The 57671-nt window shown below is 57.0% G+C and carries 50 protein-coding genes, 1 tRNA gene and 2 pseudogenes (1 of these 53 running past the window's edge); 32 read left to right on the plus strand and 21 right to left on the minus strand.

Translation table 11 applies throughout. The features are described from left to right. Nucleotides 1–109: pseudogene (locus tag Q0N43_RS07885) on the plus strand (IS481 family transposase); the annotation flags it as partial. On the opposite strand, the gene Q0N43_RS07890 reads toward Q0N43_RS07885, so the two are convergent. Continuing rightward, nucleotides 66–590, minus strand: coding sequence for an Arm DNA-binding domain-containing protein (locus Q0N43_RS07890; protein ID WP_295444992.1), 525 nt, complete (start codon nt 588–590; stop codon nt 66–68). The pseudogene Q0N43_RS07885 and the gene Q0N43_RS07890 sit on opposite strands and share 44 nt — an antisense overlap. 172 nt (nt 591–762) lie before the next feature. Next, nucleotides 763–849, minus strand: a tRNA-Leu gene (locus Q0N43_RS07895). A gap of 197 nt (nt 850–1046) precedes the next feature. Between Q0N43_RS07895 and Q0N43_RS07900 the strand changes: the two genes are divergently transcribed. From Q0N43_RS07900 to Q0N43_RS07920, 5 genes and pseudogenes are all read left to right on the plus strand, one after another. Then, a complete protein-coding gene (locus tag Q0N43_RS07900; RefSeq protein WP_295444995.1) occupies nt 1047–1970 on the plus strand; it encodes a complex I NDUFA9 subunit family protein in 924 nt (307 codons plus the stop codon). After that, complete coding sequence (locus Q0N43_RS07905) at nt 1967–2767, plus strand: undecaprenyl-diphosphate phosphatase (RefSeq protein ID WP_295444998.1); 801 nt, start codon at nt 1967–1969, stop codon at nt 2765–2767. Before Q0N43_RS07900 ends, Q0N43_RS07905 begins: the two co-directional genes overlap by 4 nt. A gap of 159 nt (nt 2768–2926) precedes the next feature. Then, nucleotides 2927–4369, plus strand: coding sequence for an NAD(P)-dependent oxidoreductase (locus tag Q0N43_RS07910; protein WP_295445001.1), 1443 nt, complete (start codon nt 2927–2929; stop codon nt 4367–4369). Further along, on the plus strand, nt 4366–8892 hold the full coding sequence (gene gltB / locus Q0N43_RS07915; protein ID WP_295445004.1) for a glutamate synthase large subunit: 4527 nt from the start codon (nt 4366–4368) through the stop codon (nt 8890–8892). Before Q0N43_RS07910 ends, gltB begins: the two co-directional genes overlap by 4 nt. A gap of 145 nt (nt 8893–9037) precedes the next feature. After that, nucleotides 9038–10789 (plus strand): annotated as a pseudogene (locus tag Q0N43_RS07920) (DUF885 domain-containing protein). Between the two features lie 8 nt (nt 10790–10797). Here Q0N43_RS07920 and Q0N43_RS07925 read toward each other — a convergent pair. The 8 genes from Q0N43_RS07925 to Q0N43_RS07960 form a co-directional block, all read right to left on the minus strand. After that, a complete protein-coding gene (locus Q0N43_RS07925) occupies nt 10798–11382 on the minus strand; it encodes a hypothetical protein (RefSeq protein ID WP_295445007.1) in 585 nt (194 codons plus the stop codon). A 63-nt stretch (nt 11383–11445) separates the two neighbouring features. Continuing rightward, complete coding sequence (locus Q0N43_RS07930; RefSeq protein ID WP_295445010.1) at nt 11446–11994, minus strand: demethoxyubiquinone hydroxylase family protein; 549 nt, start codon at nt 11992–11994, stop codon at nt 11446–11448. After that, on the minus strand, nt 11973–12452 hold the full coding sequence (locus Q0N43_RS07935) for a disulfide bond formation protein B (RefSeq protein ID WP_295445012.1): 480 nt from the start codon (nt 12450–12452) through the stop codon (nt 11973–11975). Before Q0N43_RS07935 ends, Q0N43_RS07930 begins: the two co-directional genes overlap by 22 nt. 221 nt (nt 12453–12673) lie before the next feature. Beyond that, the gene (locus tag Q0N43_RS07940; RefSeq protein WP_295445013.1) at nt 12674–14041 is read right to left on the minus strand and encodes a S41 family peptidase; all 1368 of its coding nucleotides are present in this window, start codon (nt 14039–14041) and stop codon (nt 12674–12676) included. An 81-nt stretch (nt 14042–14122) separates the two neighbouring features. Then, nucleotides 14123–14560 carry a 23S rRNA (pseudouridine(1915)-N(3))-methyltransferase RlmH gene (locus Q0N43_RS07945; protein WP_295445145.1) on the minus strand — a complete coding sequence of 146 codons (438 nt, stop codon included), beginning with the start codon at nt 14558–14560 and terminating at the stop codon, nt 14123–14125. Nucleotides 14561–14584: 24 nt separating this feature from the next. Then, nucleotides 14585–14929, minus strand: a complete 345-nt coding sequence (rsfS, locus tag Q0N43_RS07950) for a ribosome silencing factor (RefSeq protein WP_295445148.1) — start codon at nt 14927–14929, stop codon at nt 14585–14587. 63 nt (nt 14930–14992) lie between these two features. Continuing rightward, a complete protein-coding gene (locus Q0N43_RS07955; protein ID WP_295445016.1) occupies nt 14993–15673 on the minus strand; it encodes a nicotinate-nucleotide adenylyltransferase in 681 nt (226 codons plus the stop codon). Beyond that, complete coding sequence (locus tag Q0N43_RS07960) at nt 15637–16890, minus strand: glutamate-5-semialdehyde dehydrogenase (protein ID WP_295445018.1); 1254 nt, start codon at nt 16888–16890, stop codon at nt 15637–15639. The genes Q0N43_RS07955 and Q0N43_RS07960 overlap by 37 nt, the downstream gene beginning before the upstream one ends. Before the next feature lie 308 nt (nt 16891–17198). On the opposite strand from Q0N43_RS07960, the gene Q0N43_RS07965 reads away from it, so the two are divergent. Together Q0N43_RS07965 and Q0N43_RS07970 are read left to right on the plus strand one after the other, a co-directional pair. Beyond that, entirely contained in the window at nt 17199–18353 is a 1155-nt protein-coding gene (locus Q0N43_RS07965; RefSeq protein ID WP_295445021.1) for a peptidoglycan DD-metalloendopeptidase family protein, read from the plus strand. Nucleotides 18354–18360: 7 nt separating this feature from the next. Continuing rightward, the gene (locus tag Q0N43_RS07970; protein WP_295445024.1) at nt 18361–18774 is read left to right on the plus strand and encodes a polymer-forming cytoskeletal protein; all 414 of its coding nucleotides are present in this window, start codon (nt 18361–18363) and stop codon (nt 18772–18774) included. A 1110-nt stretch (nt 18775–19884) separates the two neighbouring features. On the opposite strand, the gene Q0N43_RS07975 is transcribed toward Q0N43_RS07970, so the two are convergent. The 4 genes from Q0N43_RS07975 to tldD form a co-directional block, all read right to left on the minus strand. Then, complete coding sequence (locus Q0N43_RS07975) at nt 19885–21375, minus strand: ammonium transporter (protein ID WP_295445027.1); 1491 nt, start codon at nt 21373–21375, stop codon at nt 19885–19887. A 31-nt stretch (nt 21376–21406) separates the two neighbouring features. Next, a complete protein-coding gene (locus Q0N43_RS07980) occupies nt 21407–21745 on the minus strand; it encodes a P-II family nitrogen regulator (RefSeq protein WP_295445030.1) in 339 nt (112 codons plus the stop codon). 185 nt (nt 21746–21930) lie between these two features. Next, nucleotides 21931–22635 (minus strand): endonuclease/exonuclease/phosphatase family protein, encoded by a 705-nt coding sequence (locus Q0N43_RS07985; protein ID WP_295445033.1) that lies wholly within the window; start codon nt 22633–22635, stop codon nt 21931–21933. Between the two features lie 57 nt (nt 22636–22692). Beyond that, nucleotides 22693–24120 (minus strand): metalloprotease TldD, encoded by a 1428-nt coding sequence (tldD, locus tag Q0N43_RS07990; protein ID WP_295445036.1) that lies wholly within the window; start codon nt 24118–24120, stop codon nt 22693–22695. 279 nt (nt 24121–24399) lie between these two features. On the opposite strand from tldD, the gene tgt reads away from it, so the two are divergent. The 7 genes from tgt (at nt 24400) to Q0N43_RS08025 (ending at nt 31848) form a co-directional block, all read left to right on the plus strand. After that, nucleotides 24400–25527, plus strand: coding sequence for a tRNA guanosine(34) transglycosylase Tgt (gene tgt / locus Q0N43_RS07995; protein ID WP_295445039.1), 1128 nt, complete (start codon nt 24400–24402; stop codon nt 25525–25527). A 142-nt stretch (nt 25528–25669) separates the two neighbouring features. Beyond that, entirely contained in the window at nt 25670–28354 is a 2685-nt protein-coding gene (gene glnE, locus Q0N43_RS08000) for a bifunctional [glutamate--ammonia ligase]-adenylyl-L-tyrosine phosphorylase/[glutamate--ammonia-ligase] adenylyltransferase (RefSeq protein ID WP_295445042.1), read from the plus strand. 14 nt (nt 28355–28368) lie between these two features. Next, complete coding sequence (locus Q0N43_RS08005) at nt 28369–28827, plus strand: peroxiredoxin (RefSeq protein WP_295445045.1); 459 nt, start codon at nt 28369–28371, stop codon at nt 28825–28827. Between the two features lie 444 nt (nt 28828–29271). After that, nucleotides 29272–30012: a M23 family metallopeptidase gene (locus Q0N43_RS08010; protein ID WP_295445048.1), complete on the plus strand. Its 741-nt coding sequence runs from the start codon at nt 29272–29274 to the stop codon at nt 30010–30012. A gap of 123 nt (nt 30013–30135) precedes the next feature. Beyond that, nucleotides 30136–30471 (plus strand): iron-sulfur cluster assembly accessory protein, encoded by a 336-nt coding sequence (locus Q0N43_RS08015; protein WP_295445051.1) that lies wholly within the window; start codon nt 30136–30138, stop codon nt 30469–30471. A gap of 190 nt (nt 30472–30661) precedes the next feature. Then, a complete protein-coding gene (xth, locus tag Q0N43_RS08020; RefSeq protein WP_295445054.1) occupies nt 30662–31435 on the plus strand; it encodes an exodeoxyribonuclease III in 774 nt (257 codons plus the stop codon). Between the two features lie 62 nt (nt 31436–31497). Beyond that, nucleotides 31498–31848 carry a hypothetical protein gene (locus Q0N43_RS08025; protein WP_295445057.1) on the plus strand — a complete coding sequence of 117 codons (351 nt, stop codon included), beginning with the start codon at nt 31498–31500 and terminating at the stop codon, nt 31846–31848. On the opposite strand, the gene Q0N43_RS08030 is transcribed toward Q0N43_RS08025, so the two are convergent. After that, nucleotides 31845–32369, minus strand: coding sequence for a TetR/AcrR family transcriptional regulator (locus Q0N43_RS08030; RefSeq protein ID WP_295445060.1), 525 nt, complete (start codon nt 32367–32369; stop codon nt 31845–31847). The two genes, Q0N43_RS08025 and Q0N43_RS08030, sit on opposite strands and share 4 nt — an antisense overlap. A gap of 85 nt (nt 32370–32454) precedes the next feature. Between Q0N43_RS08030 and guaA the strand changes: the two genes are divergently transcribed. The 9 genes from guaA to der all read left to right on the plus strand — a co-directional run bounded on the left by guaA (nt 32455) and on the right by der (nt 40570). After that, nucleotides 32455–34029: a glutamine-hydrolyzing GMP synthase gene (guaA, locus tag Q0N43_RS08035; RefSeq protein WP_295445063.1), complete on the plus strand. Its 1575-nt coding sequence runs from the start codon at nt 32455–32457 to the stop codon at nt 34027–34029. Nucleotides 34030–34042: 13 nt separating this feature from the next. Then, entirely contained in the window at nt 34043–34252 is a 210-nt protein-coding gene (locus Q0N43_RS08040) for a DUF2805 domain-containing protein (protein ID WP_295445066.1), read from the plus strand. A gap of 28 nt (nt 34253–34280) precedes the next feature. Next, nucleotides 34281–34628: a Spx/MgsR family RNA polymerase-binding regulatory protein gene (locus tag Q0N43_RS08045; RefSeq protein ID WP_295445069.1), complete on the plus strand. Its 348-nt coding sequence runs from the start codon at nt 34281–34283 to the stop codon at nt 34626–34628. Between the two features lie 13 nt (nt 34629–34641). Continuing rightward, nucleotides 34642–34923 (plus strand): DUF427 domain-containing protein, encoded by a 282-nt coding sequence (locus tag Q0N43_RS08050; RefSeq protein ID WP_295445072.1) that lies wholly within the window; start codon nt 34642–34644, stop codon nt 34921–34923. A 116-nt stretch (nt 34924–35039) separates the two neighbouring features. Further along, a complete protein-coding gene (locus Q0N43_RS08055) occupies nt 35040–36035 on the plus strand; it encodes a glycerophosphodiester phosphodiesterase (protein WP_295445151.1) in 996 nt (331 codons plus the stop codon). A gap of 55 nt (nt 36036–36090) precedes the next feature. Then, nucleotides 36091–36957: a 3-methyl-2-oxobutanoate hydroxymethyltransferase gene (gene panB, locus Q0N43_RS08060; RefSeq protein WP_295445075.1), complete on the plus strand. Its 867-nt coding sequence runs from the start codon at nt 36091–36093 to the stop codon at nt 36955–36957. 77 nt (nt 36958–37034) lie between these two features. Then, nucleotides 37035–37799 carry a tetratricopeptide repeat protein gene (locus tag Q0N43_RS08065; protein ID WP_295445078.1) on the plus strand — a complete coding sequence of 255 codons (765 nt, stop codon included), beginning with the start codon at nt 37035–37037 and terminating at the stop codon, nt 37797–37799. Continuing rightward, entirely contained in the window at nt 37799–39145 is a 1347-nt protein-coding gene (locus Q0N43_RS08070) for a PQQ-binding-like beta-propeller repeat protein (RefSeq protein ID WP_295445081.1), read from the plus strand. The genes Q0N43_RS08065 and Q0N43_RS08070 overlap by 1 nt, the downstream gene beginning before the upstream one ends. 21 nt (nt 39146–39166) lie before the next feature. After that, entirely contained in the window at nt 39167–40570 is a 1404-nt protein-coding gene (gene der / locus Q0N43_RS08075; protein ID WP_295445085.1) for a ribosome biogenesis GTPase Der, read from the plus strand. Between the two features lie 52 nt (nt 40571–40622). On the opposite strand, the gene Q0N43_RS08080 is transcribed toward der, so the two are convergent. Then, nucleotides 40623–41852: a DUF418 domain-containing protein gene (locus tag Q0N43_RS08080; RefSeq protein WP_295445087.1), complete on the minus strand. Its 1230-nt coding sequence runs from the start codon at nt 41850–41852 to the stop codon at nt 40623–40625. A gap of 127 nt (nt 41853–41979) precedes the next feature. Here Q0N43_RS08080 and Q0N43_RS08085 point away from each other — a divergent pair, with 127 nt between their 5' ends. Next, entirely contained in the window at nt 41980–42756 is a 777-nt protein-coding gene (locus tag Q0N43_RS08085; protein ID WP_295445090.1) for a Coq4 family protein, read from the plus strand. Between the two features lie 309 nt (nt 42757–43065). On the opposite strand, the gene purL is transcribed toward Q0N43_RS08085, so the two are convergent. The 4 genes from purL to Q0N43_RS08105 all read right to left on the minus strand — a co-directional run bounded on the left by purL (nt 43066) and on the right by Q0N43_RS08105 (nt 49234). Then, a complete protein-coding gene (purL, locus tag Q0N43_RS08090; protein ID WP_295445093.1) occupies nt 43066–45264 on the minus strand; it encodes a phosphoribosylformylglycinamidine synthase subunit PurL in 2199 nt (732 codons plus the stop codon). A 730-nt stretch (nt 45265–45994) separates the two neighbouring features. Beyond that, entirely contained in the window at nt 45995–46789 is a 795-nt protein-coding gene (locus Q0N43_RS08095; protein ID WP_295445096.1) for an SDR family NAD(P)-dependent oxidoreductase, read from the minus strand. A 13-nt stretch (nt 46790–46802) separates the two neighbouring features. Continuing rightward, nucleotides 46803–47939: an acyl-CoA dehydrogenase family protein gene (locus Q0N43_RS08100; protein ID WP_295445100.1), complete on the minus strand. Its 1137-nt coding sequence runs from the start codon at nt 47937–47939 to the stop codon at nt 46803–46805. 134 nt (nt 47940–48073) lie between these two features. Continuing rightward, the gene (locus tag Q0N43_RS08105; RefSeq protein WP_295445103.1) at nt 48074–49234 is read right to left on the minus strand and encodes an acyl-CoA dehydrogenase family protein; all 1161 of its coding nucleotides are present in this window, start codon (nt 49232–49234) and stop codon (nt 48074–48076) included. A 211-nt stretch (nt 49235–49445) separates the two neighbouring features. Between Q0N43_RS08105 and Q0N43_RS08110 the strand changes: the two genes are divergently transcribed. From Q0N43_RS08110 to Q0N43_RS08140, 7 genes are all read left to right on the plus strand, one after another. Beyond that, entirely contained in the window at nt 49446–50861 is a 1416-nt protein-coding gene (locus Q0N43_RS08110; RefSeq protein WP_295445106.1) for an MFS transporter, read from the plus strand. Nucleotides 50862–50894: 33 nt separating this feature from the next. Further along, nucleotides 50895–52178 carry an acyl-CoA dehydrogenase family protein gene (locus tag Q0N43_RS08115; RefSeq protein WP_295445108.1) on the plus strand — a complete coding sequence of 428 codons (1284 nt, stop codon included), beginning with the start codon at nt 50895–50897 and terminating at the stop codon, nt 52176–52178. Further along, on the plus strand, nt 52175–53263 hold the full coding sequence (locus Q0N43_RS08120) for a Zn-dependent alcohol dehydrogenase (RefSeq protein WP_295445111.1): 1089 nt from the start codon (nt 52175–52177) through the stop codon (nt 53261–53263). Before Q0N43_RS08115 ends, Q0N43_RS08120 begins: the two co-directional genes overlap by 4 nt. Further along, entirely contained in the window at nt 53260–54342 is a 1083-nt protein-coding gene (locus Q0N43_RS08125) for a phosphotransferase family protein (RefSeq protein WP_295445113.1), read from the plus strand. Before Q0N43_RS08120 ends, Q0N43_RS08125 begins: the two co-directional genes overlap by 4 nt. 162 nt (nt 54343–54504) lie before the next feature. Continuing rightward, a complete protein-coding gene (locus Q0N43_RS08130) occupies nt 54505–55266 on the plus strand; it encodes an SDR family NAD(P)-dependent oxidoreductase (RefSeq protein ID WP_295445116.1) in 762 nt (253 codons plus the stop codon). Further along, nucleotides 55263–56075 carry an SDR family oxidoreductase gene (locus Q0N43_RS08135; RefSeq protein WP_295445119.1) on the plus strand — a complete coding sequence of 271 codons (813 nt, stop codon included), beginning with the start codon at nt 55263–55265 and terminating at the stop codon, nt 56073–56075. Before Q0N43_RS08130 ends, Q0N43_RS08135 begins: the two co-directional genes overlap by 4 nt. Next, nucleotides 56072–57262, plus strand: coding sequence for a serine hydrolase domain-containing protein (locus Q0N43_RS08140; protein WP_295445121.1), 1191 nt, complete (start codon nt 56072–56074; stop codon nt 57260–57262). The genes Q0N43_RS08135 and Q0N43_RS08140 overlap by 4 nt, the downstream gene beginning before the upstream one ends. Nucleotides 57263–57437: 175 nt before the next feature. On the opposite strand, the gene Q0N43_RS08145 is transcribed toward Q0N43_RS08140, so the two are convergent. After that, nucleotides 57438–57671: the 3' end of a DMT family transporter gene (locus tag Q0N43_RS08145; RefSeq protein WP_295445124.1), read on the minus strand. The gene runs 669 nt beyond the window's last position; only the last 234 of its 903 coding nucleotides appear in the window; its start codon lies beyond the right edge, outside the window; the stop codon is at nt 57438–57440.

A 57671-nucleotide genomic window follows, 5' to 3' on the forward strand; every position in this document is an offset into this window, starting at 1 on the left:
CGATCTCGAGGCCAAGCTCATCGAATGGGAGAACTTCTACAACTTCAACCGACCGCACGGTGCTTTCAACGGAAAAACACCCTATGAAGCCCTTCGCGAAAGGCTATAATCTCTCCCAGTCGATGTCCCGCTAGATCGTCAACCTTACAATCTGCTGCCGTGATGTCTTTGACCGGTAGATGGCCAATCCCGGGCATTAGGTTGCTAAGGAAGTACTCTGCTTTTGTTACCGTTGGTTGGGCAAGGCCTTCGCGCTTTCGCTTTGCGATGTATTCAGTAGCAATAGCGGCAAAGGTGTTGCCGCCATCTTCTACTGCTTGGCGCTTTGAACGTTGTTTTAGCAGTGAGGGGTCCATGCCTTCAGTGACCAATTTGCGCGCTTTGTCCTTACTCTGGCGGGCATCGGCCAGCTTTACTTGGGGGTACTGTCCAAGCGCCAACGATTTTTCCTTACCGGCGAAGCGGTACTTCAGTCGCCAAAGTTTTCCGCCTGCGGGTGTGACTAATAGAAACAAGCCTTCTGTATCAGCCAGTTTGTAAGGCTTTGCTTGAGGTTTCGCGTTACGGGCTTGTGTATCAGTTAATGCCATTGGGGGTATCTTTCACAGTGTTACCCCCTGATCCCGAAAATACCCCCAATTATACCCCCATTTGCGGGGGTATGTAGGCGAACGGCCCAGAACGGCAACGAACAACGAAAGTAAAATAGGCATGTTTTCCGGGCCTTTCAAGGCCAAGGATGAACATATTCGAACAGAAAAATGGTGCCCGGAAGAGGACTCGAACCTCCACGCCGTTACCAGCGCCAGCACCTGAAGCTGGTGCGTCTACCAATTCCGCCATCCGGGCACGAGACAGGCAGGCTTTTTCCGCATGTCGGGTAGGCCCGTTCCTTTAAGCGGTCGGGTGATATTGTCAACGTCTGTGCCGCGCGCGTGGCGGATTAAATGTCGCCGCTGTGCGCACGATGCGCAGGTCGGCCTTGAAAGCTGCCTAGCGGTGGTGCAAAGCGCGCGCAGGACTTCACGCGGGCTGACGGAGCATATATGCAAGGCAAGTTGATAACGGTTTTTGGTGGCGGCGGGTTTTTGGGCCGCTACGTCGCGCAGACGCTGCTCGGTCAAGGCGCGCGGTTGCGTATTGCGGGCCGCAACGCCAATAGCGCCAATCATATCAAGCCGCTGGGCAATTTGGGCCAAGTGCAATTGATGGCAGCCGACATCCGCAAACCCGCCAGCGTGCAGCGTGCATTGATGGATGCCGACGCTGTGGTCAATCTCGTCGGTAGCTTTGCCGATATGGATGCCGTTCAGAATATTGGCGCAGGCATCGTGGCACAGGCCGCTGCGTACGCCGGTGTTGGCGCTTTGGTCCATATCTCCGCCATTGGCGCGGACGCACATAGCGACGCCGTATATGGCCAAAGCAAAGCGGGCGGCGAAGCGGCGGTGCATGCGGCATTTCCCGCCGCCGTCATCTTGCGGCCATCGATTGTGTTCGGCCGCGAAGACCAGTTTATCAACCGCTTTGCCGGGCTGATCCGCATGTTGCCGGTCGTTCCTGTTATTGGCGCGGCCACGAAGTTTCAGCCTGTCTTTGCTGGCGACGTTGCCAAGGCTGTTGCCGCCGCTTTGCTGCATCAGGATGGCCGCGTGCTGGAGCTTGGCGGGCCGGAGATATTCTCCATGATGGAGCTGAACCGCTGGATCGCCAAAGCGATTGGCCGCGACCCTCTGTTTATTGAAGTGCCCGATATGGCTGCAAAGATGCTCGCCAAGGGTACAGGGTGGATGCCCGGCGCGCCGATTACCGATGACCAGTTTAAGATGCTTGGCCGCGACAATGTGGTGACAGGCACCGACGGGCTGGCGGCATATAGCATCGTGCCGACGCCGTTGGATGTCATTGCCGACGATTGGTTGAACATTTACCGCAAGCATGGCCGCTTTGGCAGCAGTCCCAAAGCATGAGCGATACGATGATCGCGTTGCTCCTCGGTTTTATTGAGGGGCTGACGGAGTTTTTACCCGTATCCTCCACGGGGCATCTTATTTTGGCGGGCGAGCTGGTTGGTTTTACCGATAGTAGCTCCGTCGCGTTCAAGATTGCCATTCAGCTCGGCGCGATCCTGGCGGTGCTTTTGGTATATTGGCGGCGGTTTTGGGCGGTTGGAACGGGGCTGTTGAAGCGGGAGGCTGGCCCCGTCGCGTTCACGCGCAATATCCTCTTGGGCTTTGCCCCCGCTTTGGTGATTGGCGTGTTGGCCTATGATGCCATTCGCTCAGCAATGCAGACGCCGGAGATTGTGGCTATCGCGTTGATCGTTGGCGGCATCATCATTTTGTTGCTGGAGCGCGTGGTGAAGACGGTGCGCTTTAACACGGTTGAGGAAATCCCCTTTGGCACGGCTTTGGCGATTGGCCTTGTCCAGTGCACGGCGATGTTGCCGGGCGTGAGCCGTTCCGGCGCGACGATCATGGGCGGGCTTATGATGGGTGTTGAACGCAAGACAGCGGCGGAGTTTTCCTTCTTCTTGGCCGTGCCCACGATGATGGCGGCGACGGTATATGCCTTGTGGAAAGACAGGGCGCTTTTGAACGCGGACGATTTGGGGATGATCGCGATTGGCTTCATGATGGCGTTTCTGGTCGCGGTGGTCGTGGTGAAGGCGTTTGTCGCCATTGTCAGCAAATATGGATTTGCGCCCTTTGCTTATTACCGAATCATCGCGGGAACAGCGGCATTGATATGGCTGACGATGCGGTAGGTTCCGATGCGGACCTTTTAATTTGAAATATTATTGCGCGCGCGTAAATTATCGTCTCAAAATCGCTTAACTTAGTCAACAAAGCTGCCCTATTATTGGATTTTTGCGTGACAGCGCGCGTTTGCCGCGTTACGCGCAGCGCTTCTTAAGGAGCGTGTTGTGGCAAAAGATCCAATGCTGAAATTTGTTTCGAAGCCGCAGGCTTATCCGCTCAAGCGGGAAGCCGAATTGCGCGCCGAAGATTTTGCCGAAATCGCAGATCGCTATGCGCCCGCCGCAGCAGCAGATCAGGCGTCGCGTTGTTCGCAATGCGGTGTGCCTTATTGCTCGGTGCATTGTCCGCTGCACAATCATATTCCCGATTGGTTACGCCTGACCGCCGAAGGGCGTTTGCGTGAGGCCTATGAAATGTCCAGCCTGACCAGCAGCATGCCCGAAATCTGCGGCCGGATTTGCCCGCAGGATCGCTTGTGCGAGGGTAATTGCGTTATTGAGTTTTCGGGCCATGACGCGGTCACCATTGGCTCCGTTGAAAAATATATCACTGACACCGCTTGGGAGCAGGGCTGGGTTGAACCTGTCGAGGTCGGGCCATCGCGCGGGCAATCGGTTGGCATCATCGGCGGTGGACCGGGCGGACTGACCACGGCAGAATATCTGCGCGTCGCGGGCTATGACGTCCATGTCTACGACCGCTATGACCGCATGGGCGGGTTGATGACCTATGGCATCCCCGGTTTCAAGCTGGAGAAAGACATTGTCATGCGCCGTGTCAAACGGCTGGAGGATGCGGGCATTCATTTCCATGCCAATTTTGAGGTTGGCCGCGATGCCTCGCTGGATGATCTCCGCGCAAAGCATGACGCGGTGTTGATTGCGACTGGCGTGTATAAGGCGCGCGCAATTGCCACGCCGGGTATCGGGCTAGACGGCATTGTCCCGGCGCTGGATTATCTCACCACCTCCAACCGCAAGGGCTTTGGCGATGCGGTGCCTGCTTTTGAAAGCGGCGCGATGAATGCGCATGGCAAAGACGTAGTCGTCATTGGCGGCGGCGATACCGCGATGGATTGTGTCCGCACCGCCATCCGCCAAGGCGCAAAGTCGGTCAAATGCCTCTACCGCCGCGACCGTGATAATATGCCAGGGTCACAGCGCGAAGTGGCCAATGCCGAAGAAGAAGGCGTCGAATTTGTCTGGCTATCGGGTCCAAAGGGCTTTGACGGCAATGGCAAAGTCGAGTGCGTGCATGTGGCGAAGATGCGACTTGCCGCCCCTGATGCGTCGGGCCGCCGGACGCCGGAGAATGACCCCGAAGGCGACTTCACGCTGAATGCCGATATGGTGATTACGGCGCTCGGCTTTGAGGCCGAAGACTTGCCGGCATTGTTCAACGCGCCGGACCTCAACGTCACCCGCTGGGGCACCGTGCGTGTCGATCATACGACGCAGATGACCAACCTCGACGGCGTATTCGCCATTGGCGACATCGTGCGCGGCGCAAGCCTTGTCGTGTGGGCAATCCGCGATGGGCGGGATGTCACGCAGCATATGCATAATTATTTGAAATCCAAAGCACGCAGCGAAAAGGTTGCAGCATGACCATATTTTACCCCACCCCCGAACATGAACGCCTTGCCCGTGAAGGCATGTATCATCCTGAATCCGAAGGCGATGCCTGCGGCGTTGGGTTGATTGCAGCGACCGATGCCAAGCCTTCACGCCGCGTTGTGGCGGCGGGGATTGAGGCGTTGAAGGCCGTTTGGCATCGTGGCGCAGTTGATGCGGATGGCAAGACCGGCGATGGCGCAGGCCTGCATATCGACTTGCCCGTCCGTTTCTTTGACGATGCGATTGCGGATAGCGGCCACCGCCCCATGCCCAACCGGTTGGCGGTTGGCATGGTGTTCCTGCCGCGCACTGACCTCAGCGCACAAGAAAATTGCCGCACGATTGTTGAGGCGGAGATTATCGACGCTGGCTACACCATTTATGGCTGGCGTCAGGTGCCGGTTGATGTGTCCGTGATTGGCGATAAGGCGCAAGCCACGCGGCCCGAGATCGAGCAGATCATGATTGCAGGTCCAATGCCCGATGAAGTGGACGCGAGCGAGTTTGAAAAGAATCTCTACCTCGTCCGTCGCCGGATCGAAAAGAAGATCATCGCTGCGCAAATCCGCGATTTTTATATCTGTTCGCTGTCGTGCCGCTCGATTGTCTATAAGGGCCTGTTCCTTGCGGAGTCGCTGTCGGTATTTTACCCCGACCTGCAAGATGATCGCTTTGAAAGCCGCGTTGCAATTTTCCATCAGCGTTATTCGACCAACACATTCCCGCAATGGTGGTTGGCGCAACCATTCCGTGGCCTTGCGCATAATGGCGAGATCAACACCATCCGTGGCAACCAGAATTGGATGAAAAGCCATGAGATCAAAATGGCGAGCATCGCCTTTGGCGCGCAGTCGGACGATATCAAGCCCGTCATTCCCGCTGGGTCTTCGGACACCGCCGCATTGGACGCCGTGTTTGAAACCCTGGTCCGTTCGGGCAAGGAAGCGCCAACGGCCAAGCTTATGCTCATCCCAGAAGCGTGGCAGTCAAACCCGAATTTGCCCGCTAACCACCGCGCCATGTATGAATATATGTCCAGCGTCATGGAGCCATGGGATGGTCCTGCCGCCTTGGCGATGACCGATGGCCAATGGGCCGTCGCAGGCGTTGACCGCAACGCGCTACGTCCGTTGCGCTACACCCGGACGTCGGACAATTTGCTGGTGATCGGTTCCGAAACCGGAATGGTTGTCCTGCCCGAAACGACGATATTGGAAAAAGGCCGCCTTGGCCCCGGGCAGATGATTGCCGTCAATCTGGATGAAGGCAAATTATACCGCGACGGCGAATTGAAAGACCGCATTTCGGCCGAGCAGGATTATAGCGCATTGGTCGGCGGCTTCCGCCGCATCACCGACTTGCCCGAGGCTGGCGACGACAGCACGCCCGCTTGGTCGCGCGCGGAACTCACCCGGCGTCAGATCGCCGCTGGCATGACATTGGAAGATGTCGAAATGATCCTCGCGCCGATGATTGAGGATGGCAAGGAAGCCATCGGGTCCATGGGTGACGACACGCCGCTGGCCGTTATCAGCGACAAGCCGCGCCTGATTAGCCAATTCTTCCGCCAGAATTTCAGCCAAGTCACCAACCCGCCCATCGACAGCTTGCGCGAACGGCATGTGATGAGCCTGAAAACGCGTTTTTCCAACCTTGCCAATATCCTTGAGGAAAAGAGCCAGAATGCCGATGTCTTGGTGCTGGACAGCCCAGTCCTAACGGCGCGCGATTGGCGCAGGCTGAAGGCTGCGTTCGGGCCATTGGGTGCCGAGATTGATTGCACCTATGACATCTCCGACGGGCAAGAGGGCCTGCGGGCCGCCATTACGCGTATTCGCGAAGAAGCGGTGGCCGCGGTACGCATGGGCAAATCCGAACTGTTTCTGACCGATGACAATATCAGCGCGGATCGCGTCGGTATCGCGATGATCCTTGCAGCAGCGGCTGTGCACACGCATTTGGTCCGCAATGGCCTGCGCAGCTATTCGTCGATCAATGTCCGTTCTGCCGAATGCTTGGACACGCATTATTTCGCCGTACTGATCGGCGTTGGCGCGACCACGGTGAACGCGTATCTTGCCGAGGCGGTGATTGCCGACCGGCATATGCGCGGCTTGCTTGGCGGCTATACGCTCACGCAAGCTGTCGAAAATTACCGCATAGCGATCAACGAAGGTCTGTTGAAGATCATGTCCAAAATGGGCATTGCGGTCATTTCCAGCTACCGTGGCGGTTATAATTTTGAGGCGGTTGGCCTGTCGCGCGCTTTGGTCAATGATTTCTTCCCCGGCATGCCGAACAAAATTTCGGGCGAAGGGTATCACTCGCTGTATGTCAACGCGCGCGACCGTCATGATGATGCGTTTGATGCCGCTGTTGCCCGCCTGCCTGTCGGCGGATTTTACAAGCAACGCGACGGTGGGGAAGAACATGCCTATTCCGCTGGCCTCATGCATTTGCTGCAAAGCTCCGTCGCGAATGACAGCTACTCAACCTACACGCAATTTGCGCAAGGCGTGAAGGACTTGCCGCCGATTTACTTGCGCGATTTGCTGGAATTCAACTTCGCCAAAGAACCCGTCGCGATTGACGAGGTTGAGGCGATCACCGAAATCCGCAAACGCTTTGTCACGCCCGGAATGTCCCTTGGCGCTTTGTCGCCAGAGGCGCATGAGACGCTCGCCATTGCCATGAACCGGATCGGCGCAAAGGCCGTATCGGGTGAGGGCGGCGAGGACAGCAAGCGTTTCAAGCCTTATGAAAATGGCGACAACGCCAACAGCGTTATCAAACAGATCGCCAGTGGCCGCTTTGGCGTTACCGCCGAATATCTGGGCGCGTGCGAGGAAATCGAAATCAAGGTCGCGCAGGGCGCAAAGCCGGGTGAAGGCGGGCAATTGCCAGGCTTCAAGGTAACCGAAATGATTGCACGTCTACGACACTCAACGCCGGGCGTGACGCTGATTTCACCGCCACCGCATCACGACATTTATTCGATCGAAGATCTGGCGCAGTTGATTTACGACCTCAAGCAGATCAACCCGCGCGCGCGGGTCTGTGTAAAGCTTGTCAGTGCGGCGGGTATTGGTACGATTGCGGCAGGTGTGGCAAAGGCGCATGCAGATGTCATCCTGGTCTCCGGCAATGTCGGCGGCACAGGTGCAAGCCCGCAAACCAGCATCAAATATGCCGGCACGCCTTGGGAAATGGGCCTGTCCGAAACGAACCAAGTGCTTACGCTCAATGGCCTTCGGCACCGCGTCAAGTTACGCACCGATGGCGGTTTGAAGACCGGACGCGACATCGTCATCGCCGCGATTTTGGGCGCTGAGGAATTTGGCATCGGCACGCTCAGCCTTGTTGCCATGGGCTGTATCATGGTGCGGCAATGCCATTCAAACACTTGCCCTGTTGGCGTGTGCGTTCAGGATGAGGCCTTGCGCAAGAAATTCACGGGCACACCGGAGAAAGTCATCAACCTGATGACCTTCATTGCCGAAGAAGTGCGCGAAATTCTGGCCAAGCTTGGCTATCGCAGCCTTGATGAAGTTATTGGCCGCACAGAGCTGCTTCGGCAGGTTAGCCGAGGTGCCGAACATCTCGATGATCTCGACCTTAACCCCATATTGGCCAAGGTCGATGCGCCCGACAGCGCGCGCCGTTTCAACATCCCGACCTTCCGCAATGAAGTGCCCGACAGCCTTGATGCGCAGATGATCCATGATGCGCGGCCCGTGTTTGAACGGCGTGAGAAGATGCAGCTAACCTATAATGTCCGCAACACGCACCGTGCGGTGGGCACACGGTTCAGCTCCGAAATCACGCGGCTATATGGCATGAAGGGCCTATCCGAAGGGCATGTCCATGTGCGTCTGCGTGGATCCGCTGGCCAATCGCTTGGCGCATTTTTGTGCCAAGGCATTACGCTCGAAGTATTTGGCGATGCCAATGACTATGTCGGCAAGGGCCTGTCGGGCGGGACAATCATATTGCGTCCGACGGTCAGCAGCCCGCTGACCAGCCAGCAAAATAGCATCATCGGTAACACCGTGCTCTATGGCGCAACATCAGGGCATTTGTTCGCGGCAGGACAAGCCGGGGAACGTTTTGCCGTCCGCAATTCGGGCGCGCATGTCGTGGTTGAAGGCTGCGGCTCCAATGGTCTGGAATATATGACCGGTGGCATGGCGGTTATCTTAGGCAAGATCGGCAGCAATTTTGGCGCTGGTATGACCGGCGGTATGGCGTTCGTGCTCGATACCGAACGCGACTTCACCCAAATGGCAAACCCGGAAAGCATCATATGGCAACGCCTTGAAAGCGCTTATTGGGAAGAGGCGCTAAAAGTCCTGATCACCGCGCATGCCGAAAAAACCGATAGCGCTTGGTCGAAATCAATCATTGAAGATTGGGATCGCAGGCGCGGCGAATTTTGGCAGATTTGTCCAAAGGAAATGCTCACGCGGCTTAGCCAGCCTTTGTCCGACCATGAAGCATTGGAAGCGGCGGAGTAAAATAAGCACTGCGCGCAGGCTGAACATCGCGGTTCAGCCTGCATGTTGGCTGCTGTGCCTGATGCGCGCAAAGAATCGTTGCTGGCCAATGGCCGCTTTCCCTGCTTTATCCGTGCCCTCAAATTGTGACGGAGAAGCCTTATTTATGCGTAGCCTGTTCATCGCCGGGTGCTTATTTGCCCTGTCCGCGCCTGCTTATGCCGATGCCAATGATGATCTCACGGCCTTGGTCGATGACGTCTGGGCAAAGGCGCTCAAAGAAGCGCCTGTCTACGCAAGCGCTCTTGGCGTGAATGATTATGCCAATGAACTTGGCGATTATACGCTGGCGGCGCAGGACCGCAGGGCAGCCGATGCCGCACAGTTTCTGACCCGCCTGAATGCCATTCCGTCAAATGCGTTAAGTGCTGCGGCGAAGGTCGAGGCGGGCATATTACGACGGTCGTTGGTGTCTACAATCGAAGGCAATCAGTTCGGTCAGCGCGCCATCAACTTCACGACCTATTCAAGCTGGCACCAACAACTCGCCAGCATGTCGCGGAACTTGCCGTTCAAGACCAAGGCAGATTTTGAAAGCTACAATGCCCGGCTCACGCAATATGGCCGCGTCAATGACGAAAATATCGCGGTCGCCAATGTCGCGATCAAGGGCAGGTTTACGCAGCCTTGCGAAACGTTGACGGGTTTTGAAGGGACAGTGCGCGGCCTGATCGCATCCGACATCCGCCAGTCGCGTTTCTATGGTCCTTATGCGGCCAAGCGCCCCGAGAGCATTTCGGAAAGTGATTTCGCAGCGCTCGCAGAAGAAGCGGCGGCGACCATCCGCAACGTCATCCACCCTGCGCTGGCCAAGCAGTTGGCGTGGTACTCCGAAAGCTACAAGCCCGCTTGTGCCAAGGCCCCCGGCGTGTCCGCGCAGGCCAACGGCGCGGCTTATTAAGCCTTTCGCATCCGCGAAGAAACCACCACCAACCTGACGGCGGAGCAAATCCACCAAATTGGCCTGAGCGAAGTATCCAGCATTCGCGCCGAAATGGTCGATGTCGCGACAAAGGCAGGCTATCCCAGCCGCGAAGCCTTTATCGAACATCTGCGTACTGACCCGCAATATTATGCCAAAACGCCGGAAGAGCTGATGGAAAAGGTCGCGCGGGTGACCAAAATCATTGACGGCAAAATGCCGAGCCTGTTCGGTCGCATGCCCCGACTGCCATATGGCATAAAGGAAATTCCGGCTGAAACAGCCGAAGGCACGACAACGGCTTATTATAATCCAGGGTCGCCGGAAATCGGGATATCCGGCACCTATTTTGTCAACACTTCGAAGCTGAACCAGAGCCCATTTTGGGAAGTTCCGGCGCTTTCGGTGCATGAGGCTGTGCCGGGGCACCATCATCAGATCGCGTTGCAGCAGGAGCTGCCCTTGTCCGATTTCCGAAAATATGGCGCGTCGTTCACGGCCTTTACCGAAGGATGGGGGCTGTATTCCGAACGGCTTGGTATCGAAATGAGGCTTTATGACACGCCTGCCAAGGATATGGGGCGGCTATCCTACGAAATGTGGCGCGCATGCCGCTTGGTGGTCGACACCGGCATTCATGCCAAGGGTTGGAGCAAGCAGCAGGCCATCGCATTCATGACCGACAACAGCGCTTTGTCCGCCGCGAATATCGAGGCGGAGGTAAACCGGTATATCAGTTGGCCGGGTCAGGCGCTCGCTTACAAATTGGGCGAGCTGAAAATTCGCGAATTGCGCAATATGGCGACAAAGGAACTCGGGCCCAAATTTGATCTGGCCGCGTTCCATGATGCGGTGCTTGGGCAAGGGTCTGTACCGCTGGACGTGCTTGAGCAGCAGATAAAGGACTGGGTCGCGGCGGAAAAAGCGAAGGGCTAGCCTGTACCTTATTTGGGTTCGGGAAGCGGTTCAGCATCGACGCTGGCCGCCTCTTTGGCTTCCAAATCGGCTTGCACTTTTGCTTCCCGCTCGGCCCGGCCTTTTTCAAATTCGACGACGCGCGCTTCAACCTCAGCGGCTTCGGCATCAATGCCCGCCATGCGCTTGGCACGTTCAGCGGCGATCAAGCGGCCAAAGGTGATGCCGGGGTCTTGTGCTTTTTCGGCATAAGCCTTGTTAATCTCCGCCAAGCCGCAGCCGGTAAAGCCGCCAGCGCCAGAAGGTAAGCAGCTCATCGTGCCGCTTGCCGCGACATATTCGTAGGATTTAATCCGCACTGACATGGCTTCGTTGCGCCGGTCATTGGGGACGTCGCGCAAGCTGGTCGGAATACGATAGCGGTCTGCCTCTCCCATGCGGGCGCAGACGACAATTTCATCGCCAACGCTTTCGGGGCATTTGTCGTCGCCATAGATGATAAGCTGATTGATTTTTTCATCGCCAGGCTTTGCAGCCGGCGCATCATGCGCCGACGCCTGAACCGATAGCATCAAGGCGATGCCCGCGAGCGATATTCTGACCGTTGCTTTCACGAGATCATCTCCAAGAATGTGTTGGCCTGTTTTGAACGGCGCAGGCTGAATGCTGTATGAAGCTCATATATGTTTCGACACGGCAATGGCGGTGCGGCAACCCATGCGGACCAACGCGCTCATAAACGGATAGGCAGGCGCGCGTTCCGCGCCTTGCGCCAAGGCCGTGGCCTTATGTTCCAATTCGTCGGCTTGAAAATCCAAAATCATCGCCGATAATTCGGGGTCACTATCGCCAATTTCGGCAAGTTGTTCGCTATAATGGCGGTCGATTTCGGTCTCGACAGCGACGGTGCACGCCATGGCCGCCTCCGGCCCGACTGCCGCAGACACCGCGCCAAGCGCAAAGCCCGCAACATTCCAGATCGGGTGCAAGGCCGTGGGACGGACGCCGCGTTCAGCCATCATCTTGTCAAAGGCGTTCAGATGGCGTTCCTCTTGCTCGGCCATATGCGCGATGCTGCGCGCCGCAGGGGTGCGGTCGCCCATCACCGCAAGCTGTCCGGCGTAAATCCGTTTCGCGCCAAACTCACCCGCTTGGTTCACGCGAATCATGCGCTCCATTTCCTGTGTCCGCTGCGCGGAGGTCTTTAGATTTTCTTGCTGTGCCATATCGTCGCCAAGATGAGCATTGCACCGCCAAACGACAAGAGAAAATTATACCCTGCAAGAGAAATGCCAAATAAGGTCCAAGGCGCAACGTCACAACGCACCAAGGGGGCATTCATGATCGACTTGAGCAAATCATCACCGCTACCCGAAATGGTTGCGGTGCAAGCGGTCAGCCCTTCCCAATAGCCATATTCCACGCCCGCCTGAAATCCGCCAATCAGGGCGCTGGTGGCCATGGCGAGAGCAGAAAGCGCGACGAGAGTTTTACGAAAGCCCGCATTGCTGACGCCAAAGGCGACCAGAGCAATCGCCACCGCGGCAAAATGCGGATAACGCTGCCACCAGCACATCTCACACGGGAAAAGCCCGCCAATATACTGCGACCCATAAGCGCCGCCCAGCAATGCGGCGGGTAACAAAAATGCCAACCAATGGGCTGTATCAAATTTTGGTGTCATATGAGGTGATATCTAGAGAACTGTCATGTTGAGGCAAGTTGTAAGTGACTACACAGTGCCACGGCTCCCAAACCGTCACCCTGAACTTGTTTGACCGATGGTCACTTCGTTCCAGGGTCCATGTTGCCGTTCATGCTCTGGGTTTGCCGCACGATGGATGCTGGAGCCGAAGGCGTGCAGCGCACAAACAAGTTCAGCATGACGGGGAGCAGGAACCACCCTCAATTCTTAGCTTTGCCCTTCATGGGCTTCGCCGCCAGTTTCATCGTCCGGGGTCCAAGCCGTTGAAGTGTTTCCATGGCGTAATAGAGTTGGAAATCCTCAATCCCCTTTGCCTTCAACTGCTCGGCAGTCATGGCGAAGCGGGGATCGTCGGTGATGTCCTGTTCCAGATCCTTACTGTCGTCTTTCAATTCATTGACCAAATGACGGCGCAGGTCGGACTCGCGGATTGACACACGGCTTTTATAATCCAGGTCCGTCAACTGCGGCACGCGAATATCGGGCTTGATCCCGCCTTCCTGAACCGAACGACCTGATGGCAAATGGTAACGCGCAACCGTCAGGCGCAAGCCAGTGTCGCGCGTCAGGGGAAGGACGTTCTGCACCGATCCCTTGCCAAAGCTGCGTTCCCCCATGACCAAGGCGCGATGATGGTCTTGCAAGGCGCCCGCAACGATTTCGGAAGCCGAAGCTGACCCTGCATCCACCAACACAATGATCGGCGCGCCGCCGGTCACGTCACCGGGAACGGCACGTTCCGCCCACCAGCGGTTTACATTGCGCGGGTCGCGGCCCCGTTCGGACACAATCTCACCCTTCGTCAAAAACGCATCGGATACGACAACCGCCTCATCCAAGATACCGCCGGGGTTGGACCGCATGTCAATGATGTACCCAAGCGGATTGCCGCCCACACTCTTCTTGATGCCAGCGACCGCTGCAACAACATCGGCACCTGTTTTTTCGGAAAAGCCAGTCACGGAGATAACGCCGATGCGGTCTTTCACTTCCCATTGCACCGGTTTCAGGTCGATAATCGCCCGCGTCAGTGTGACGTCAAATGGTCCATCGCGGCCAGGACGGAAGATTGTGAGCTTAATCGTCGTGCCCGGCACGCCGCGCATGGCCTCCACCGCTTCATCCAAGGTGCCGCCGACAATCAGCTTGCCGTCCAGATGGGTGATGAAATCGCCGGACTTAATGCCTGCCTTGTCGGCGGGCGTGTCCTTGGTCGGCGCGATGACCTTCACCGCTTCATCCTCAAGCGTTACGGAAAGCCCAAGGCCGCCATATTCGCCATCAATTTGCGTCCGCAGCGAACTGAAGTCGGAGCGATCCAGAAAACCGCTATGCGGATCAAGGCTGGACAACATCCCCTGAATCGCGCCTTCCATCAATTTTTTATCGTCGACCTTGTCGACATAGCTGGATTTGACCTTGCGATAGACAGCAAGAAATTCGTCGAGATCCTCAATCTGCTGCGCCTTATATTGTTGTTGCTGCATATTTTGCGCCACGAGCACCGTGGCGGGCACGGCTATGGCCACGACAATCGCCAAAGTGGAGGGCAGCAACCAGTTCTTCATAGACAATTTCCATTTCATCATGTCGGCTTCGTATATCCTGCCTTAACCTTGTGTGAAAGCAGCTTTGCAACCGCTATGCCCTTAACCCTCACGATGATAAGGATGGTTGGCAATAATCGATGTTGCGCGGAACAATTGTTCGGCGAGCATCGCGCGTGCCATTAAATGCGGCCAGGTTGCCGTGCCAAAGGCGATCAGCTTGTCTGCGCTTGCACGCGCCGTGTCATCAAAGCCGTCGGCGGCACCAATGAGAAAGCGCACTTCGCGAACGCCATCGTCGCGCCAGCGTTCCAACAAGCGCGCCAGTTCAACTGAGCTGAGCTGAGCGCCTTTTTCATCCAAAATGATGGTTTTGTAAGGAGAATCGGACGCGGGTAGCTCCCCGCCCCTCCCCTTATCAGGAAAGTCAGGTAGTTCGCTATGCTTGGTGGGCCAGCTAATCCGTTTCAGATAGCGGTCGACCAGTTCCGATTCGGGGGAGCGCCCAATTTTGCCGCGCGCGATGATGTGCAGGCGCATCGCCATCGGGGCGGACAATCGGTCTTATTGCGACGCGACTTCGGGCGCGTCGCCAAAGGCCCACATGCGTTCCAGATTGTAGAAACTGCGGACTTCGGGGCGGAACAGATGCACAATGACATCTTCGGCATCAATCAGCACCCAGTCCGCCGACGGCAGACCTTCAATGCGGGCGTGACGACCGACCTTTTTGATGCGCTCAGCAAGTTTCTGCGCCATGGACGCGACTTGGCGCGACGAACGGCCAGAGGCGACCACCATATGGTCGGCAATGTTGCTTTTCCCTTCAAGCGGGATGGTGACCACCTCTTGCGCCTGATCATCATCGAGCGATTGGAGGATCAGCGCGTGCAGCGCGTCAGGGGTCAATGTGGGTTCCTTGGACTTTGCGGTCGGCGCAGGAACGGAAGCAGTGTCGATCAAGATGGCTCCTTAAAGCACAATATTTCGGGTAACGCCGTCACGCGTTCCAAGTTCCTTATATCGGTGAAACCAATATGGGTCAGCGCGCCGAAGAGCGGTGGCCGAACGCGGATCTCGACGAAAGCGCAAAAAGACAAGCGCTGGCGTACTCCATTTCGTCCAGTGATGACGCTGTTCCGGACGCCGGACAAACCGTCTGAACCAGGCCGTTGCGGGACCCGCAACAACTTGGGGGCTATAGCCGGGTCTGGCGATAACTGCAATCGGCATCAAGCGGGCAATGTCGCGCCACTGCCGCCAATGATGAAATTGTACCAAATTGTCCGCCCCCATGATCCAGATAAACCGGATTTTCGGATAAAGCGTGACCAGTTTTGCCAGGGTTTCGGCGGTGTAGACGGTGCCAAGGTCGCGTTCGATGGCGGTGACCTTAATCGGGGTGCGGCGGGCTTGCGCCTTAGCCGATGCCATGCGCGCGGGCAATGGGGCCATGTCGGATTTGGGTTTTAACGGGTTGCCCGGCGACACCATCCAATAATATTCATCAAGGCCAAGCGAATCCATCGCAAACAGGCTGATCGCGCGGTGCCCGCCGTGCGCGGGGTTGAACGACCCACCCATCAGGCCAATAGTTTTCAAGGGCGCAGGTCTTTTCAAGGGCGAGTCTGGCCCTGCCCGCGTACGATCCATTTATACGTTGTCAGCCCCTCCAGCGCGACCGGGCCACGTGCATGCAGGCGGCCCGTAGCGATACCAATCTCTGCGCCCAAGCCAAATTCGCCGCCATCGGCAAATTGGGTGGAGGCATTGTGCATGACAATCGCGCTGTCGACCTCTGCCAAGAAACGGACAGCAGCGGCGGCATCCTGCGTGATGATCGCATCGGTATGGTGCGACCCATGGCGCGCGATATGGGCCATGGCTTCATCAAGGCCGGACACGACGCAGGCCGAAATGACCGAGTCGAGATATTCGGTATCCCAATCCCGCGCATCGGCAGGGACGGTCCGTGCATCCAACTCCATCAGCACATCGTCCGCCCGCACTTCGCAACCTGCGTCAATGAGCGCCGTGATCAACGCGGCAGGCGCGGGATAATCCTGATCAATCAATACCGTTTCCGTCGCGCCGCAAATACCGGTCCGCCGCATTTTGGCGTTGACCACAATCGCCTGCGCCATTTCGGGGTCCGCATGCTTATGCACATAGCTATGGCAGATACCGTCAAGATGCGCGAGCACAGGGACGCGGGCTTCGTCCTGAACACGCGCCACAAGCGATTTTCCGCCACGCGGGATGATCATGTCAATCGCCCCTTGCGCGCGCAGCATGTCACCGACCAGCGCACGATCCTGCGTCGGAACAAGCTGAATAATATCTGCGGGCAAGCCAGCTTGCGTGATGCCCTGCACCATCGCCGCATGAATGGCGCGGTTGCTGTGTACCGCCTCGCTACCGCCGCGCAGGATAACGGCATTTCCCGACCGCAGTCCCAAGGCCGCAGCATCGGCGGTCACATTGGGCCGGCTCTCATAAATGATGCCTAACACGCCGACAGGCACGCGGACGCGCTCCATCACTAGGCCATTGGGACGCGCGCGGGTGTCGATGATTTGCCCCACCGGGTCCGCCAGCGTTGCGACCTGTTCGACCGCAGACGCCATCGACGCGACGCGCGCGGCATCCAGCTTCAGCCGGTCCAGCATCGCGGGCGAAATACCGGCCGCTTCGGCAGCATCGACATCTTTGGCATTGGCCGCGAGGATATCCGCCATACCATCACGCAATGCCTTCGCCGCACCCAGTAACGCTGCCGTCTTCGCCGCGTCACCGACGCCAGCCAAATGCCGCGCCGCGGTGCGCGCTTTGGCCGTAAGATCGGTTATCAAAATGTTGCTGCCTGTCATTGCCTGATACTATTAGAGAAATAGTTCCAAAAGGGAAAGCGATCGTCCCCATTTCGCGTGCATCGCATAGGGAACAAATGCGAATCGACCCTATATATCTGAATATACGTAACTTTACGATTTTAATGTAAATAATGCATACCGATTCAGACATAGGCGGTGGCGCATTTGAGGGGGGGGTCCACTGCTCATCGCATGACTCACCCGACTCGTCACGAGTCGGCTATGCTTGATTCGCCCTGCCCCATCTCCTCTGCTAGGTGATTGGCTCCAAAATAACGGGGTGGGTCGTGTCGCTAAAAATCAGAATGTCCGGTTGGAAAAACCGGATAGCTGGATGGTTTGTTGACCGCGAATTTTTCATGCGGGCCAATGGCCAAGTCCGGTTCTTGAGAATATCGGCGCAATTGCAACGCCGTTCCGCTGTTATCCTTGCGTCCGTTATCGGTGTTTGGTTGGTTGTCACTTTTGGCATGGCCATCAATCAAGCCACCGTTAACGCACAGCGCCTTGCGTTGACCGACCAAGAGGCAAAGGTTGAATCCGCCGAAGAACGCGTGGCGAGCTATCGTGGTTCTATCGAGGAAGTGACGCAGGATTTGAAACGCCGTCAAGAAATGCTTGAAAGCCTGAGCGACCAATATTTCGGTGATGTACCGCAGGCCGAAGTGCAAACACCCGCAGCCGATGCGCGCGAAGAAGAAAAGGCCATGAAGACCATTAGCGCGATGGTCCCCGAGGCCGCAGGCCTTGCCCGCATTGAGGTGCGACAAATTCGCTTCGCCGAAAAAATGACGAAAGTGGCGCAAGCGCGAACATTACAAGCAGAAGCCGCAATCCGCCAATTCGGGCTAAACCCCGAAGTGTTGGCTCGCCAAGCCCGCAATGCGCAAGGTGGTCCGTTCGAGCCCTTTTTTGGCAAAGGGAAAAAGGAAGCGCGCGACCCGCTTTTCTTGAATCTTGCCGTCGCGCTTGGTCGCATGGACGCGATGGAGCGCGCTCTGGCCGCAATCCCTACCTCAATGCCAGTTGCATCGATGATGATGTCGAGCGGCTTTGGCTATCGCGCTGACCCGTTCACCGGTGCCGCCGCGATGCATGCCGGTCTCGATTTTAAAGGCGCCATTGGAACCCCCATCCTTGCCGCAGCAAAAGGCAGGGTCGTGTTGGCCGGTTTTAACGGCGGCTATGGCAACAGCGTCGAAATCAGACATGCCAATGGTATTGTAACACGTTATGCACATTTGTCGGGTTTAAATGTCAGAAAGGGTCAGATGGTTGAACGCGGCGTTCGAGTCGGACGGATGGGCAACACGGGTCGGTCGACCGGCAGCCATCTGCATTTCGAGGTGCGCCTAAACGGTCAGGCGATTAACCCTCGTAAGTTTTTGGAGGCAAATCCAGATGTTCTCAAGGTCCAAACAGTCGCCGGACACCGTGCCGACTCTGCCGCAAAGGAATAATGCAAACGTGCGCAACAATTCAGTTCACACATTCTCGATTATTGCATCCGACGTCGAAATCATCGGCAATGTGTCGGCGCGAGTCGACCTTCATATCGATGGTAAGGTGCAAGGCGACGTAACCTGCGGTAATTTGGTGCAGGGCGAAGGCAGCTTTATCGCAGGCAACGTCACTGCCGAATCGGCCAAGCTTTCGGGCCATGTCGAAGGTTTGATCGAAGCCAATGACCTCGTCATCGAATCGTCCGCGCGTATCAAAGGCGACGTGGTCTACAGCAACCTGACCATCGCACCCGGCGGCCAGGTTGTAGGAAAGTTCAGCAACAAGTCCACGGCCAAGCCAAGCATATCAGGCGCACCGGTCAATGTCGGCAAGGGTGCTGATCCCTTTATCCTAACAATGGATGCCAAAGTCGCGTAAATGGGGATTGCCCTAAGGTTCAAGGCGGGAGCGCAGGCTTTAGAGGTGTCTCGCCTTCGCGCGACACGAACGGCTTTTATCTTTGCGCAAATCCTCTGCGTCCCCTGCGCCTCTGCGTGCAAAATAGATTCACGCAGAGGCGCAGAGAGAGGGAAGGTAAACATTCCCCACACTCGTCATTCTAAACGTGTTTCACCTTCGGTGACTGTCGTTCCAGAATCCATCGAGCAGCATGCCCTGCGCCAGAATTAACAAACGGACCCTGAACCAAGTTCAGGGTGACGGAGTGCGCAGCAACCCCATAATTTCCAACACGCGTAACATTATTTCCTACAAAATTGGGGCGCGTATGAACGCATAGAAAAAAGGGACGGCCGACGCGGAAGCGCTGGTGCTGCTTCCGGCTGATGGCGTTGGTTGATCAAGGCTCGTTTGTTCCATCAGTCTAATTCTAGGAGCCGCCTTTATCTTGGCTGGGCTGCTTTCCTTGGGGGTGAAGGTTCCTAAAGACCCCAAGGCCGTCCATAACAGACGGGGCGGATTGCGCCGCCACACCCAGCCGCTTGTGCGCTGTTCAGAGCTTGATGCAACAGGCCCTTTTGAGAGGCTGAAGCAAGCACCCTATCGCGCCGGCCGTGCCAGCGAGTTCCCCCGACAGCGTTCCCATCATTCCGACCCACGTTCTAGACCGCGGCCTGACTGACGCGAATCAGATAACCCATCTGGTTATTTGTAGGAAAGCGTTTTTTTGTGCGGCGGAGGAATGGTGTCGTTGCGAGTGACAAGCGGATAGCATGCGCGACCCCTCAAACCCCTGTCATCCTGATCTTGTTTGACCGATGGTCACTTCGTTCCAGGATCCATTTATCCGTTCTAGCTCAGAGCCCGCTGCACGATGGACCCTGGAACGACAGTCACCGAAGGTGAAACAAGTTCAGGGTGACGAGGTGGGAGGATTACGGCCCGCACCTGTTCGCACCGCATAAAAAAGGCCCGGACCATCGCGGGTCCGGGCCATGAGTTGGATGTTCGCGGGAGGAACATCGGGAGGTGGCGGGGCGTAAAAGGGAGAGGAAAAAACGCCCCGCCACCAAGCGGCGAATTTTAGATTTAGTAGTTGTAAGCGCGCTCGCCATGCTCGGTAAGGTCAAGGCCTTCACGTTCGGCGTCTTCCGTTGGACGCAGGCCCATGGTCATTTTCAGGCCATAGAACAGGACGGCGGAGACCACAGCGGTCCACAAGACCGTCGTACCCACGGCCCAAGCCTGAGCCATCACCTGACCAGCCATGTCATATTCGCCCGGGATGGCGGGGAAGACCGTGTAGTCGATCCAGCCCTGACCACCCAATGCGGGGTCAGCGACAATGCCGGTGGCGATCGCGCCGACAATACCGCCGATGCCGTGAACACCGAAGACATCCAGCGTATCGTCATATTTAAGCTTGTTCTTCACATAAGCGACAAAGACGTAGCAGAGACCCGATGCCGCAGAGCCAAGCAGGATGGAGGTCATTGGCGCTGCAAATCCGCTGGCTGGCGTGATTGCAACCAGACCAGCAACAGCGCCGGTAACCGCACCCAGAAGCGAAGGTTTACCATGGTGGAACTGTTCAATCAGGCACCATGCAACCGCAGCAGCAGCAGTCGCAACAAAGGTGTTGATGAATGCAAGGGCAGCAAGGCCATTGGCTTCCAAATTGGAGCCAGCGTTAAAGCCGAACCAGCCCACCCAAAGCAAAGATGCACCAATCATAGTCATGGTCATTGAGTGCGGCGGAGTTGCTTCTTTGCCATGGCCGACGCGCTTGCCAATGATGAGGCAGCCAACAAGCCCTGCGATACCGGCATTGATGTGAACGACAGTACCACCTGCAAAGTCAAGTGCACCCCAGCCCCACAGCAGACCCATATCGGTTGGTGCATCAACCAGAAAGTCTGGTCCGGCCCAATACCATACCATATGTGCGATCGGGAAATAGGCGAAGGTGAGCCACAATACCGTAAAGATCATCAATGGTGCGAATTTGATACGCTCCGCAAAGGCCCCGACGATCAACGCCGGCGTGATGCAGGCAAAGGTCATCTGGAACACTACAAAGGCATATTCGGGGATGTACACATTGTTGCTGAACGTTGCCGCATAGGTCGTGGTGTCGACGCCCTGAAGGAATATCTTCGAGAAGCCGCCGATGTAGGCATTGCCGCTGGTGAACGCCATCGAGTAACCATAAGAAACCCAGACCAAAGCCGCGACCGATACGATCATGAACACCTGCATCAACAGGCTCAGCATATTCTTTGTGCGGACAAGGCCGCCATAGAACAACGCGAGCGCCGGGATCGACATCAGCAATACCAAGGCGGAGCTAATCAGCATCCAGCTTGTATCGCCCTTGTCGACCATGCCCGCCATTTGTTCAACCGTTGGCGCCTTGATCGGGCCGTCGGCAACAGCGACAGCGGCCGCAACTTCGGCTACAGCAGCGCCAGCCGCTGCTGCGCCGTCGGCTGCTTTCTCCACAGCCTCCTGCGCGAAGGCGGGCAAAGCGGCAAACAATGTTGCCCCCGCCGCACCCAAAAATTTCAGTGTCTTTGACATTATCTGGTTCCCCTAGCTTGATTTCACCGCGTCAAAGCGCAGTTTCGTTGGTGTCGCCGGTGCGGATGCGTAACGCACCAGCGAGATCGAATTCGAAAATTTTGCCATCGCCAATCGCCCCGGTTTCTGCGGCATGCTGAATGGCCTCAATGACCGCAGGGGCTTGATCGGATGCACATGCAACCTCGATTTTGACCTTGGGCACCATGTTGGTTGCATATTCGGCACCACGGTAAATTTCGGTCTGACCCTTCTGCCGGCCAAAGCCTTTGACCTCAGTCACAGTCATGCCCGACACGCCCAAAGCTGTGAGCGCCTCGCGCACCGGATCCAGCTTGTGCGGTTTAATCACAGCGATAATATATTTCATACAGCCCCCCCGATGGTTGTGCAGTTCGATGGTTGTGCACTGCAATATGCAAACGCCGTGCCAGAAACCAAAAAGCACGCAAAAGCATCGATATTCGGATATTTGGGGCGTGATGCCGCGCGACGTGCAGGCAGTATATGCCTATTATTTAATCAGTCATTTTTAGCTGCACAATATTTAGGCAATTATCCAATCTTTAGGCTTGCCCACAACGGCAGATGATCCGACGCCTGCTTTGACAAAGCCGAAATATGGCAATCGGCGGCGCGCACCGTCACCTCATGGCTGACGATGATGCGATCAAGCCGGGCGACGGGGCGCGCGGTATGAAAGCTGTTGGGCGTTTGCACCAACCGGTGATGGTGAAAGACAAGCTCACTCAGCGCGCCTTTGTCCGACCATTGGTTGAAATCGCCCATCATCACCGTTGGCATATGAAGCGGTTTGGCATCAATCGCGGCGAGCAAGGCGCGAATTTGCTTGCGCCGCCATAGCCCCGACAGATCGAGATGCACGCCAATTACGCGCAAGCTATGCCCGTGCACCGACAGCTCCGCCATCACCGCCCCGCGCGGTTCCAGCGTTGGCATGTCGACCTGCTGCGCATGGCGCACCTCAATGCCCTTGCGCACCAAAATCGCATTGCCGTGCCAACCCAGCGCCGCCATATGGACATTCAGCATTACCGGCACATAAGGCGTCTCCGCCGCCAACATCGCCAGCGGCAACGCGCTCACCCGCGCACCAAAGCGGCGGTCCACCTCTTGCAACGCAACGATATCTGCGTCGATTTCATTGAGCACGGACAATATGCGCGCCGGATCACGGCGTTGATCAAGCCCCACCGCCTTGCGAATATTATAGGTCGCAACCTTGATCGCGTGGTTCATATCCGGATCATGCGGTTAGTTCGGCCATAGCGCCATTCTGGGCCAGATATGCGCCGATCAACCCGCCGTTCCGCCCACCGTCAGCGCGCTCACTAAAGTCGTGGGTTGCCCGACGCCCGCAGGCACGCTTTGCCCCGCCTTGCCGCAAACGCCGACGCCTTCATCAAGCGCCATGTCATTGCCAAGACCGATGATCTTGTTCAACGCAGTTGGACCATCGCCGATCAGGGTCGCACCCTTGATCGGGTCGCCAAGCTTGCCGTTCTTGACCAAATAGGCCTCGGTGCAGCTAAACACGAACTTGCCTGACACGATATCGACTTGGCCGCCGCCAAAGCTTTTGGCGAAAATGCCGTTTTTGACGCGGCTTAAAAGCTCGGCTGGATCATCATTGCCGCTGCGCATGAAGGTGTTGGTCATGCGCGGCATCGGTGCATGGGCAAAGCTTTCGCGGCGGCCATTGCCGGTGGGCTCCACACCCATCAGGCGGGCATTCATGCGGTCCTGCATATAGGCGCGCAAGATGCCGTCTTCGATAAGGACATTCTCCTGAGTCGGCGTGCCTTCATCATCAATCGACAGCGATCCGCGCCGGTTCTGCATCGTCCCATCGTCGACCACAGTAACGCCGGGCGCGGCAACGCGCTGCCCAATTTTGCCGGAAAAGGCGCTGCTGCCCTTGCGGTTGAAATCGCCTTCCAAGCCATGGCCAACCGCCTCATGCAACAACACGCCGGGCCAGCCGGGGCCAAGCAACACGGTCATTTCGCCAGCGGGCGCAGCGACCGAACACAGGTTCGTCAGCGCCTGCGCCAGGGCGACGTCAATGGCATGTTCCCATTCATGCGCTTCAAACAATTTATCGTACAGATAGCGCCCGCCAAAACCATAGCTCCCGGTTTCGCGGCGTTCGCCATCTTGCGCGACGATGGCGACATTGAGGCGGACCAAGGGTCGGACGTCGGTGGCGACAAAACCATCAGCGCGGACAATTTCAACCACGCTCCAGCTAGCCGACAGGCCCACGCTGACTTGTGCCACGCGCGGGTCACGCGCGCGCGCGGCGGCGTCGATTTGCTGACACAAAGCAACCTTTTGGGCAAAGGGCACCAGCTCCAACGGGTTACCATCGGTGTATAAATGCCGGTTGTTCTGGCGCGGTGGCGGCGCGGGCTGATCCTTGGCCGGATCAAGCAACTTCAGCGTCTCACCCGCACGGCGAATCGCGGCCTCGCTTATGTCATTGGCGTGGCTGAACCCAGTCATCTCGCCCGAAACCCCGCGCAGGCCAAAGCCCGAGCCCGTCGAATAATCCGCCATTTTCAAGCGGCCATCGTCAAAGCCAAAGCTCTCGGTCGCGCTATATTGGAGATAGAGCTCGCCATCATCGCACGCCTTCAGCGCGTCCCGCGTAATGCGCTGCGCGGCGTCAGGGTCAAGCAGGCCGGGTTGATAGAGATAGGAACGTGGGTCAGTGTAAGTCATTGGACCTATATGGGGCGGTGCGGCGACGGTTGAAAGGATAATTTGTGTTTGTGCGCACCAAAATCTCCCCATCGACTTGCGATGGGGAGATGGCAGTCGAAGCGTTTAGCTTCGAATGACGGAGGTGCCTCTTAACGTTGAAAACTCCTCCGTCACGCTTCCACTGCGTTCCAGCGCGCCACCTCCCCATCGCAAGTCGATGAGGAGGATTGTACGTCTTCCGCTCCTCCAAACGCAAAGTTGGTTTTCTCAAACGCAATACCCTCCTAAAGCCTCCGCATGACCACGCGATTCCAGTTTTCGATTTCCGCCACCGATGGCAAGGCCCGCACCGGCAGCATTCTCATGCTGCGGGGCGAAATTCGTACGCCTGCGTTCATGCCCGTGGGCACTGCTGCGACCGTGAAGGCTATGCGCCCTGCCGAAGTACGGGCGACGGGTGCGGACATCATATTGGGCAATACCTATCACCTGATGCTGCGTCCCGGCGCGGAGCGGGTGGCGCGGTTGGGCGGCTTGCATCAATTTTCGGGCTGGGACCGGCCAATCCTGACCGACAGTGGCGGCTATCAGGTGATGAGCCTGTCGGCTTTACGCAAAATCACCGAAGAAGGCGTGTCGTTCCAAAGCCATTTGGACGGGTCAAAACATATGCTGTCGCCCGAACGCTCAATGGAAATCCAGCGTCTATTGGGTTCCGACATTGTCATGGCGTTTGACGAATGCCCCGCCAATGGCGTGTCGCGGGACGCGGCAATCCAATCAATGGAGCTGTCGATGCGCTGGGCAAAGCGTTCGCGCGACGGGTTTGACAGCGGCGGCGACCATGCGGCGCGCGCGGCTTTGTTCGGTATCCAGCAAGGGTCATTGGACGAAGAACTGCGCAAGCGGTCCGCCGATGCGCTGATCGACATTGGCTTTGACGGCTATGCCGTTGGCGGCCTTGCGGTGGGTGAAGGGCAAGAGGCGATGTTCGGTTGTCTCGATTATGCGCCTGACCAATTGCCCGCCGACCGGCCACGTTATTTAATGGGCGCTGGCAAGCCCGACGATCTCGTCGGCGCAGTGGAGCGCGGCATTGATATGTTCGATTGCGTACTGCCCACACGGTCGGGCCGCAACGGCCAAGCCTTTACCCATCATGGCCCGATTAACATCCGCAACGCCAAATTTGCCGAAGACCAAGGGCCGATTGATGACCGCTGCAATTGCCCCGTATGCGCGACATGGACGCGGGCTTATGTCCATCATTTGATCCGTTCGGGCGAGATATTGGGCGCGATGCTGATGACGCAGCACAATCTGCATTATTACCAGATGCTGATGGCCGACATGCGCGCAGCGATATCGCAAGGGCGCTTTGCAGGCTTTGCGAAAGATTTCCGGCGGGATTATTTGGGGCGATGAGCGGGTTTTCTCGCCCGTTCCGTCATTCCCGCGAAAGCGGGGGCAGCGGACAGTCAAAAACCAATCTGTGGCTTCGTCTCTCACACCATCGTCATTCCCGCGTAGGCGGGAATGACGAAGAGTGTGTAGTGGAGGTTAGGTTGTGAGCAACGTCGCAAAAGCCATCGCCCGCACGCAGGCGCATAGCCCGTTTCTCGCCGGACTGATTGACCGCAACGATGACCTTATGCCGCTGATCCACGCAGGCAATTTCGACGATGCGCTTGTCTGCGCCCTTGCCCGCAGTGCAGATTCGGTCGGCACCGCATTGCGTAAACAGCGCCAAGGGGTCGCTTTGGTGACCGCCATTGCGGACTTGTCTGATGTCTGGGACCTGACGCGCGTCACGCACATCCTTTCCGACTTTGCCGACCATGCGCTGGATCAGGCCATCGCCGCTGCGATACAAGAACGTGTGCCGGGTGCGCCTAATCAAGGTTTTGCCGTCATCGCGCTGGGCAAGCATGGCGGGCGGGAGTTGAATTATTCGTCCGACATTGACCCGATATTCCTGTTCGATCCCAAAACCCTGCCCCATCGCGAGCGCGACGATGTGGCCGAGGCGGCGGTGCGTTATGGTAGGCGGGTGATTGAGCTTTTGTCCGCGCTTGACGGGGATGGCTATGTCTTTCGCGTCGACATGCGGTTGCGTCCGTCGCCGGAGGTCAGCCCCATCGTTCTGCCAGTCGAAGCGGCCATCGGCTATTATGAATCGTCCGCCTTGGCGTGGGAGCAGGCTGCCTTTATCCGATCACGGGTGAGTTCCGGCGACCGCGCGCTGGGCGATTATTTCCTAAATGCCATTCAGCCGTTCATCTGGCGCAAATCGCTCGATTTCGGGCAGTTGAAGAATATCAGCGCGATGACGGCGCAAATCCGTGACCATTATGCCAAGGGGCAGAAAATGGGCCTTGGTTTTGACCTGAAACGTGGCCATGGCGGCATAAGAGAATGTGAGTTTTTTGCCCAAGCGCATCAGCTTATCCACGGCGGCCGCGACCCGGCATTGCGCGTGCCAGACACGCGCGCAGCATTGCAGGCGCTGGCGGCGGCTGGACCGATCAGCGCGCAAGAGGCGGAGACCTTGTCCGCGGCTTACACGCAGCTGCGGATATTCGAACATCGCTTGCAAATGCACAGCGACCGGCAAACGCATGAGATACCGCAGAACCGCGAAACCGCCGATGCTGTCGCGGGCTTGCATGGCTTAACCGATGCCGACGCGCTGATTGACGCGATTGCGCCGATCACCGCTTTGGTCGCGGCAATTTATGACCGCATGGTTGATGCAGGGGGCAGCGCAGGGCCCAGATTGGCGGACGAAGGTCTGCCGCTGGAGGAACAGCTCACTGATCTAGGCTATGCGGACCCTGCCGCCGTGATGCAGCGATTGGCCCGCTGGCGTAGTGGCAAAATCCGCGCGATCCGCAGCCCATCGGCGCGTGATGCATTTGAGGCGGTGTTACCCGCGATCATGGCGGCGCTGGCGCAAGTACCCGATTCGGATCGTGCGATTGCGCGCTTCGACAATATGATTGAGGCAATGCCCAGCGCGATTAACGTCTTCCGCCTGTTGGAGGCGCGGCCCGGCCTTGTGCAACTGGTCGCGGATATCTTAAGCTACGCGCCAACTTTGGCCGATGATCTGGGCCGCCAAAGCCGCTATCTCGATGCGTTGATCGATACCAGCGCCATGCATTTGCCCGGCGACGTGTCGGCGTTGCAGGACGCGATGCAGCGCCGGATTGGTAACGCCGATTATCAATCCACCCTCGACATTGTGCGCGATTATGTTGGCGAAAAACGCTTTGCACTGGGCGTGCAGTTGATTGAGGGGCGCAGCGACGCTCTCGCTATAGCGCAAGCGTATGCGCATTTAGCCGAGGCGTCATTGGAGACGCTGACGACCGCAACAGTGACCGAATTTGAAAAGGCACATGGCAAAATACAGGGCGGCGAGCTGCTCATTTTGGCTTTGGGCAGGCTTGGTGGTGAGGCGTTGACGCATGCATCGGACCTCGACATCATCCTGCTATTCACTGGCGATCATCTGGCGGAGTCCGATGGGCCGCGCAGCCTTGGCGCAACGCAATATTTTAACCGATTGGCGCAGCGGGTGATTGCGGCAATGTCCGTGGCAACGGCCTCGGGCGCTTTGTACGAAATTGACACACGCCTTCGACCATCAGGCGCAGATGGGCTATTATGTGCGTCGGTAAAAAGCTTCGACCAATATCAAAGGGAAAATGCATGGACGTGGGAGCATATGGCGCTGACCCGGGCGCGCGTGCTTTTTGGATCAGCGGGCGCGCGAACGCATGTCGCCAAAATCATCCATGACGTTTTGCATACAAAGCGCGACATCCAAAAACTGCGCCATGATATTGCGACGATGCGTAAGGATATGGCCGCGCATAAGCCGCCAAAGGGCGCATTGGATGTAAAGCTGCTGCCCGGCGGATTGGTGGATATGGAGTTCATCATTCACGCGCTTCAGTTGGAAACGCATGACGGCATGCGGCCGCAGCTTGGTCCGGCGATTGACGCGTTAGTGGCGGCGGGGCACCTGCAAGCTGACTTTGCCAAGGCCTTTGCCTTGATGGCGCGGTTGTTGGTGATGGTGCGCCTGATAGCGCCCGATTGCGCAACCCCGCCCGAGGCGGCACAAGTGCTTATTGCGCATAGCTTAGGCTTTGACGATTGGGATGGATTAACGCACGCGCTTAGGGCGTATCGCGGGGTTGTCATTAACCAATGGCAAAGCCTATTTGGCCCACGCGATTTTTGAAAAGGAACGATAATATGACCGATATCAGTGACACGCTGCCCGACGTGACCGTTGCCGATAGTGCCGGTAATGCGGTTAATCTGGCGGCGCTTTCAGGCCCGTTTGTGTTGTATTTCTACCCCAAAGCCGACACGCCGGGTTGCACAAACGAGGCAAAGGATTTTACCGAATTGGCAGCTGAATTCGCGGCGCTGCATTGCCCGGTTTACGGCATGTCAAAGGACAAGCCCGCCAAGCTCGCCAAATTTGCCGCCAAATATGCGCTGGACGTCATATTGCTGTCGGACGAGCTAAGCGATGCCACCGAGCAAATGGGCGCTTGGGTCGAAAAATCGATGTACGGCAAAAGCTATATGGGCATTGACCGGTCAACCTATCTGATCGGCAAGGACGGCAAAGTGGCGCAGATCTGGCGCAAAGTGAAGGTCAAAGAGCATGCGGCCGAGGTTTTAGCGGCGGCGAAGGCTTTATAGGATTGCGCCCCTAAAAGGCCCCTGCGTCATGCGAAGCTAATCGCTTCGGCTCGATGGGGGGGGAAGTTGGGCTACTTATTCTCCCCATCGACTTGCGATGGGGAGGTGGATTGACCGGGCGTCAGCTCGGGCAAACCGGAGTGGCCGCTAAATATATCCATCTATAACGCGCATAGAATCATGTTGATCACCCGCGGCTCTCACTGGAACAAATCAGCGTCGACTGCGTTCGAAGTATCGGTAAACCCGCATTTTGCCAGTCGCTATAGCCTCGATTCAACGACTCAACGCGTTTGAGCGGCGGCTTGTCCCGCGATTATTACACAGATGTTGCATTCGTTTGGGCCATCGGACACCGCCCTCTTCAAAGGGGTGGGCAGAACAACTGCCATTGTCAAACTTCGGTACTGCGCCAGAAACGGTGCGGGTCGCAACAACAAGGTAATGACACACATGGTATCCAGCGCTTTGGCTTCGTGCCAATCACTGATCCTGAGAGCTGCCTCCGCGATTGGCATTTTAGTTGCTGTATCAGCAGCCACACCCGCTATCGCAAATTCAGCCGCCGCTTCATCTGACACGTTCCGCATTTCACCCGAAGATTTGAAGGCCAACCAAACCGCTCTTGGCGTTTCCGACCCTGAATTCCGGGCCTTGAACGACAGCTGGGGCCGCATCAACGGCACTGTTCACAAGGTCGAGGTTGCCGTTCCTTCCATCAACCCTGTCGAGATCATGAAATTCTCCAGTGGTTACGGATATCGCAATGCACCCATACGTGGTGCCAGTCGCAACCACAAGGGCCTGGACATTCCCGGTCCAGTGGGCACACCCATTTTTGCAACCGCAGATGGCACTATTGGCCGCGCCGAATGGGTTGGCGGCTATGGCAAATTTGTTGAAATCAACCACGGCAACGCGGTGCAGACACGTTATGGCCATTTGTCGGCGATGAACGTGACCCCCGGCCAACGCATCCGCAAGGGCGACATTTTGGGCTATATGGGCTCAACTGGCCGCTCCACCGGAAGCCATCTGCATTATGAAGTGCGTATCGCTGGTGAAGCGATCAACCCGATTGCTTTCTTGGCCCCGCAGAAGTCAGACCCGAGTGGCGCAAAATTCTTGCTTGCCTCAAAAACTGCTGATAGCAAAGCTGCTGGCGGTCCTGCTGAAGGTGAGTAAGCGGACAGTCTAACGCATCACCTTTGGGAGAGGGTGTAATCTTGGGGCTGGCATCGGAAACTTTGCCGCCCCTTTTCTTTGCTGGCACTTTCCTTTGGGCCTAGCATGGCTTACATGGATGCTATGACAGACATTGAAGTCATTTTCATGACCCCAAACGCTGCGCGCCGCGTGGCCGAAATCGCGACCAAGTTGGGCAAAGACCCTGTGCTGCGTCTGTCGGTTGAAGGCGGCGGCTGTTCCGGCTTTCAATATCGCTTCGGCTTGGCCGACTCGATTGAGGCCGACGACATTCAGGCGCAGGGCGATGGCGCGTCGCTAGTCATTGACCCCATTAGCCTTGATCTCGTGCGCGGGTCAGCGGTGGACTTCGTAGAATCGCTTGGCGGCAAGAGTTTCAAGGTAACAAACCCGCAAGCCCAAGCCGGTTGCGGCTGTGGATCCAGCTTTTCGGTTTAAGCCGTTCGGTTGCCTGACTTCCTAATCCCACTTTGAACGCCATCCACATCGTCACCCTGAACTTGGTTCAGGGTCCATTTTGCCTCTCATACTCAGTTTTGTGCTCCAGGATGGATGCTGAAACAAGTTCAGCATGACGGTCGGTGAAAAAGTAGGTTCAGCGTGCAGGCGTATTACGCTAGGAGGCATCATGCGTATTGCGACTTACAATATTAACGGCGTCAAGGCGCGCCTGCCCCGATTGCTGGAATGGCTGGAGGAAACGCAGCCCGACATTGCCTGTTTGCAAGAGGTGAAGTCGCAGGATGAGGGCTTTCCCGACGCGGACTTTGAACGCGCCGGTTATGGCGCAATCTGGCATGGGCAAAAGTCGTTCAATGGCGTCGCCATTCTCGCCAAGGGCGCACAGCCAATCGAGGTGCAGCGCACTTTGCCCGGCGATCCGTTGGACGAACATGCGCGCTATTTGGAGGCCGATGTTTTCGGGCTGCGCGTCGCGAGTATTTACCTGCCCAATGGCAACCCGCAACCGGGGCCCAAATTCGACTATAAGCTGGCGTGGATGCAGCGCCTATATGCCCGGGCGGCAGAGTTGCTGGCGGCGGAAATCCCTGCGGTGTTGGCAGGCGATTATAATGTCATACCCCATGCGCATGATATCTGGGCCCCGGCGGCGATGTTGGATGACGCGCTGCGTCAGCCCGAAAGCATTGGCGCTTACCGCGCGTTGCTTGGCCAAGGCTGGACCGACGCGCTGGCCACGCATTATCCGCAAGGCGGGGTGTGGACGTTTTGGGATTTTCAAGCCGGTGCATGGCAACGCGACCATGGCTTTCGCATTGACCATCTCTTGTTAAGCCCAGCCGTTGCCGACCGCCTCAATAGTTGCGGCGTCGACAAGGAACACAGAGGCCGCGAAAAAGCCAGCGACCATGCCCCTACTTGGGTGGAGCTGACGGACTAAAACAGTCATTGTAGCGCTCGCTACATTTGTTATGATGTTGCTCCAGTTTCAGGAGCCAAACCATGACCTTGTTCCGCATATTTCTCATCACCATCATTGCCATTGTCGGCGTCTACACCGCCATCGTCATCGCCAATCATGGCATGGGGCTGTATCCGATATTTTTCGGCGACATCGCGGATATGACATGGCCGGGGCAGTTTAATCTCGACTTTTTGTGCTTCCTCATCATGTCCGGTGTCTGGGTCGCATGGCGGCACGCATTTTCGGTGAGCGGGCTGGTCTTAGGATTTGCGGCGTTCAACCTTGGCGCGCCGTTTCTGGCGGCCTATCTGCTGATCGAAAGCGTCCGAAATAAAGGCGACAGCGCAGCCATATTGTTGGGCAAAGCACGGGCGGCAAACCGGCGTTAAAGCGCCTTGGCGTTGACGTCATCAAGACCAATGCTTTTGAGGAACAGCATGCCTTCCATGCTGACCAGCAGGCGCGCGGCATCCACCTCCAACTGCGCCGCGCTATCCGCCTTCAACTGCATTTTGCCCCAGTCCAGAAAACCACGGCCAATCTGTTCGCCGACGCCGCGATAATAGGCGTCGCCCATTGCCGCGCGCGCCGCAACCTGAAGCCAGATGCGCATATAAGGCCATAACGCATCCTCAAACAAAAGCTGCGCCAACTGGCGGCGTAGATCCTCCAGCGGCAATGGATCAGGCGCGGTCCGGTCGGATATCCGCCCCACCAACCGCGCCGAGATTTGCTCCAGCACCGCTGTGATAATTGCGGCCTTATCGGTAAAATAATAGAGCAGCATCCGGTCACTCGTCCCCGCCGCCTTGGCCAATGGACGCAGGCTCGCCGCCGACAATCCCTCTGCTAAGACATAATCGGTCAATCGCTGAATAATCTCGGCGCGGCGGGTGTTGGTTTTGGTCACCAGCGCAGCATAGCGCATTGCGCCCGCGCGGCAAAGCCAGTGCTGGCAACTAGACAGCGCGCGCCAGTATCTCTATCCGCGGACAATGCCAGAATCCAAAATACATTGCGAGCCTTCCGACTCCATCCTGATCATCGATTTCGGATCGCAGGTCACCCAGCTTATTGCCCGCCGCGTGCGTGAGGCGGGGGTCTATTCCGAAATTGCCCCGTTCAACAATGCCGAGGCGGCGTTTGCGCGGATGCAGCCAAAGGGCATCATCCTGTCCGGCGGCCCAGCGTCCGTCACCACCCAAGGCAGCCCGCGCGCGCCGCAATGCGTGTTCGACAGCGGCATACCCATCCTTGGCATTTGCTATGGCCAACAAACAATGATGATGCAGTTGGGCGGATATGTCAGCGAAGGCGAAGGCGGCGAATTTGGCCGTGCCTTTATCGAGGTAGAAAAGCCTTGCGCGCTTTTCGATGGCCTTTGGCAGACGGGTGAAAAGCATCAGGTGTGGATGAGCCATGGCGACAAGGTCACCAGAATTGCCCCGGGCTTTGACGTTGTCGCCACCAGCGACGGCGCGCCTTATGCTTTCATCGCTGACGAAGCGCGGCAATATTATGGCATCCAGTTTCACCCCGAAGTTGTGCACACCCCCGATGGCGCAAAGCTGATCTCCAGCTTCGTCCATAATGTCTGCGGCCTATCGGGCGATTGGACGATGGCTGAGTTCCGCGGGACGAAAATCGCCGAAATCCGGGCGCAAGTCGGTTCAGGCCGGGTTATTTGCGGACTATCCGGCGGTGTCGATAGCTCAGTTGCCGCAATCCTCATTCACGAAGCCATTGGCGATCAACTGACCTGCGTCTTTGTCGACCATGGCTTGCTGCGGATGAATGAACGCGAACAGGTCGAAACCTTGTTCCGCGACCATTATAACATCCCGCTTGTTGTCGTGGACGCTGAGGAACGCTTCATGGCGGGCTTGGCGGGTGTCACCGACCCTGAGGCCAAACGCAAATTCATTGGCGCTGAATTCATCAACGTGTTCGACGAAGAAGCTCATAAAATTGGCGGTGCGGATTTCCTAGCACAAGGCACGCTTTACCCCGATGTGATCGAAAGCGTCAGCTTCACTGGCGGGCCATCGGTTACGATCAAAAGCCACCATAATGTCGGCGGCCTGCCCGCGCGGATGAATATGCAACTGGTTGAGCCGTTGCGCGAATTGTTCAAGGATGAAGTCCGCGTTTTGGGCCGCGAATTGGGCCTTAACGACCAATTTGTCGGTCGCCACCCCTTCCCCGGCCCAGGCCTTGCGATCCGAATCCCCGGCGAAGTGACCAAGGAACGTTGCGACGTGCTGCGCAAGGCGGACGCGGTCTATCTCGAAGAGATCCGCAATGCCGGATTGTATGATGCGATTTGGCAGGCGTTCGCCGTCCTCCTGCCCGTCCGCACCGTGGGCGTGATGGGCGATGGCCGCACCTATGACAATGTCTGCGCCTTGCGCGCCGTCACCTCCACAGACGGCATGACGGCGGACATTTATCCTTTTGAAAGCGCCTTCCTAAGCCGTGTGTCAACGCGCATCATCAACGAGGTAAAGGGCATTAACCGCGTGGTGTACGACTATACGTCAAAACCGCCCGGAACTATTGAGTGGGAGTAGGCGGTAAACCGAAATGCCCGCCCCACTTTCACCCGCGCAAATCAGCGAGATCGTCGAAATGGCCCTGTCCGACCATATCAGTTTCACACAGATTTCGGCGCAGCATGGGGTGACGCCTGACGAAATCAAAGTCATCATGCGTACCGAGTTAAAACCGGGAAGCTATCGCGCATGGCGCAAGCGCGTCCGCGATTTCGGGGACCGGCGGGCGCATTATAAATGATATTAATGGCAATGAACGGACCCAGCACATGACCCTCACCCTCTACGGCATCCCCAATTGCGACACGGTCAAAAAGGCGCGCACGTATCTTGATGGGCGCGGGCTTGGCTATCATTTCCATGATTATAAAAAGGCGGGCGTGACGGCGGCGGATTTGGGGCGGTGGAGCGAGGTTGTTGGTTGGGAAAGGCTACTGAACAAGGCGGGCACCACGTTTAAGATACTGCCCGATGCCGACAAGGCCGACATTGACGCGGCCAAGGCGATTGCGTTGATGGTTGCCAACCCGTCGATGATTAAACGGCCCGTGGTTGAAGGTGGCAAGACTTTGCTGGTGGGCTTTGCCCCGGCGGTCTATGATGCCGAATTGTCGTAAAAAGGAAACGCTGATGGTAACCGCTCGTTGGAATAACATGGTCATCGCGCAGTCGGATGACACTGTCGTGGTCGAGGGCAATCATTATTTTCCGCGCGATTGCGTCAATGCCGACTTTCTTCAAGACAGCGACAAAACTTCGGTCTGCGGATGGAAGGGCACAGCGCATTATCATTCGCTGATCGTCGATGGCAAAACCAACGCAGATGCGGCGTGGTATTATCCAGAGCCCAAAGACGCAGCGCGCGAAATCACTGACCGCCTTGCCTTTTGGAAAGGCGTTGAGATTAGCTAAATCCGCGTTGCTGTCATCGCGCTGACATTATATTGCGCAAGGGCGGTTTTATGAAAACCACCTTGCTTATTATCGCCGCTGTGCTCAGCGCATGTTCGCCCACGGAAGGCCAAGCCATGGAAAAACCGATTGACGGCAACGTCATCATCATCGCCCATCGCGGCGCGAGTGGCGAGCGGCCCGAGCATACGCTGGCAAGCTACACCCTCGCGATTGAACAGGGCGCGGATTATATTGAGCCTGACCTTGTGTTGACCAAGGATGGCATTTTGGTCGCGCGGCATGAGAATGAGATTTCGGAAACCACCAATGTCGCGGACAAGGAGGAATTTGCCGACCGCAAAACCACCAAGACCATTGACGGCCAGAGAATGACTGGTTGGTTTACCGAGGATTTCACGCTCGCCGAGCTTAAAACCCTGCGCACGAAAGAACGCCTGCCGCAATTGCGCAAGGCCAATATGGCCTATGACGGGCAGTTCGAAATCCCGACCTTTGACGAGATCCTTGCACTGGCCAAGGAACAAAGCGCGGCAACGGGGCGGACGATTGGCGTCTATCCCGAAACCAAGCATCCAAGCTATTTCACCGCGATTGGCCTGCCGCATGAAGCGCCGTTGCTGGCCGCGCTCACCAAATTTGGCCATATCGAAAAAAGCGCGCCTGTGTTCATTCAATCGTTCGAGGTCGAAAACCTCAAAGCCTTGCGGCCCAAGACGACATTGCGCCTGATCCAGTTGATGGCGGAAATAGGCGGCCCACCCGATCGCAGCGATTTGACTTATGCCGCGATGGCAAGCGCGCAAGGCCTGAAAACCGTGGCGACTTATGCCGATGGTATTGGCCCCAATAAGGCGCTGGTCATCCCGCGCACGTTGATGGGTAATCTCGGCGATCCGACGACCCTTGTCGCGGACGCACATAGACTGGGTCTTGCAGTCCACCCATGGACATTCCGCCGCGAAAATTATTTCCTGCCGCTCGCACAAAAATCCGGTATTGATCCGCGCGGGCATGGTGACTTGAACGCAGAGATAAAAGGCTTCTTGGCCACCGGCATTGACGGCATTTTCAGCGACAATGTCACAGAGGCGGTTGCGGCGCGCCAATAAGGCGGGGACTCTATTTGCTTTTGCCTACGGCGTTTAGCGGCTAAGCCCTTGCGCCATGTCCACACATCCTAAAACGCTCACTTTCGATACATCCACCAGCCGCGCGAATCCGACGCCGTCGCCGATGAAGCGCCTTACCGTGCCGCGCATCCGTCAGCAAAAGGGGAAGGAGCCGCTGGTGATGCTGACGGCGTATACCGTACGCATGGCGCAGTTGATGGATCCGCATTGCGACATGCTGCTGGTTGGTGATTCGTTGGGCCAAGTGATTTACGGCCTGCCGCATACCGTGGCGGTCACGCTGGAGATGATGGCGGCGCATGGCGCGGCGGTTGTGCGTGGCAGCTATCACGCGGCGGTCATCGTCGACATGCCCTTTGGATCGTACGAAGCCTCGCCCGAACAAGCATTTGTCAACGCATCGCGGTTGTTGAAAGAAACGGGCGCGGCGGCGGTAAAGCTGGAAGGCGGCAAAGTGCTTGCCCCGACGGTCGAATTCCTGACCTCGCGCGGTATTCCGGTGATGGCGCATGTCGGATTAACGCCGCAGGCGGTGAACATCCTTGGCGGCTATGGTGTGCGCGGTAAAAGCGATGAGGAAGCCAAATCAATTGTCGAAGACGCGGTTGCAATGGCGGACGCAGGCGCGTTTGCGATGGTGATTGAAGGCGTGCTTGAACATATCGCCATTGAAATCACACAGAAAATCGCCTGCCCAACCATCGGCATTGGCGCGTCTGCGCAGTGCGACGGGCAGGTTCTTGTCGCCGAAGATATGTTGGGCCTGTTCGACCGCGTACCAAAATTCGTTAAGAAATTCGGCAACATGGGCGTCAGCGTCGAAAATGCCGTGCGCGAATATGCCACTGGCGTCCGTGACCGCAGCTTCCCGGGACCCGACCAGCTGTACGAGCCTGTATAAAGCAGGCTGGCCTATCGGGCCGAGTCGGGCTAAGGACAGCACTAACCAATTTTGACTTAACAATTTCGGAGGCCCTTTTGGCTTTGACACCGACTGAAAAGCCCGCAGACAAAGACCGGAGCGGCAGTGACGAGGCATTTTTGCGTGAGGTCGACGATGCCGTCCGCGCGAGTGATCTCACCAGTTTTTGGACGCGGTATGGCCGCTGGCTTTTGGCGGCTGTCGTGGCCGGGCTTTTGGCTTTTGCGGGCTGGATTGTCTATCACAACCAAGTCCAGGCCGCCGCAGACCTGCAAAGCGAAGAATTTGTCGACGCAATGGACAAATTGCGCGCGGGGCAAGAAAAAGAGGCGCGCGCCAAATTGGCAACGCTCGCAAAGGCCGATCAACCCGGATATCGCGCCATGGCGAAATTGATGGAGGCAAATCTACTCGGCGAAGATGGTGAGACCAAGAAGGCGATCGCCATTTATGCAAAGGTTGCAGGCGACGACAGCCTGCCACAGACATTCCGCGATCTGGCCCTGATCCGCCAAGTTAGCGCAGAGTTTGACTCGATCCCGCCGCAGCAAGTGATTGACCGATTGAAACCATTGGCCGTCGCTGGCTACCCCTATTTCGGTAGCGCGGGCGAGTTAACGGCCTTAGCCTATATGAAAATGGGTAAGGACAATTTGGCTGGCCCCATTTTTGCCCAGATTGCGAAACAGGAGGACGCGCCGCAAACCTTGCGCAGCCGTGCGCAGCAAATGGCAGGTGCGCTTGGCATCGATACCGTTCAGCTTGAGGCAAACCGCAATGCGGCATCGAAGGCTGGCGATACCGCCGCCAAAGGAGAGTGATGTTGAAGACCATATCCAAATTGCTTCTGGCGCTCGCCGCGACAACTTCGCTGGGTGGCTGCGCCGTCCTTGACGGTGTGCGCGGTGATGCCGGTAAGAAAAACAACACGCCGACCGTCGGTTCACGCGTCAGCATCTTGGGCACAGAGCGTGACACCGAGGTCGATGCGTCCTTAGCGGACATAGCCGTCACCCTGCCGCCAGCGACGGTCAACGAAGCATGGGCGCAGCCCGGCGGCAATGCGTCAAAATCACCCGGCCATGTCGCGCTTGGTCAAAACCTGACGCGCATTTGGACCGCAGATGTTACCGGCGCCAACCCGCGCGCGCGCCTTGCCGCGAGCCCAGTGATGAGCGATGGCCGCGTCTATGTGGTGGACACCACCGCGCGCGTGACGGCATTTGACGCGAACACAGGCGCACAGATCTGGTCGAACGCGCTTGAGGTTGACCGCGATGGTAAGCCATCCCGTTATGGCGGCGGCGTCAGCGCCACTAACAGCAATGTTTTTGCGACCAATGGCGTTGGCGATGTCGCCGCGCTTGCGGCGGACACTGGCGCGCTTGTGTGGAAAAAGCGTCCAGCCGGTCCCTTGCGCGGTGCACCGACATTGTCCAACGGCAACCTATATGTGATGACACAGGACAACCAGATTTACGCGCTGCGCCAAAGCGATGGCGAGCCGCAATGGAAAGAAGCCGGCCCTGTTGCCGCATCGGGCATATTTGGCGTTGGCGCCCCTGCTGCGGCGCAAGGCACGGTCATCGCTGGCTATTCCAGTGGCGAGCTTGCCGCCTATCGGTATGAAAATGGCCGCAGCCTGTGGAATGACACCTTGTCGCGCACCGCAATGTCGACGTCTGTTTCGACGCTGACAGATATTGATGCCGACCCTGTCATCGACCGTGGCCGCGTCTTCGCGCTGGGCAAAGGCGGACGCATGGCGTCCTATGAACTCGTGACTGGCCAGCGCATTTGGGAAATCAACATTGCGGGTATTTCGACACCTGTGACGGCGGGCGAATGGGTGTTTGTCATGACCGACGAAGCACGGTTGCTGAGCGTTGCGCGTTCAAGCGGCAAAATCCGGTGGATTTCAAAGCTGCAGCGTTACAAAAATGAAAAGAAGAAAAAGGGCCCGATTAGCTGGTATGGCCCGATACTCGCTGGCGACCGTTTGATCATCGCCAATTCGCGCGGTGGAATCTGGGCAATTGCGCCGGAAAACGGGACCGCGACTAAGGTCGCTGACCTGAAATCCGATGTGTCACTTCCACCGATTGTCGCCAACAACACATTATATGTTCTGGACGATTCCGGCCGTATTTCCGCGTTTCGCGGCTAGGCCTTAAAGGAGAGTACCGGCATGTTGCCGACGGTAGCCATTATCGGTCGGCCTAATGTCGGCAAGTCCACTTTGTTCAACCGGCTGGTGGGCAAGAAACTCGCGCTTGTCGATGACACGCCAGGTGTAACGCGTGACCGCCGGGAAGGCGAAGGCCGCTTGTTCGATCTGGAGTTCACCATTGTCGATACGGCGGGTTATGAGGATGAAGATCCCGACACCCTGCCCGGCAGAATGCGGATGCAAACAGAGGCAGCGATTGCAGGTGCCCAAGTTGCCCTGTTCCTGATCGATGGCCGCGTTGGTGTGACCCCCCTGGACGCAGAAATTGCCCGCTGGCTGCGCAGCAGTGAAACGCCGGTCGTGCTTGCGGTCAATAAGGCCGAGGGCAAGCAGGGCGATAATGGCATCTTGGAAAGCTATGCGCTTGGCTTTGGTGACCCCATCGCAATCAGCGGCGAACATGGCGAAGGCATGGCGGATCTGTTTCAATCCTTGCTGCCCCATATCGACGGCGGCGCGTTCGAGGTACCTGACCCCGAAGCACCCGACGCGATATTGAAGCTTGCGATTGTCGGGCGTCCCAATGCCGGTAAATCGACGCTGATTAACAAGTTATTGGGCGAAAACCGCCTGATTACGGGTCCTGAAGCCGGGATTACCCGCGACAGTATTTCGGTGGACTGGATCTGGACGGACCCAAGCCCAAAAGAACGCGAGCCCGATGAAGAAGGCATCATCCCGCCGATGCTGACCGACCGCCGCGTCCGCTTGATCGATACCGCAGGTATGCGCAAGCGTGCCAAGGTGCAGGACAAATTGGAAAAGCTTTCAGTCGCCGATGCGCGCCATGCGATCGACTTTGCCGAAGTTGTCGTGCTGCTGCTCGATGCAACTAAGGGCCTTGAGGTGCAGGACCTGAAAATTGCTGACCATGTCATTCAAGAGGGCCGCGCGCTGATCATCGGGATCAACAAATGGGATGTGGCCGTTGATGGTGCCGGCCTGTTCAGAGGTATTCGTGCCGCGTTGGAAGAGGGCCTGTCGCAGTTAAAAGGTGTTCCGATGGTCGCCGTATCCGGGCTTACTGGAAAAGGCCTCGACCAGATGATTTCCGCCGCGTTCGATGCGCGGGAAGCGTGGAACAAGCGCGTGCCAACGGGCATACTGAACCGCTGGTTTGAAGCCGCAATTTCCGCAAATCCGCCACCTGCCCCAGGCGGCAAGCGGATTAAACTGCGCTACATGACTCAAGCGCGTAACCGTCCGCCGACATTTGTCATCTTTGGCAACCGGACCGACGAGCTGCCCGCCAGCTATGCGCGCTATTTGCTCAACGGTATTCGCCGCGATCTGGATTTTGGCGCCGTGCCCGTGCGTATCAACTTCCGTTCGTCGAAGAACCCGTTCGCCGATAACGGTTAGGGATTGTCGAGCACAGCGTACCCGGCCGCGAAGGTCTTTTTCCTTGATAGCATTAGCGACGCATGGCTTGCATTTTTCCGCGCGCCAAGCTGCGCCACAGCCATTCCAGTGGGCCGTAATGAAATTTCATCAGCCATGGCTTTGACCATAAGAGCATCACTGCCCACGCCCCCAGCACAAACAGCCACAATCCTGCACGGCCGAAATGCCCGAACAAGCCAAAGCCATAGCCATAAAATATCGTGGTCATGATGATGCTCGTGCCGAGATAGTTGCTGAATGCGGCGCGTCCAGCCGCGGCGACGCGCGCCAACATCGGGTGGTTGCGGTAATGCCCAATGCGCAAAATCAACACCGCCGCATAGCCAATCGTCAGCATCAGACGCGGAATTACACCCCAGACGTAAAAGACCGCAAGCGCGGTGATCCGGTCGAAGTCAACGGCGACTATCCAAACCGCCAGAGCGGCAGTCAGCAGCAACCCAGCTGGCACCATCCGCATCACCCAGCGCCGGTAATCGGCTGCGTCCCAATCCCCTGTCATGAACCCGCTTTTTTGCATCGCCATGCCAATCATCATCAGCGGCAAAGTTTCGCCAACGGACTGCACCACCAAGATCAGTGGCGCGCTCCATTCGTCGAGCTTATCCACTGTTATCGCGACGTAGCTGCCCCGGTGCAGCGCGAGGTCAGGCGCAATGTTAAAAGCAAGGTCCGCACCATCCATCAATGCGCGAAACTGGCGCGCCATGTCTGCGCTCGCATCAGGCCGGGTTGCGAAATATTGAAAGGCCTGAAGCCCGCCAAATTGTGCCCCCCAGAGCGCCAGCCCAACCGCAAAGATTATGAACGCAACCTTTATCAGCTTTGCTGGCGGCCAATCGCGGAAGCCAAAAGCGATCATGCCGATAATCGCATAGAGGAACAAGATATCACCGAACCAGATGAAGAAATAATGCGCGAGACCAAATAGAGCGAGCCACGCCATGCGGCGGTAATGGACCTGCGCGGCGCTTTCCCCCTTTGCCGTGGCGCGGTCGATGATAAGCATCATGCTCGCGCCGAACAAAAGCGAGAATAGTCCGCGCATTTTGCCATCAATGAAGATGAAGGAAAATGCCCATGCAATTTGGTCAGCCAATGTGTCGGTACCATAGGCCGCAGGGGTGATATAGGCCCATTCGGGCATGGCAAAGCCGATGATGTTCATCGCCAATATGCCCATCACGGCAAAGCCGCGCATCGCGTCCAAGCTGATATGCCGTTGTTCGATATTCTGCATGCTTTGCCCCCGTGTATTAAGCCATTAATACAGCGCCCATCTATGCCGGTCCAGCCCTTTAAACTTTTGTTATTGACACTCGTGTAGGTAGTTTTTAACTATATCTATTCCTAGTTTAGGATTCGTTATGACTGAACTGTATTTTTCGCACCCTGATCGCCCGCCGGCTAAATTGCAGCCACTGAAGGCGTGGCATCATTTTCGCAAGCTGATTGCCAACAAAGAAGACACAGAGCAGGTCTTTCACATCATTGCGGCCTTAAGCGGTAGCAAGTTCGGTAAGATGGCGCGGAAATTTTGGCAAACACCAAAGGGCAGAGCGTTGCTTGAAAGCAATGAGCGCCTGATTGACATGCTCGATGACCATGACAGCATCAAGAAGCTTCCGGCAGGCACCGTTGGCCGTGCCTATGTCGAATTCATGGAACGCGAAGGTTTGAGCGCTGCGGGTCTTGAGGCGGAATATGCCCAATTCCGGACATCATATCCCGTTTTTGGCGATGTGGTTGAACGTTATGGCGACCGTTTGCGCGATACCCATGACATGCTGCACATCCTCACCGGCTATGGCCGCGACGCGCTGGGTGAACAATGCGTGCTTGGCTTTACCTATGCGCAAAACCACAATCTTGGCGTCGGCTTCATTGCTTATGCGGGCGGATTAGAGTTGAAATACCGCGTTGCGAAATCGGCGCCGATTATGAAAGCGGTGCACGAAGGCTATCGTATCGGCAAAGCGGCAAAGAACATCGTTCAGGAAGATATCGCAGCCTTGCTGCGTGAGCCGTTGGTCGATGCCCGTAAGCGCTTGGGGATAGCAGAGCCAGTGACGTACAAGGCCGCGCACGCAGCGATGCGTTCAAGCGGCATTGATCCGTATAATTTGTTGGCACCTGCCGTTTAAACCTTAGGCGCTCATTCCCTGTGCCTTGACTGCGGTCGAGGGCGGGAGCAGCCGACACACATATCAACTATGCTCCACACGAGCGGGCACGGGTGGAGTACACGCTTCGTTGCGCTTATCCCCCCACGTCACCCTGAACTTGGTTCAGGGTGACGAATATGCGGGTGGGTCGCACCGACATTATCCTTGTGTTTTACCTCCGCGTCCTCTGCGCCTCTGCGTGAATCCATTTTGCACGAAGAGGCGCAGAGGACGTAGAGAGGAAAGATGAAAATTGGGCGCATGCACGCCACCGATCGACGTCAAGCTTTAGCTTTCCATCCAGTCCTTGAAGAAGCTGTCATGGGCATAACGCAGTGACGCAATGGGCACGTCAAACCCCGGCCCTGCGACCGATGTCCCGCCAACAGTGCCTATCCGCGTCATCGGAATGCCTGCGGCCTGAATTTGGTCCGCAGCGGCGCTGGTCACGACATAGCGCGCCTGATCTTCGCCAAACGCCGTGAATGCGTCGCCGATTTCTTCGAGCGCACATCCCTTGCCACTGGCCAACGCCATTTCGGTCAAGGCCACAAGCAAACCACCGTCGGCAACGTCATGCACCGCATTGACCTTGCCGTCTTGAATCAGCTGGCGGACAAATTCTGCGTGCGCGCGTTCTTGGCCGAGGTCGACCGATGGCGCGGCGCCGTCTTCGCGGCCATGCAGTTCGCGCAGCCACAGGGACTGACCTAGATGTCCCGCATTGTCGCCAATGACAAAAATGCCGTCGCCGTCTTGCTTGAATGCAATCGTTGCCATCTTGCTGAAGTCTTCAAGCACACCAACGCCGCCAATGGCCGGTGTTGGCAAAATCGCGCTGCCGCCGCCAGTGGCCTTGCTTTCATTATAAAGCGACACATTGCCCGACACGATCGGGTAATCCAGCGCACGGCACGCGTCGCCCATGCCCTCTAAACAGCCGACAATCTGCGCCATGATTTCGGGGCGCTGCGGGTTGGCGAAGTTCAGGCAGTTGGTGATCGCCAGCGGCGTTGCGCCAACGGCGCTGATATTACGATAGGTTTCGGCAACAGCCTGCTTGCCGCCTTCATACGGGTCGGCGTAACAATAACGCGGCGTGCAATCGGTGCTCATCGCCAGCGCGCGGTTGGTTCCGTGGATGCGGACGACCGCAGCATCGCCGCCCGAAAGCTGCGCGGTGTCGCCGCCGACCTGACTGTCATATTGCTGCCAGATCCACGCACGGCTCGCGAGGTCGGGGCAGGCCATCAGCCTCAATAAATCTCCGCCGATGTCAGTGCTGGCGGGAATGTCGCCAAGCGGTTTGACGTTGGCCCATGCCTTATATTCATCCTTCGACGCGGCGGGACGGTCGTACAAAGGCGCATCTTCGGCGAGCGGGCCAAGCGGGATGTCGCAGACGATTTCCCCCTTCCACGTTAGCACCATATGGCCCGTGTCAGTGACTTCGCCGATCACCGCAAAATCCAGTTCCCATTTGTCAAAAATCGCCTTCGCGAATTTCTCACGGCCGGGCTTCAAGACCATAAGCATGCGCTCCTGGCTTTCGGACAGCATCATTTCATAGGGCGTCATGCCTTCCTCACGGCATGGCACTTTGTCCATGTCGAGGATGATGCCCGCCTTGCCATTGGTTGCCATTTCGACGCTGGAGCTGGTTAAACCCGCCGCGCCCATATCCTGAATCGCGACAATCGCATCCGACGCCATCAGTTCAAGGCACGCCTCAATCAGCAGCTTTTCGGTGAACGGGTCGCCGACCTGAACCGTGGGGCGCTTTTCTTCGATATCTGCGCCAAAATCCGCCGAAGCCATCGTCGCGCCATGAATACCGTCACGACCAGTCTTTGACCCGACATAGACGATTGGATTTCCAAGGCCAGTTGCCGCAGAATAAAAAATCTTGTCCTGATCCGCAACGCCAACGGTCATCGCGTTCACAAGGATATTGCCATCATAAGCGGGATGAAAATTGGTCTCACCGCCAACGGTCGGCACGCCAACACAATTGCCATAGCCACCAATGCCCGCAACGACGCCCTGCACCAGATGCTTCATCTTCGGATGGTCGGGCCGTCCAAAACGCAGCGCATTCATATTGGCCACTGGCCGCGCGCCCATGGTGAACACATCCCGCAAGATGCCACCTACGCCCGTTGCCGCACCTTGATAAGGTTCGATATAAGACGGGTGGTTATGCGATTCCATTTTGAAGATCGCGGCAAGCTTAGTGCCATTTGGACCTTCGCCGATGTCGATAACGCCCGCATTTTCGCCAGGACCGCAAATGACCCAAGGGGCCTCAGTCGGCAATTTCTTCAAATGGATGCGTGAGGATTTATAAGAGCAATGCTCCGACCACATCACCGAGAATATGCCAAGCTCAACCATGTTGGGCTCACGCCCCATGGCGTGCAAGATACGCGCATATTCTTCTTCATTGAGACCATGGTCGGCGATGATGTGAGGCGTGATTTCAGACATGACACGGCCTTAGCGAGACGACGATTTTTGTGCCACATAAAATAAAATGGGCACTGGCATCGCTACCAGCGCCCACTGCGTCTGATTTTTGGAAGTCCCTGACCACGGGGGCCATTCTTTCCTCTAACCGACGTCCGGTTCCCCAATCCAGTCCGAAGACCTTTGTGGTTCGCCTCAGTACATTGGGTATCCTATCTGGCGTTGTACCACTTGCGTGGCCCCGCACTCGATATTCGTTTTCTTCGTACCCACCATCCTGGCTACATTTCCTGCCTTGCGACGGGTTGCCATCCAATTTGGCGATCCGGCATTCTTTCTTTTCCGCTCCGCTGTACCGTTTCCGGTCCGGCTTTGCTTCGTAGCGTTCCTGCCTGATGAATTGAAGGTCTCATAGCTTACGAGTCGTTCAAAGCATCATTTGCTGAGTTACCCACAGCGCGCGCACTTCGTGGTGGACAAAATGGAGAACAAGTATGGAGCACAAAACGATACGGCCCCCAAGCAGAGCATGGAGGCCGTAAAAATTGTCCGGGGGCGAGGGGGAGAGAGGAGGAGAGTGCCACCCGGTCAATGTGCGTTCCGGCAGTCGCTTGCCGTTGAGCAGCAACTAGGGGCCCGATGAATTTGCTGCAATTGCGAAAAGAATGGAGCTAGTTGCGTCTTTTGCAACTAGCTCCATTTCTGCTGGAAACGTGTTAATTTCGTTCCCAAATCATCACAAAATTAGCAGTTAAGGGGCGATTCCATTGCCCGGCAGCGATGCGTTAACAATGCCGCCGTCGCACGCAATCGTCTCTCCAACGATATAATCGCCAGCACGCGCGGCGAGGAAGATCGCAAGGCCAGCCATATCTTCAGGCGTTCCGATTCGTGGAAACGGGATATTCTTGCCCACGGCATCGGCATGGTCGCGCGCAGCCTTGTTCATGTCCGACTGAAATGCACCCGGCGCAATGCCCGACACAAGAATATTGTCCTTAACAAGCTCAGCCGCCAGACGGCGCGTCAAATGGATGACGGCGGCTTTCGATGCCTGATAGCTATAGGTTTGCCACGGGTTGATCAGCAGGCCATCGATCGATGCGATGTTAATAACCTTGCCGGGGCGATCAAATGTCGCGGCGGCCTTCAACTGCGGGTGCATTGCCTGAGTCAGGAAGAACAGGGATTTGACGTTCAGGTCCATCACACGGTCCCAGCCAGATTCAGGGAACTGACCAAAATCCGCACCCCATGCTGCGCCAGCATTGTTCACGAGAATATCGACCTTTTCCTCACGCTCGGCAATTTGCGCGGCAAGCGACAGGCAACCGTCCACGGTCGACAAGTCGCAGGGCAGGCCAATAACCTGATTGCCGAATTCGGCGACGGTTTCCTCAATCTGGTGGACCTTACGCGCGCTGATATACACGCGTGCTGCACCAGCCTTGAGATAGCCTTCGACGATCATCTTGCCGATGCCGCGCGATCCGCCGGTGACCAACGCCACGCGGCCATTGAGGTTGAATAAGCTTTGAATATCCATTTGCGGTTTCCTTTTAATAACCGTTCATCGTCGCCACGCGGTCTGCGTGGTAATACGCGTCGCCGAAAAATTCGTTCAAGCTGCGGTCGCGCTTCATATACAGGCCGATGTCATATTCGTCAGTCATGCCGATACCGCCATGCATTTGAACGCCTTCCCGCACCGAAAGATTGCAGGCAAGCCCGGCTTTCGCCTTGGCCGCCGCGACATAAATTTCGGCCTTAGCATGGCCTTCGTCCATTAAGGATTGCGCCTTCAGCACAATCGAACGCGCGCCTTCCATTTCGCCATACAAATGCGCGGCGCGGTGTTGGAGCGCCTGAAATTCACCAATGACGCGGTCGAATTGCTTGCGCGTCTTAAGATATTCAAAAGTCATGTCCATCGCGCCTGTGCCAACGCCAACCATTTCGGCGGCTGCACCAACGCGGCCAGCGTCCAGCATCTTGGAAAGCACAGCCCAGCCGCCGTCAACGTCACCAATGACAGCGTCGGCATTCACCTGAACGCCCTCCAGTTTCACATGCGCGGCCATTGCGGAATCGACCAAACGTGCCGCCTCCATCGACAGACCCGCCGCATCCTTGTCGACGGCGAACAATGTCAGGCCGTCGGTCTCTCCCACCGCGCCTGCGGTCCGTGCGGCGACGATCAGCATGTCCGATGACGTGCCTTGCACAACAAATTGCTTTTGCCCGGTCAGCTTAAAGCCATTGCCGCTGCGCTGCGCAACGCACGCGATTTTCTCCGGCCGGTGCTTGACGCCTTCTTCAATCGCGATGCCGATCACGGTTTCGCCAGCCAAGATGCCGGGGAACCAGCGGTCGCGCATGGCCTTATCCGCCAGCTTCAACGCCTCAACCGCCGCGACCGATGTGGTCAAGAAAGGTGAGGGTGAGAGGTTGCGGCCAATTTCTTCAAGGACAATACCCGCCTCAATCTGCCCCATGCCCATGCCGCCATCGGCCTCGGGAATCAGGATGCCGGTGAAGCCGATTTCGGCGAATTGCTTCCACAAGCCTTGGCTGAAACCGTCCTTGCACCCCATGTCGCGGAACTTGCGGAAATGGGTGACGGGCGCTTCGCGCGCCATGAAATCCCGCGCGGTGTCGCGCAGCATATTCTGGTCATCGTTTAAGGTCATTGCCATGTTAAAGCCGCTCCAAATCTATCGCGTCATTCCGACGCTTTATCTCGTCATTCCCGCGCAGGCGGGAACCCAACGCTGCGCCGTAAATATAGCTGTCAGGCGTGGGCCCCCACCTACGCGGAGGTGACGCAAAATTAACCGCCCGGCATCTCAAGGATACGCTTCGACACGACGTTCAGCATCACTTCACTGGTGCCGCCCTCAATCGAGTTCGCCTTGGTCCGCAACCAATTGCGAGCCTTTGACCCGCCATTGGCCCGTTCGCTTTCCCACTCAAGCGCTTGAGAACCGCCAATCGACATGACCAATTCATTGCGTTTTTTGTTCAATTCGGTACCGACATATTTCATCAGGTTCGAATAAGCTGGATGCGCCTTACCCGTTTTCCATTCGTCCATGAACCGTTCGCCATGGGCACGGAAGGTCAGGTTATCGACATCGAACAAGGCCATTTGCGCGCGCAGCACGGGCTCTTGCGACAAGGTCGCCTTCATCGCCGCGCCGATGGAGGTCACGCCGCCATCGCCGCCCATGCCGGAGATCATTTCGCGTTCATGGCCCAACAAATATTTCGCCACATCCCAGCCGCGATTGATCTCGCCAACAATCTGGTGCTTGGGCACAACAACATTGTCGAAAAATGTCTCGCAGAAAGGCGAATTGCCAGAGATCAGCTTGATAGGCTTGGTCGAAACACCGGGTGTTTCCATGTCGAACAACAGGAAGCTGATGCCCTGATATTTGTTCGTCTTGTCGGTGCGGACCAAACAGAAAATCCAGTCGGCCTTGTCAGCATAAGACGTCCAGATCTTTTGGCCATTGACCACCCAATGGTCGCCCTTATCTTCGCCAAAGGTCTGCATCGACACAAGGTCACTGCCTGAGCCCGGCTCCGAATAGCCCTGACACCAACGGATTTCGCCGCGGGCGATTTGGCCCATATAATGCACTTTTTGTTCTTCGGTGCCGAATTTCAACAAAGCTGGGCCAAGCATCCAGATGCCAAAGCTGTTAAGCGGCGAGCGGCAGCCAAGCTTTGCCATTTCCTGACGCAAGATTTTGGTTTCCTGCGGGCTAAGGCCTGCACCACCATAAGCTTTGGGCCAATCGGGCACGGTGTAGCCCTTGGCCACGCAACGCTCCAGCCAAAGCTTCTGCGCTTCTGATTGAAAAACAAAATTGCGTCCGCCCCAGCAGACGTCTTCGTCACCTTTGGCAGGTGTGCGCATTTCGGCGGGGCAGTTTTCCTCCAGCCAAGCGCGCGCCTCGGCGCGGAATGTATCAAGGTCGGACATGCGGCTCTCCTGTTTAATTACTTGATGAATTTTTGGGCGGTCATGCACCGAAACGCAAGCCTTTATCGGTGAGTTATGCATGCCGTAACGTCATTTGCATCCCGATTGACAGGCCGGGCAGCAGCCCTAGCATGGGCGCGGGATACAGGGGAGAAACATTGTGCGATTCGCCGGAAAACACGCCTTTTCGCGTATTGTGATTTAAACCAATATGGCACCAGTCGTCGCACTCCCCCGATCGTTAAAGGTCATGCACGGCCTTGGTTCTGTCGCTTATGGCGTCAAGGATAATGGCTTTTCGGTCTTCCTGTTGATTTTTTATAATCAGGTGCTGGGGATTGACGCCAGCATCGTTGGCACCGTCATCATGGCCGCGCTGATATTTGATGCCTTTGCCGACCCGATTATTGGCGAATTGTCCGACCGGACACAAAGCAAATGGGGCAGACGCCTGCCCTGGCTATACGCCGCCGCGATTCCGCTTGGTATTATATGGCTATTGCTGTGGCACCCGCCCGAAATGGACCAGACGAGCACGATCATTTGGCTGTTCTGCACCGCCGTCCTCGCGCGCACATTCGTGGCGATGTGCGAGGTGCCGTCTATCGCCCTCGTGCCCGAACTGACCGGCGATTATGATGAACGTACGCGGTTGATGCGTTATCGTTTCTTATTTGGCTGGGCGGGCGGATTGCTGATGCTCATTTTCGCTTATGGCATTTTCTTCACAGGCGAAAAGGGCGTGAGCGACCCTGCCGGATATGACGCTTATTCGGTGTGGGGGGCGCTGATGATGAGCGGCGCGGTGCTCATCTCCGCGCTTGGCCAGCATCGGCATGTGGCCAAGCAATCCCCGCCTGCTCCGCGCGGCGCTGGCATTGGCCATGCTTTTGCTGAAGTGAAAGCCACGCTCTCCAACCGCGCCTTTCTGTGGCTCGTCTCCGCGGCGTTATTCGGGCTGATCAATCAAGGGATGACCTTTGCGCTCACCAATTACCAACTCGCCTTTTTGTGGCAGCTTCAACAGATGGAAATGCTCTATTATGCGCTGACCCTATTCTCAACGGTCATCATTGCCTTCATCATTGTTCCCCCCGTCTCGGCGCGATTGGGCAAGAAGCACGCTGCGATCCTGTTCGCGATCATCTCGCTGACCTTCACTACGGCATTATACGGCAGCTGGCTGCTCGACTTTGTGCCCGGTGCGCCGTCGGACCCTTCGATCCTGTTCATGTTTGCTTTAGTGACTTTAGCCAATAGCGCAGCCGTGAGTATGATGATGCTGACATCCTCGATGATGGCCGATGTGGTGGAGGCATCGCAGCAAGAAACCGGCAGGCGTTCGGAAGGTTTGTTCTTCGCTGGCTATTTCTTCATGCAGAAATGCGCCGTTGGCATCGGCACTTTTGCCGCCGGGATGATCCTAAGCTTTGCCAGTTTCCCGCAAGATGCCAAGCCGGGGGAAGTGGATGTTGTTGTCCTCGACGGGCTGGCATTATATTATATGTGCACTGTCTTGGTCGTCGGCATCATCGGCATTCTTATTCTGCGCCATTTCCCGATTTCGCGCGAAAGTCATAATGAGCGGTTGCGCGTCTTGAACACAGCAACAGAGTCTGCCATTTAACCGATCAATTAAATTTGAAAAGAGGAATGAGTCATGGATTTCGATCTCAACGACAAGCAAACTTATTGGCGGGACCGTATCCGCGACCATAATGAACGCTTCTTGCGTCCACGCGTCGCCGATTATTATGCCGAGCAGGCGGTGGGCGACCGTTGGAAAGTGCTTCAGGTCGTTGAAGAGGAAAAGGCGCGGGCCAAGGCCGCTGGTCTTTGGAACCTGTTCATGCCGCCAACGTCGGGCCGCGTGCATGTCGACGACAGCATCCATTTCGAAGGCCCTGGCCTCACCAACATGGAATATGCCCTGTGCGCCGAGGAAATGGGCCGCATCGGTTTTGCATCCGAAGTCTATAACTGTTCGGCACCAGACACCGGCAATATGGAAGTGTTCCTGCGTTACGGCACCGCCGCACAAAAAGAAAAGTGGATGCTTCCGCTGATGAACGGCGAAATCCGTTCGGCATTCTTGATGACTGAGCCAGCGGTTGCCTCGTCAGATGCGACCAACATCGAAACCTCGATCCGCCGCGAAGGCGACGAATATGTCCTGAACGGCGTTAAGTGGTGGTCATCAGGTGCAGGCGACCCGCGTTGCAAGATCGCGATTGTCATGGGCAAGACCGATTTTGAAGCCAAGCGCCATGCACAGCAATCGATGGTGTTGATGGAACTCGATGCCCCCGGCGTCAACATTCTGCGCCATCTGCCTGTCTTTGGTTATGACGACGCGCCGCATGGTCATATGGAAATCGAATTGAAAGATGTCCGTATTCCGGCATCGAACATGCTGCTGGGCGAAGGTCGCGGGTTCGAGATCGCGCAAGGCCGCCTTGGACCAGGCCGCATCCATCATTGCATGCGCACCATTGGTACGGCGGAAGAAGCGCTGGAGAAAATGTGCAAGCGCCTGCAATCGCGCGTTGCCTTTGGCAAGACCGTTGCCGAGCATAGCGTATGGGAAGAACGCATTGCACGTGCCCGTATCGACATTGAAATGACTCGCCTGCTGTGCCTGAAGGCAGCGGATATGATGGACAAGGTCGGTAACAAGGCGGCTGCGGCGGAAATCGCGATGATTAAGGTGCAGGCCCCAAATATGGCGTTGAGCATCATCGATAATGCGATTCAAGCACATGGCGGCGGCGGTGTGTCCGATGATTTCGGTCTCGCATCCGCTTGGGCGCATCAGCGCACCTTACGTCTGGCCGATGGTCCCGACGAAGTGCACGCACGTGCCATTGCTCGTATGGAATTGGGCAAGCATGGCGGACGTGGCAAAGACGGCCTATCCAGCGGCGACATGGGGGCAACACGGTGAAGGCTGCCGTCCTGATCGAAGCGGGCAAACCGCTTCAGATTGAGCAGATCAACATTGCCAATCCCGGGCCGCATGAGGTGCTTATCCGCACCGCGGCCTGTGGGCTGTGCCATAGCGACCTGCACTTTATCGAAGGCACTTATCCGCACCCCCTGCCCGCGATCCCCGGGCATGAAGCGGCGGGCATTGTTGAGGCCGTGGGCAGCGAAGTGCGCACCGTGAAGGTAGGCGACGCGGTTGTCACCTGCCTCAGCGCATTTTGTGGCCATTGCGAATATTGTGTCACTGGGCGCATGTCTTTATGCCTTGGCGGCGACACACGCCGTAAAGCAGGTGAGGCTCCGCGCCTCACACGGCCCGACGGCAGCATTGTCAACCAGATGCTGAACCTGTCCGCTTATGCCGAAATGATGCTGGTGCACGAACATGCGTGCGTTGCGATTAACCCCGAAATGCCGCTCGATAAGGCGTCAGTCATTGGCTGCGCGGTGACCACGGGTGCAGGCACCATTTTCAACGCATGCAAAGTGACGCCCGGCGAAACCGTGGCAGTTATCGGCTGTGGCGGCGTTGGCCTTGCCACGATTAACGCCGCGAAAATTGCGGGCGCGGGCCGAATCATTGCCGCTGACCCAATGCCCGAAAAGCGTGCACTGGCGATGAAGCTGGGTGCGACGGATGTCATCGATCCCATGGATGCTGATGCAGCCAAACAAATTCAGGAATTGACCAAGGGCGGCGTCGATCATGCGATTGAGGCTGTCGGTCGTCCTGCCTCGGGCGAGCTTGCCGTCAAATCGCTCAAGCGCGGCGGGACAGCAACGATCCTGGGCATGATGCCGTTGCAGCATTCGGTTGGCCTGTCCGCGATGGACCTGCTTTCGGGCAAGAAACTGCAAGGCGCGATCATGGGTGGCAACCGTTTCCCTGTTGATATTCCGCGTCTGGTGGATTTCTATATGCGTGGCCTTTTGGACCTCGACAGCATCGTTTCGGAGACAATCCCGCTGGAACGCATCAACGAAGGTTTTGAACAGATGAAGCGCGGTGATGCTGCCCGTTCAGTCATCGTTTTTGACCAATGAGCGCAGCGCCAACCCCGATTGATGCGCAGACGGCCTTTACCGGAACCGTTGCCCCAACGGGCGCGGATATATTGGACGAAGCTAAGCTGGCCGAATGGATGACCGCCAATGTCGCTGGTTTTGAAGGACCAGTGCAGGCGCTGAAATTTGCCGGCGGGCAGTCAAACCCGACCTACAGGTTGAATGCGAAAAGCGGCTCCTATGTGCTTCGCCGCAAGCCCTTGGGTGTATTGTTGCCCAGCGCGCACGCTGTGGACCGCGAATATACAGTCATCGCCGGGCTTCATCCCACGGGCTTTCCAGTCGCCAAGCCCTATGGTCTGTGCACCGACGATAGCGTCATCGGCAGTTGGTTCTACATCATGGACATGGTCGAAGGGCGCACCATCTGGGACGGCGCCATGCCGGGGTCAAACACTGCCGAACGCCGCGTCACCTATGAGGCGATGATCGACACCCTGGCAGCATTACACAATGTGGATGTCGAAGGCGCTGGCCTGTCCGATTTCGGTAAGCCCGGAAATTATTTCGGGCGGCAGGTGGAACGCTGGACGAAGCAATATCGCTTGGCAGAAACCGAAGTCATGCCCGAAATGGAGCGGCTCATCGAATGGCTGCCCAAGACGTTGCCCGAGCAAACACGCACCAGCGTCGTTCATGGCGACTATCGCATTGATAACATGATTTTCGATGCAAAAGAGGCGAAGGTCGTCGCGGTGTTGGATTGGGAATTGTCGACCTTGGGCGATCCGCTGGCAGATTTCACCTATGTCGCAATGGCATGGGTGACACAGAATGAAGGCCGGTCGGGCGTCATGGATCTTGACCGCGCAGCGCTGGGCATTCCCGAACTCGACGCGATGGTCGAACGCTACTGCGCGGCAACGAACCGCGACGGCGTACCGGACATGAATTGGTATCTCGCCTATAATTTCTTCCGGCTCGCCGGGATTGTTCAAGGTATCAAAAAGCGGGTCATCGACGGCACCGCAAGTTCGTCACATGCGCAAGCCATGGCCGAACGCGTGTTTCCGTTGGCCGATTCCGCTTGGAAGTTTGCGGAAAAGGCTGGGGCGTAGAATAATCAATCCTCCCCATCGACTTGCGATGGGGAGGGGGACAAGCCGAAGGATGGTGGAGGGGAATGAAGCGTCGCTGTCCCCTCGGTCATCCAAAGCTGCAGCTTTGGCTGCCACCTCCCATCGCAAGTCGATGGAGAGAGAAGAGTGAGAGGAATGCAAATGTCTTTATTCGATATGACCGGCAAGGTCGCCATCATCACAGGGTCGTCGCGCGGCATCGGCCAGGCAATCGCCGAAGAAATGGCGGAACATGGCGCAAAGGTTGTGATCTCCAGCCGCAATATCGAAGATTGCGAAGCAGTCGCCGCTGGCATCAATGCAAAGCATGTAGGCGCGGCGATTGCGGTGGCCTCAAGTCTCTCGTCTAAGGAAAGCCTGCAAAATCTGGTTGATGCAGCGCATAAGGCATTTGGCAAGGTCGATGTCTTGGTCTGCAATGCGGCGTCGAACCCGCATTATGGCCCGATGGCGACCATCACCGACGAACAACTGCGCAAGACGCTCGATCACAATATCGTCTCACAACATTGGCTGATCCAGATGGTTGTTCCCGAAATGATCGAACGCAAATCGGGCTCCATCGTGATCGTGTCGTCCATTGGCGGCCTGCGCGGTTCACCGATCTTGGGCGCTTATGCGATTACCAAGGCGGCGGATATTCAGATGACCAAAAACCTCGCACGCGAATATGGCCCGCATAATGTGCGCATCAATTCCATCGCGCCGGGGCTTGTAAAAACCGATTTTGCTAAGGCGCTGTGGGAGAATCCCGAAAACCTGAAAGCCTCCACCGCTGGCGCGGCATTGGGCCGTATTGGCGAACCGCGTGAGATTGCAGGCGCTGCGGTATATCTGGCGTCCGATGCATCCACCTTTATGACCGGACAGACAATTGTTGTTGATGGAGGGGTAGTCGTATGACCGTTCAACAGGCTCAGGGTGCACTGGCAGGCAAAGTCGCCATTATCACTGGCGCAGGTTCCGGCATTGGCCGTGCATCCGCCATCCGTTTTGCGGCCGAAGGCGCGAAGGTCGTTTTGGGCGACATGGCGGCATCGGTGCATGACACCGCCGCGATGATCGGTGACGCGGCGACCGCCGTCCAAATGGACGCAGGCGACGAAAGTGATGTCGCGGCTTTGGTTGCCAAGGCCATCGAACTGCACGGCCATCTGGACGTTGCATTTGCCAACGCTGGCATCTCCGGCGGCATGGAAGGCATCTTCGACAACACTGTCGAGAATTTCACCAGCGTCCTGCGCGTCAACCTCATCGGCCCGTGGCTGATGGTGAAGCATGCGGGCAAGGTCATGGCCGATGCAGGTAGTGGCGGTTCAATCATCCTGACCGCAAGCGTCGCGGGCATTCGTTCGGGTGCAGGCGGGCCGCCTTATTCGGCGTCAAAGGCTGGCGTCATCAATCTGGCGATGGTTTCGGCGCAGCAATTGTCGGGCACTAATGTCCGCTGCAACGCGATTTGCCCCGGCCTTACCGAAACCGGTATGACCAAGCCGACATTTGATTATGCAAAGGAAAAGGGCGTGACGGACAAAATCGGTCGCCTCAACCCGTTGCGCCGTGGCGCGCAGCCGGAGGAACTCGCCAATGTCGCCTTGTTCCTCGCCAGCGATCAGGCCTCTTATGTCAATGGCCAAGCCATCGCTGTTGACGGCGGGCTATCGAGCTCACACCCCGTGACCCGCCAATTGACTGGACAAACCGCAGTATGAGCGCCGAAAATTTAGGTTTCGTTCCCGAGCGCCTCGCGCGGATTCCCGCCTTCCTTCAGGCCAATTATCTCGACAATGGCAAATTGCCGTTTGCGTCGGTGTTGGTTGGCCGTGGCGATGATATCGCGTTGCAATGGAGCTCTGGCGTCGCCGATGATGCTATTTTCCGGATCGCATCCATGACCAAGCCAATCACCTCGGTCGCGTTCATGCAGTTGGTGGAGCAGGGCAAGGTCGCGCTGACGGATCCGGTCGCCAAATATGTCCCCGAATTTGCCAAATTGGGCGTGTTTGTGGGCGGCGGCGGCAATGTTCCCTTTATCACGCGCGCACCGTCCACGCAGATGCGGGTGGTTGACTTGCTGCGGCATACAGCCGGATTCACCTATAGCTTTCAGGAACAAGGCAATGTCGACGCGGCCTATCGCAAGACCGATGTTGAAAGCTGGAGCAAAAATACCTCGCAAAGCGTGATTGATACACTTGCGCAAATCCCGCTGGAATTCGACCCCGGAACGCAGTGGAATTATTCCGTAGCCACTGACATACTCGGCATATTGGTTGAACGGATCAGCGGGCTGTCATTGCCCGAATATTTCCAGACGCATATTTTCCAGCCCTTGGGCATGAACGATACATTCTTCCAAGTGCCTGCCGACAAGGCTGCCCGTATCCCCGAAGGCTTCAGCTTTGACCCCGAAGCGAAAATGAAGCTGATCGACAAGGCCGGGGCCGACAGCATGTGGGCCAAAGGATGGTCATTCAATTCCGGCGGCGGCGGTCTGGCGTCGAGCGTTGCGGACTATTATCGGTTCTGCCGGATGCTGCTGAACGGCGGCGCGCTGAACGGCGCACAAATCCTCAGCCCAAAAACGATAGAATTGATGACCGCCAATCATATTCCCGGCGGCCAAGACCTGACGCAAATGTCGAAATCTTTGTTCAGTGAGGCCGAAATGGCCGGCATTGGCTTTGGCCTTGGCTTTGCCACGACCATCGACAGCGCTGCGACACTTGCGCCTTGCTCCAACGGCGATTTTTATTGGGGCGGCATGTATTCCACCGCCTTTTTCGTGGATCCGGTTGAGGACATCATCATGATGTTCATGACGCAATTGCTGCCGTCCACAACCTACCCCGTGCGCCGCGAGATCAAGACGATGATTTATTCCGCGCTGGCGGCTTAGACTAACGGTTCCGTTTATATACTATGTCATGCTGGAGCCGAAGGCGTGCAGAGCACAACTTGGTTCAGCATCCATCGTGCCACGCGGGCCGAAGGGTCTAGAGGCGAAATGGACCCTGAAACAAGTTCAAGGTGACACAGCCGTGGGTGCGCGAGAGAGCTTTCGGCCCCCCTCCCTAAACCGTCGCAACCTCGACCTGATTGACCGGCTCCGGCTTCGCCCTTGCCGCGATCAGGCTGCCGCTCACGATCAAGGCCGTGCCCAAAAGCACGGGCAAGGTCACCGGCTCGGCAAAGAACAGCCAGCCGAAAAATGCCGCCCAGACAAAGGCGGTATATTCGACCGAAATCAAAATCTGTGCCTCCGCGCGTGCATAGGCCCAGCTCATCAGCAACAGTGAAATAACCGC

This window comes from Sphingorhabdus sp. EL138, from assembly GCF_945882965.1.
In the GTDB taxonomy this organism is placed as follows: Bacteria; Pseudomonadota; Alphaproteobacteria; order Sphingomonadales; family Sphingomonadaceae; genus Sphingorhabdus_B.

Bases quoted from the DNA above. Each gene is read 5' to 3' on its own strand.
- Q0N43_RS07890 (WP_295444992.1), bottom strand. From the start codon at position 590: ATGGCATTAACTGATACACAAGCCCGTAACGCGAAACCTCAAGCAAAG.
- Q0N43_RS07900 (WP_295444995.1), top strand. From the start codon at position 1,047: ATGCAAGGCAAGTTGATAACGGTTTTTGGTGGCGGCGGGTTTTTGGGC.
- Q0N43_RS07905 (WP_295444998.1), top strand. From the start codon at position 1,967: ATGAGCGATACGATGATCGCGTTGCTCCTCGGTTTTATTGAGGGGCTG.
- gltB (WP_295445004.1), top strand. From the start codon at position 4,366: ATGACCATATTTTACCCCACCCCCGAACATGAACGCCTTGCCCGTGAA.
- Q0N43_RS07930 (WP_295445010.1), bottom strand. From the start codon at position 11,994: ATGGCACAGCAAGAAAATCTAAAGACCTCCGCGCAGCGGACACAGGAA.
- Q0N43_RS07935 (WP_295445012.1), bottom strand. From the start codon at position 12,452: ATGACACCAAAATTTGATACAGCCCATTGGTTGGCATTTTTGTTACCC.
- Q0N43_RS07940 (WP_295445013.1), bottom strand. From the start codon at position 14,041: ATGAAGAACTGGTTGCTGCCCTCCACTTTGGCGATTGTCGTGGCCATA.
- Q0N43_RS07945 (WP_295445145.1), bottom strand. From the start codon at position 14,560: ATGCGCCTGCACATCATCGCGCGCGGCAAAATTGGGCGCTCCCCCGAA.
- Q0N43_RS07955 (WP_295445016.1), bottom strand. From the start codon at position 15,673: ATGGATCGTACGCGGGCAGGGCCAGACTCGCCCTTGAAAAGACCTGCG.
- Q0N43_RS07960 (WP_295445018.1), bottom strand. From the start codon at position 16,890: ATGACAGGCAGCAACATTTTGATAACCGATCTTACGGCCAAAGCGCGC.
- Q0N43_RS07965 (WP_295445021.1), top strand. From the start codon at position 17,199: ATGTCCGGTTGGAAAAACCGGATAGCTGGATGGTTTGTTGACCGCGAA.
- Q0N43_RS07975 (WP_295445027.1), bottom strand. From the start codon at position 21,375: ATGTCAAAGACACTGAAATTTTTGGGTGCGGCGGGGGCAACATTGTTT.
- Q0N43_RS07980 (WP_295445030.1), bottom strand. From the start codon at position 21,745: ATGAAATATATTATCGCTGTGATTAAACCGCACAAGCTGGATCCGGTG.
- Q0N43_RS07985 (WP_295445033.1), bottom strand. From the start codon at position 22,635: ATGAACCACGCGATCAAGGTTGCGACCTATAATATTCGCAAGGCGGTG.
- tldD (WP_295445036.1), bottom strand. From the start codon at position 24,120: ATGACTTACACTGACCCACGTTCCTATCTCTATCAACCCGGCCTGCTT.
- tgt (WP_295445039.1), top strand. From the start codon at position 24,400: ATGACCACGCGATTCCAGTTTTCGATTTCCGCCACCGATGGCAAGGCC.
- Q0N43_RS08005 (WP_295445045.1), top strand. From the start codon at position 28,369: ATGACCGATATCAGTGACACGCTGCCCGACGTGACCGTTGCCGATAGT.
- Q0N43_RS08010 (WP_295445048.1), top strand. From the start codon at position 29,272: ATGACACACATGGTATCCAGCGCTTTGGCTTCGTGCCAATCACTGATC.
- Q0N43_RS08015 (WP_295445051.1), top strand. From the start codon at position 30,136: ATGACAGACATTGAAGTCATTTTCATGACCCCAAACGCTGCGCGCCGC.
- xth (WP_295445054.1), top strand. From the start codon at position 30,662: ATGCGTATTGCGACTTACAATATTAACGGCGTCAAGGCGCGCCTGCCC.
- Q0N43_RS08025 (WP_295445057.1), top strand. From the start codon at position 31,498: ATGACCTTGTTCCGCATATTTCTCATCACCATCATTGCCATTGTCGGC.
- guaA (WP_295445063.1), top strand. From the start codon at position 32,455: ATGCCAGAATCCAAAATACATTGCGAGCCTTCCGACTCCATCCTGATC.
- Q0N43_RS08040 (WP_295445066.1), top strand. From the start codon at position 34,043: ATGCCCGCCCCACTTTCACCCGCGCAAATCAGCGAGATCGTCGAAATG.
- Q0N43_RS08045 (WP_295445069.1), top strand. From the start codon at position 34,281: ATGACCCTCACCCTCTACGGCATCCCCAATTGCGACACGGTCAAAAAG.
- Q0N43_RS08050 (WP_295445072.1), top strand. From the start codon at position 34,642: ATGGTAACCGCTCGTTGGAATAACATGGTCATCGCGCAGTCGGATGAC.
- Q0N43_RS08055 (WP_295445151.1), top strand. From the start codon at position 35,040: ATGGAAAAACCGATTGACGGCAACGTCATCATCATCGCCCATCGCGGC.
- panB (WP_295445075.1), top strand. From the start codon at position 36,091: ATGTCCACACATCCTAAAACGCTCACTTTCGATACATCCACCAGCCGC.
- Q0N43_RS08070 (WP_295445081.1), top strand. From the start codon at position 37,799: ATGTTGAAGACCATATCCAAATTGCTTCTGGCGCTCGCCGCGACAACT.
- der (WP_295445085.1), top strand. From the start codon at position 39,167: ATGTTGCCGACGGTAGCCATTATCGGTCGGCCTAATGTCGGCAAGTCC.
- Q0N43_RS08080 (WP_295445087.1), bottom strand. From the start codon at position 41,852: ATGCAGAATATCGAACAACGGCATATCAGCTTGGACGCGATGCGCGGC.
- Q0N43_RS08085 (WP_295445090.1), top strand. From the start codon at position 41,980: ATGACTGAACTGTATTTTTCGCACCCTGATCGCCCGCCGGCTAAATTG.
- purL (WP_295445093.1), bottom strand. From the start codon at position 45,264: ATGTCTGAAATCACGCCTCACATCATCGCCGACCATGGTCTCAATGAA.
- Q0N43_RS08095 (WP_295445096.1), bottom strand. From the start codon at position 46,789: ATGGATATTCAAAGCTTATTCAACCTCAATGGCCGCGTGGCGTTGGTC.
- Q0N43_RS08100 (WP_295445100.1), bottom strand. From the start codon at position 47,939: ATGGCAATGACCTTAAACGATGACCAGAATATGCTGCGCGACACCGCG.
- Q0N43_RS08105 (WP_295445103.1), bottom strand. From the start codon at position 49,234: ATGTCCGACCTTGATACATTCCGCGCCGAGGCGCGCGCTTGGCTGGAG.
- Q0N43_RS08110 (WP_295445106.1), top strand. From the start codon at position 49,446: ATGGCACCAGTCGTCGCACTCCCCCGATCGTTAAAGGTCATGCACGGC.
- Q0N43_RS08115 (WP_295445108.1), top strand. From the start codon at position 50,895: ATGGATTTCGATCTCAACGACAAGCAAACTTATTGGCGGGACCGTATC.
- Q0N43_RS08125 (WP_295445113.1), top strand. From the start codon at position 53,260: ATGAGCGCAGCGCCAACCCCGATTGATGCGCAGACGGCCTTTACCGGA.
- Q0N43_RS08130 (WP_295445116.1), top strand. From the start codon at position 54,505: ATGTCTTTATTCGATATGACCGGCAAGGTCGCCATCATCACAGGGTCG.
- Q0N43_RS08135 (WP_295445119.1), top strand. From the start codon at position 55,263: ATGACCGTTCAACAGGCTCAGGGTGCACTGGCAGGCAAAGTCGCCATT.
- Q0N43_RS08140 (WP_295445121.1), top strand. From the start codon at position 56,072: ATGAGCGCCGAAAATTTAGGTTTCGTTCCCGAGCGCCTCGCGCGGATT.